This is a genomic window from Halolamina litorea, from assembly GCF_026616205.1.
In the GTDB taxonomy this organism is placed as follows: Archaea; Halobacteriota; Halobacteria; order Halobacteriales; family Haloferacaceae; genus Halolamina; species Halolamina litorea.
The window spans coordinates 1,994,220-2,048,363 of record NZ_JANHGR010000001.1; the positions used below are offsets into that span (position 1 = coordinate 1,994,220).

Annotated in this window: 58 protein-coding genes and 2 tRNA genes (1 of these 60 cut by a window edge); 25 read left to right on the forward strand and 35 right to left on the reverse strand. The window is 68.6% G+C overall.

Annotated features, from left to right (window positions below; translation table 11 throughout):
* The first annotated feature begins 166 nt into the window (after window positions 1-166).
* From NO998_RS10320 to NO998_RS10335, 4 genes are all read left to right on the forward strand, one after another.
* On the forward strand, window positions 167-1,513 hold the full coding sequence (locus NO998_RS10320; RefSeq protein ID WP_267647046.1) for a ribonuclease J: 1,347 nt from the start codon (window positions 167-169) through the stop codon (window positions 1,511-1,513).
* Window positions 1,514-1,515: 2 nt separating this feature from the next.
* A complete protein-coding gene (gene idsA3, locus NO998_RS10325) occupies window positions 1,516-2,562 on the forward strand; it encodes a geranylfarnesyl diphosphate synthase (protein WP_267647047.1) in 1,047 nt (348 codons plus the stop codon).
* A 100-nt stretch (window positions 2,563-2,662) separates the two neighbouring features.
* Window positions 2,663-2,887, forward strand: coding sequence for a hypothetical protein (locus NO998_RS10330; RefSeq protein ID WP_267647048.1), 225 nt, complete (start codon window positions 2,663-2,665; stop codon window positions 2,885-2,887).
* Window positions 2,888-2,936: 49 nt separating this feature from the next.
* Complete coding sequence (locus NO998_RS10335) at window positions 2,937-3,893, forward strand: DMT family transporter (protein WP_267647049.1); 957 nt, start codon at window positions 2,937-2,939, stop codon at window positions 3,891-3,893.
* On the opposite strand, the gene bcp is transcribed toward NO998_RS10335, so the two are convergent.
* Genes bcp through priS form a run of 3 tightly spaced genes read right to left on the reverse strand, consistent with a single transcriptional unit; the run spans window position 3,894 to window position 6,559 of the window.
* Window positions 3,894-4,355 (reverse strand): thioredoxin-dependent thiol peroxidase, encoded by a 462-nt coding sequence (gene bcp, locus NO998_RS10340; RefSeq protein ID WP_267647051.1) that lies wholly within the window; start codon window positions 4,353-4,355, stop codon window positions 3,894-3,896.
* A 56-nt stretch (window positions 4,356-4,411) separates the two neighbouring features.
* Entirely contained in the window at window positions 4,412-5,329 is a 918-nt protein-coding gene (locus NO998_RS10345; RefSeq protein ID WP_267647052.1) for a DNA replication complex subunit Gins51, read from the reverse strand.
* Between the two features lie 54 nt (window positions 5,330-5,383).
* Window positions 5,384-6,559: a DNA primase catalytic subunit PriS gene (gene priS, locus NO998_RS10350; RefSeq protein WP_267647053.1), complete on the reverse strand. Its 1,176-nt coding sequence runs from the start codon at window positions 6,557-6,559 to the stop codon at window positions 5,384-5,386.
* A 237-nt stretch (window positions 6,560-6,796) separates the two neighbouring features.
* On the opposite strand from priS, the gene NO998_RS10355 reads away from it, so the two are divergent.
* Genes NO998_RS10355 through rpl12p form a run of 3 tightly spaced genes read left to right on the forward strand, consistent with a single transcriptional unit; the run spans window position 6,797 to window position 8,816 of the window.
* Window positions 6,797-7,435, forward strand: a complete 639-nt coding sequence (locus NO998_RS10355) for a 50S ribosomal protein L1 (protein ID WP_267647054.1) — start codon at window positions 6,797-6,799, stop codon at window positions 7,433-7,435.
* The gene (locus tag NO998_RS10360; protein WP_267647055.1) at window positions 7,432-8,478 is read left to right on the forward strand and encodes a 50S ribosomal protein L10; all 1,047 of its coding nucleotides are present in this window, start codon (window positions 7,432-7,434) and stop codon (window positions 8,476-8,478) included. Before NO998_RS10355 ends, NO998_RS10360 begins: the two co-directional genes overlap by 4 nt.
* 5 nt (window positions 8,479-8,483) lie before the next feature.
* A complete protein-coding gene (rpl12p, locus tag NO998_RS10365) occupies window positions 8,484-8,816 on the forward strand; it encodes a 50S ribosomal protein P1 (protein ID WP_267647056.1) in 333 nt (110 codons plus the stop codon).
* Window positions 8,817-8,895: 79 nt separating this feature from the next.
* On the opposite strand, the gene NO998_RS10370 is transcribed toward rpl12p, so the two are convergent.
* Window positions 8,896-9,072: a multidrug transporter gene (locus tag NO998_RS10370; protein ID WP_267647057.1), complete on the reverse strand. Its 177-nt coding sequence runs from the start codon at window positions 9,070-9,072 to the stop codon at window positions 8,896-8,898.
* A 140-nt stretch (window positions 9,073-9,212) separates the two neighbouring features.
* A tRNA-Leu gene (locus NO998_RS10375) sits at window positions 9,213-9,297 on the reverse strand.
* Between the two features lie 127 nt (window positions 9,298-9,424).
* Here NO998_RS10375 and NO998_RS10380 point away from each other — a divergent pair.
* The gene (locus NO998_RS10380; RefSeq protein ID WP_267647058.1) at window positions 9,425-9,988 is read left to right on the forward strand and encodes a DUF420 domain-containing protein; all 564 of its coding nucleotides are present in this window, start codon (window positions 9,425-9,427) and stop codon (window positions 9,986-9,988) included.
* Between the two features lie 15 nt (window positions 9,989-10,003).
* Here the strand turns inward: NO998_RS10380 and purF are convergent, their stop codons facing one another.
* From purF to NO998_RS10415, 7 genes are all read right to left on the reverse strand, one after another.
* Window positions 10,004-11,449 carry an amidophosphoribosyltransferase gene (gene purF / locus NO998_RS10385; protein WP_345781132.1) on the reverse strand — a complete coding sequence of 482 codons (1,446 nt, stop codon included), beginning with the start codon at window positions 11,447-11,449 and terminating at the stop codon, window positions 10,004-10,006.
* Window positions 11,450-11,711: 262 nt separating this feature from the next.
* On the reverse strand, window positions 11,712-11,888 hold the full coding sequence (locus NO998_RS10390) for a 50S ribosomal protein L37e (protein WP_267647060.1): 177 nt from the start codon (window positions 11,886-11,888) through the stop codon (window positions 11,712-11,714).
* Window positions 11,885-12,115 carry an LSM domain-containing protein gene (locus tag NO998_RS10395; protein ID WP_267647061.1) on the reverse strand — a complete coding sequence of 77 codons (231 nt, stop codon included), beginning with the start codon at window positions 12,113-12,115 and terminating at the stop codon, window positions 11,885-11,887. Before NO998_RS10395 ends, NO998_RS10390 begins: the two co-directional genes overlap by 4 nt.
* A gap of 76 nt (window positions 12,116-12,191) precedes the next feature.
* Window positions 12,192-12,995 (reverse strand): M14 family metallopeptidase, encoded by an 804-nt coding sequence (locus NO998_RS10400; protein WP_267647062.1) that lies wholly within the window; start codon window positions 12,993-12,995, stop codon window positions 12,192-12,194.
* Window positions 12,996-13,051: 56 nt separating this feature from the next.
* Window positions 13,052-14,080, reverse strand: a complete 1,029-nt coding sequence (locus tag NO998_RS10405; RefSeq protein ID WP_267647064.1) for a M42 family metallopeptidase — start codon at window positions 14,078-14,080, stop codon at window positions 13,052-13,054.
* 57 nt (window positions 14,081-14,137) lie between these two features.
* Window positions 14,138-14,926 carry a GNAT family N-acetyltransferase gene (locus NO998_RS10410; RefSeq protein ID WP_267647065.1) on the reverse strand — a complete coding sequence of 263 codons (789 nt, stop codon included), beginning with the start codon at window positions 14,924-14,926 and terminating at the stop codon, window positions 14,138-14,140.
* Window positions 14,927-14,969: 43 nt separating this feature from the next.
* Window positions 14,970-15,467 carry a DUF309 domain-containing protein gene (locus tag NO998_RS10415; protein WP_267647066.1) on the reverse strand — a complete coding sequence of 166 codons (498 nt, stop codon included), beginning with the start codon at window positions 15,465-15,467 and terminating at the stop codon, window positions 14,970-14,972.
* A 131-nt stretch (window positions 15,468-15,598) separates the two neighbouring features.
* Here NO998_RS10415 and NO998_RS10420 point away from each other — a divergent pair.
* A tRNA-Leu gene (locus NO998_RS10420) sits at window positions 15,599-15,682 on the forward strand.
* A 370-nt stretch (window positions 15,683-16,052) separates the two neighbouring features.
* Here the strand turns inward: NO998_RS10420 and NO998_RS10425 are convergent.
* The 6 genes from NO998_RS10425 to NO998_RS10450 all read right to left on the reverse strand — a co-directional run bounded on the left by NO998_RS10425 (window position 16,053) and on the right by NO998_RS10450 (window position 20,329).
* Entirely contained in the window at window positions 16,053-16,691 is a 639-nt protein-coding gene (locus NO998_RS10425) for a HemK2/MTQ2 family protein methyltransferase (RefSeq protein WP_267647067.1), read from the reverse strand.
* Window positions 16,688-18,016, reverse strand: coding sequence for a mechanosensitive ion channel family protein (locus NO998_RS10430; protein WP_267647069.1), 1,329 nt, complete (start codon window positions 18,014-18,016; stop codon window positions 16,688-16,690). The genes NO998_RS10425 and NO998_RS10430 overlap by 4 nt, the downstream gene beginning before the upstream one ends.
* The gene (locus tag NO998_RS10435) at window positions 18,016-18,882 is read right to left on the reverse strand and encodes a 16S ribosomal RNA methyltransferase A (RefSeq protein WP_267647070.1); all 867 of its coding nucleotides are present in this window, start codon (window positions 18,880-18,882) and stop codon (window positions 18,016-18,018) included. Before NO998_RS10435 ends, NO998_RS10430 begins: the two co-directional genes overlap by 1 nt.
* An 87-nt stretch (window positions 18,883-18,969) precedes the next feature.
* The gene (locus NO998_RS10440) at window positions 18,970-19,617 is read right to left on the reverse strand and encodes a DUF655 domain-containing protein (protein ID WP_267647071.1); all 648 of its coding nucleotides are present in this window, start codon (window positions 19,615-19,617) and stop codon (window positions 18,970-18,972) included.
* A 62-nt stretch (window positions 19,618-19,679) separates the two neighbouring features.
* On the reverse strand, window positions 19,680-20,036 hold the full coding sequence (locus tag NO998_RS10445; RefSeq protein ID WP_267647072.1) for an RNA polymerase Rpb4 family protein: 357 nt from the start codon (window positions 20,034-20,036) through the stop codon (window positions 19,680-19,682).
* Complete coding sequence (locus tag NO998_RS10450) at window positions 20,036-20,329, reverse strand: 50S ribosomal protein L21e (protein ID WP_267647073.1); 294 nt, start codon at window positions 20,327-20,329, stop codon at window positions 20,036-20,038. Before NO998_RS10450 ends, NO998_RS10445 begins: the two co-directional genes overlap by 1 nt.
* 150 nt (window positions 20,330-20,479) lie before the next feature.
* Here NO998_RS10450 and NO998_RS10455 point away from each other — a divergent pair, with 150 nt between their 5' ends.
* Window positions 20,480-21,661, forward strand: coding sequence for a cystathionine gamma-synthase (locus NO998_RS10455; RefSeq protein WP_267647074.1), 1,182 nt, complete (start codon window positions 20,480-20,482; stop codon window positions 21,659-21,661).
* 12 nt (window positions 21,662-21,673) lie between these two features.
* On the opposite strand, the gene NO998_RS10460 is transcribed toward NO998_RS10455, so the two are convergent.
* From NO998_RS10460 to NO998_RS10470, 3 genes are all read right to left on the reverse strand, one after another.
* On the reverse strand, window positions 21,674-22,150 hold the full coding sequence (locus NO998_RS10460) for a GNAT family N-acetyltransferase (protein ID WP_267647075.1): 477 nt from the start codon (window positions 22,148-22,150) through the stop codon (window positions 21,674-21,676).
* A gap of 152 nt (window positions 22,151-22,302) precedes the next feature.
* Window positions 22,303-22,737, reverse strand: coding sequence for a DUF2391 family protein (locus NO998_RS10465; protein WP_267647076.1), 435 nt, complete (start codon window positions 22,735-22,737; stop codon window positions 22,303-22,305).
* 61 nt (window positions 22,738-22,798) lie between these two features.
* The gene (locus tag NO998_RS10470) at window positions 22,799-24,004 is read right to left on the reverse strand and encodes a KaiC domain-containing protein (RefSeq protein WP_267647212.1); all 1,206 of its coding nucleotides are present in this window, start codon (window positions 24,002-24,004) and stop codon (window positions 22,799-22,801) included.
* A gap of 157 nt (window positions 24,005-24,161) precedes the next feature.
* Here NO998_RS10470 and NO998_RS10475 point away from each other — a divergent pair, with 157 nt between their 5' ends.
* Both NO998_RS10475 and NO998_RS10480 read left to right on the forward strand, forming a co-directional pair.
* Entirely contained in the window at window positions 24,162-24,983 is an 822-nt protein-coding gene (locus NO998_RS10475) for an NAD(+)/NADH kinase (protein ID WP_267647077.1), read from the forward strand.
* Window positions 24,984-25,079: 96 nt separating this feature from the next.
* Window positions 25,080-25,982: a beta propeller repeat protein gene (locus NO998_RS10480; RefSeq protein ID WP_267647078.1), complete on the forward strand. Its 903-nt coding sequence runs from the start codon at window positions 25,080-25,082 to the stop codon at window positions 25,980-25,982.
* Between the two features lie 24 nt (window positions 25,983-26,006).
* Here NO998_RS10480 and carB read toward each other — a convergent pair whose 3' ends face one another.
* Complete coding sequence (gene carB / locus NO998_RS10485; RefSeq protein ID WP_267647079.1) at window positions 26,007-29,360, reverse strand: carbamoyl-phosphate synthase large subunit; 3,354 nt, start codon at window positions 29,358-29,360, stop codon at window positions 26,007-26,009.
* 175 nt (window positions 29,361-29,535) lie between these two features.
* On the opposite strand from carB, the gene NO998_RS10490 reads away from it, so the two are divergent.
* Window positions 29,536-29,868, forward strand: coding sequence for a nucleoside triphosphate pyrophosphohydrolase (locus NO998_RS10490; protein WP_267647213.1), 333 nt, complete (start codon window positions 29,536-29,538; stop codon window positions 29,866-29,868).
* Here the strand turns inward: NO998_RS10490 and NO998_RS10495 are convergent.
* Together NO998_RS10495 and NO998_RS10500 are read right to left on the reverse strand one after the other, a co-directional pair.
* Window positions 29,865-30,380, reverse strand: a complete 516-nt coding sequence (locus tag NO998_RS10495; RefSeq protein ID WP_267647080.1) for a DUF5815 family protein — start codon at window positions 30,378-30,380, stop codon at window positions 29,865-29,867. The two genes, NO998_RS10490 and NO998_RS10495, sit on opposite strands and share 4 nt — an antisense overlap.
* Window positions 30,381-30,425: 45 nt before the next feature.
* Window positions 30,426-30,824, reverse strand: a complete 399-nt coding sequence (locus NO998_RS10500; protein WP_267647081.1) for a hypothetical protein — start codon at window positions 30,822-30,824, stop codon at window positions 30,426-30,428.
* Window positions 30,825-30,983: 159 nt separating this feature from the next.
* Between NO998_RS10500 and NO998_RS10505 the strand changes: the two genes are divergently transcribed.
* The gene (locus tag NO998_RS10505) at window positions 30,984-32,615 is read left to right on the forward strand and encodes a DUF255 domain-containing protein (RefSeq protein ID WP_267647082.1); all 1,632 of its coding nucleotides are present in this window, start codon (window positions 30,984-30,986) and stop codon (window positions 32,613-32,615) included.
* A 78-nt stretch (window positions 32,616-32,693) separates the two neighbouring features.
* Window positions 32,694-33,503 carry a TrmB family transcriptional regulator gene (locus NO998_RS10510; protein WP_267647083.1) on the forward strand — a complete coding sequence of 270 codons (810 nt, stop codon included), beginning with the start codon at window positions 32,694-32,696 and terminating at the stop codon, window positions 33,501-33,503.
* Here the strand turns inward: NO998_RS10510 and mptA are convergent, their stop codons facing one another.
* The 3 genes from mptA to NO998_RS10525 all read right to left on the reverse strand — a co-directional run bounded on the left by mptA (window position 33,504) and on the right by NO998_RS10525 (window position 36,359).
* On the reverse strand, window positions 33,504-34,427 hold the full coding sequence (gene mptA / locus NO998_RS10515; RefSeq protein ID WP_267647085.1) for a GTP cyclohydrolase MptA: 924 nt from the start codon (window positions 34,425-34,427) through the stop codon (window positions 33,504-33,506).
* A 170-nt stretch (window positions 34,428-34,597) separates the two neighbouring features.
* Entirely contained in the window at window positions 34,598-35,017 is a 420-nt protein-coding gene (locus NO998_RS10520) for a DUF7124 domain-containing protein (RefSeq protein ID WP_267647086.1), read from the reverse strand.
* 97 nt (window positions 35,018-35,114) lie between these two features.
* Window positions 35,115-36,359, reverse strand: coding sequence for an NAD(P)/FAD-dependent oxidoreductase (locus NO998_RS10525; protein WP_267647087.1), 1,245 nt, complete (start codon window positions 36,357-36,359; stop codon window positions 35,115-35,117).
* A 120-nt stretch (window positions 36,360-36,479) separates the two neighbouring features.
* Here NO998_RS10525 and NO998_RS10530 point away from each other — a divergent pair, with 120 nt between their 5' ends.
* Window positions 36,480-37,031, forward strand: coding sequence for a DUF6149 family protein (locus NO998_RS10530; RefSeq protein WP_267647088.1), 552 nt, complete (start codon window positions 36,480-36,482; stop codon window positions 37,029-37,031).
* A 194-nt stretch (window positions 37,032-37,225) separates the two neighbouring features.
* On the opposite strand, the gene NO998_RS10535 is transcribed toward NO998_RS10530, so the two are convergent.
* The gene (locus tag NO998_RS10535) at window positions 37,226-38,542 is read right to left on the reverse strand and encodes an NAD(P)/FAD-dependent oxidoreductase (RefSeq protein WP_267647089.1); all 1,317 of its coding nucleotides are present in this window, start codon (window positions 38,540-38,542) and stop codon (window positions 37,226-37,228) included.
* 148 nt (window positions 38,543-38,690) lie between these two features.
* Here NO998_RS10535 and NO998_RS10540 point away from each other — a divergent pair, with 148 nt between their 5' ends.
* Window positions 38,691-40,031, forward strand: coding sequence for a hemolysin family protein (locus NO998_RS10540; protein WP_267647090.1), 1,341 nt, complete (start codon window positions 38,691-38,693; stop codon window positions 40,029-40,031).
* Window positions 40,032-40,084: 53 nt separating this feature from the next.
* Here NO998_RS10540 and NO998_RS10545 read toward each other — a convergent pair whose 3' ends face one another.
* Complete coding sequence (locus tag NO998_RS10545) at window positions 40,085-40,846, reverse strand: class I SAM-dependent methyltransferase (protein ID WP_267647091.1); 762 nt, start codon at window positions 40,844-40,846, stop codon at window positions 40,085-40,087.
* Window positions 40,847-41,049: 203 nt separating this feature from the next.
* Complete coding sequence (locus NO998_RS10550; protein WP_267647092.1) at window positions 41,050-41,781, reverse strand: bacteriorhodopsin; 732 nt, start codon at window positions 41,779-41,781, stop codon at window positions 41,050-41,052.
* A gap of 236 nt (window positions 41,782-42,017) precedes the next feature.
* Between NO998_RS10550 and NO998_RS10555 the strand changes: the two genes are divergently transcribed.
* Window positions 42,018-42,632, forward strand: a complete 615-nt coding sequence (locus NO998_RS10555; protein ID WP_267647093.1) for a hypothetical protein — start codon at window positions 42,018-42,020, stop codon at window positions 42,630-42,632.
* A 25-nt stretch (window positions 42,633-42,657) separates the two neighbouring features.
* On the opposite strand, the gene hisD is transcribed toward NO998_RS10555, so the two are convergent.
* Both hisD and NO998_RS10565 read right to left on the reverse strand, forming a co-directional pair.
* Complete coding sequence (gene hisD, locus NO998_RS10560) at window positions 42,658-43,956, reverse strand: histidinol dehydrogenase (RefSeq protein ID WP_267647094.1); 1,299 nt, start codon at window positions 43,954-43,956, stop codon at window positions 42,658-42,660.
* A gap of 180 nt (window positions 43,957-44,136) precedes the next feature.
* Entirely contained in the window at window positions 44,137-44,331 is a 195-nt protein-coding gene (locus NO998_RS10565; protein WP_049980416.1) for a cold-shock protein, read from the reverse strand.
* A 147-nt stretch (window positions 44,332-44,478) separates the two neighbouring features.
* On the opposite strand from NO998_RS10565, the gene NO998_RS10570 reads away from it, so the two are divergent.
* A complete protein-coding gene (locus NO998_RS10570; protein ID WP_267647095.1) occupies window positions 44,479-45,102 on the forward strand; it encodes a class I SAM-dependent methyltransferase in 624 nt (207 codons plus the stop codon).
* Between the two features lie 347 nt (window positions 45,103-45,449).
* On the opposite strand, the gene NO998_RS10575 is transcribed toward NO998_RS10570, so the two are convergent.
* Both NO998_RS10575 and NO998_RS10580 read right to left on the reverse strand, forming a co-directional pair.
* A complete protein-coding gene (locus tag NO998_RS10575) occupies window positions 45,450-46,196 on the reverse strand; it encodes a TrmB family transcriptional regulator (RefSeq protein WP_267647096.1) in 747 nt (248 codons plus the stop codon).
* On the reverse strand, window positions 46,196-49,768 hold the full coding sequence (locus NO998_RS10580; RefSeq protein ID WP_267647097.1) for an MMPL family transporter: 3,573 nt from the start codon (window positions 49,766-49,768) through the stop codon (window positions 46,196-46,198). The genes NO998_RS10575 and NO998_RS10580 overlap by 1 nt, the downstream gene beginning before the upstream one ends.
* 345 nt (window positions 49,769-50,113) lie before the next feature.
* Here NO998_RS10580 and NO998_RS10585 point away from each other — a divergent pair, with 345 nt between their 5' ends.
* The 6 genes from NO998_RS10585 to NO998_RS10610 all read left to right on the forward strand — a co-directional run bounded on the left by NO998_RS10585 (window position 50,114) and on the right by NO998_RS10610 (window position 53,973).
* Entirely contained in the window at window positions 50,114-50,563 is a 450-nt protein-coding gene (locus NO998_RS10585) for a zinc ribbon domain-containing protein (protein WP_267647098.1), read from the forward strand.
* A gap of 68 nt (window positions 50,564-50,631) precedes the next feature.
* Window positions 50,632-51,255 carry a TetR/AcrR family transcriptional regulator gene (locus NO998_RS10590; protein ID WP_267647099.1) on the forward strand — a complete coding sequence of 208 codons (624 nt, stop codon included), beginning with the start codon at window positions 50,632-50,634 and terminating at the stop codon, window positions 51,253-51,255.
* The gene (locus NO998_RS10595) at window positions 51,252-51,971 is read left to right on the forward strand and encodes an ABC transporter ATP-binding protein (protein ID WP_267647100.1); all 720 of its coding nucleotides are present in this window, start codon (window positions 51,252-51,254) and stop codon (window positions 51,969-51,971) included. The genes NO998_RS10590 and NO998_RS10595 overlap by 4 nt, the downstream gene beginning before the upstream one ends.
* On the forward strand, window positions 51,968-53,209 hold the full coding sequence (locus NO998_RS10600; RefSeq protein ID WP_267647101.1) for an ABC transporter permease: 1,242 nt from the start codon (window positions 51,968-51,970) through the stop codon (window positions 53,207-53,209). Before NO998_RS10595 ends, NO998_RS10600 begins: the two co-directional genes overlap by 4 nt.
* A gap of 163 nt (window positions 53,210-53,372) precedes the next feature.
* On the forward strand, window positions 53,373-53,741 hold the full coding sequence (locus NO998_RS10605; RefSeq protein WP_267647102.1) for a tautomerase: 369 nt from the start codon (window positions 53,373-53,375) through the stop codon (window positions 53,739-53,741).
* A gap of 85 nt (window positions 53,742-53,826) precedes the next feature.
* Window positions 53,827-53,973 (forward strand): hypothetical protein, encoded by a 147-nt coding sequence (locus NO998_RS10610; protein WP_267647103.1) that lies wholly within the window; start codon window positions 53,827-53,829, stop codon window positions 53,971-53,973.
* Here NO998_RS10610 and NO998_RS10615 read toward each other — a convergent pair.
* Window positions 53,963-54,144, reverse strand: partial view of a ferritin-like domain-containing protein gene (locus tag NO998_RS10615; protein WP_267647104.1) — the 3' end only. The gene runs 370 nt beyond the window's last position; the window shows 182 of its 552 coding nt (coding positions 371-552); its start codon lies off the right edge, out of view — the gene reads right to left on this strand; the stop codon is at window positions 53,963-53,965. The genes NO998_RS10610 and NO998_RS10615 overlap by 11 nt on opposite strands.

Here is a 54,144-nt window from a genome sequence, read left to right on the forward strand (position 1 = left end):
CTCGGACACGAAAGGTGGCGTAAGAACACCCGCGGGTAAGCGCCGACGTGGCGTTGCGGGGATCGGTGGCCGACGCGCTGTAAGACGCCGGGGTCGACGGCCCCCAGAACTCGCGGCTGTTTCCGTACGCACACCGCCACGAACGTGGCTTTGAGTGCACACAACCATGGAAGTCGAAATCGCAACAATCGGCGGCTACGAAGAAGTCGGTAGACAGTGTACAGCGGTCCGCGCGGGCCAGGACGTGGTCATCTTCGACATGGGCCTGAACCTGAGTAAGGTCCTCATCCACGACAACGTCGAGACCGAGCAGATGCACAGCCTCGACCTCATCGACATGGGCGCGATCCCGGACGACCGCGTCATGTCCGAAATCGAGGGCGACGTGCAGGCCATCGTCCCGACCCACGGCCACCTCGACCACATCGGCGCCATCTCGAAGCTGGCACACCGCTACGACGCCCCGATCGTCTCCGCCCCCTTCACGATCGAACTGGTCAAACAGCAGATCCAGGGCGAGTCGAAGTTCCAGGTCGACAACGACCTGATCAAGATGGAAGCGGGCGAGACGATGCAGATCGGCGACGAGACCGAACTCGAGTTCGTCAACATCACCCACTCCATCATCGACGCCGTCAACCCCGTCCTCCACACGCCGGAGGGCGCGGTCGTCTACGGCCTCGACAAGCGGATGGACCACACGCCCGTCGTCGGCGACCCGATCGACATGGATCGGTTCCGCGAGATCGGTCGCGAGGGCGAGGGCGTGCTGGCCTACATCGAGGACTGCACCAACGCCGGCCGGAAGGGCCGGACCCCCTCCGAGCGCGTCGCCCGGGAGCACCTGCGTGACGTGATGATGAGCGTGAAGGACTACGACGGCGGCATCGTCGCCACGACCTTCTCGAGCCACATCGCGCGTGTGAAGAGCCTCGTCGAGTTCGCCGAGGAGATCGGCCGCGAGCCGGTACTGCTGGGCCGCTCGATGGAGAAGTACTCCGGCACCGCCGAGCGTCTCGGCTTCGTCGACTTCCCGGACGACCTCGGGATGTACGGCCACCGGAAGTCCGTCGACCGCACGTTCAAACGGATCATGAAGGAGGGCAAGGAGAACTACCTCCCCATCGTCACCGGCCACCAGGGCGAGCCCCGAGCGATGCTCACCCGGATGGGTCGCGGCGAGACCCCCTACGACCTGGAGGAGGGCGACAAGGTCATCTTCAGCGCCCGGGTCATCCCGGAGCCGACCAACGAGGGCCAGCGCTACCAGTCCGAGCAGCTGCTCCGGATGCAGGGCGCCCACATCTACGACGACATCCACGTCTCGGGTCACCTCCGCTCGGAGGGCCACTACCAGATGCTCGAAGCGCTCCAGCCGGAGAACGTCATCCCCGCCCACCAGAGCCTGAAGCACCTCGCGGACTACGTCGAACTCTGTGAGTCCGAGGGGTACAACCTCGGCGAGGACGTGCACCTCTCGCGAAACGGCACCGTCCACACGCTCACGGAGTAACGATGAGCGAGGAAGCGACGGTCGAACGGCTGCTCGCCGCGGTCGAACAGCGCCGCGAGCGGGTCAACGACGCCATCGCTGAGGACCTCCCGATAGAGGAGCCGAAACGACTCTACGAGGCCTCGCGCTACCTGCTCGACGCCGGCGGCAAGCGGCTGCGGCCGACAGTCTGTCTGCTCGTCGGCGAGGCGCTGGCGGACGTGGAGCCGGGTACCGCCGACTACCGTGCGTTCCCGGCGCTGTTCGACGACGAGATCGACCTCCTGCGCGCGGCAGTCAGCATCGAGGTCATCCAGTCGTTCACGCTGATACACGACGACATCATGGACGACGACGACCTGCGCCGGGGCGTGCCCGCGGTCCACCGCGAGTACGACGAGGCGACGGCCATCCTCGCCGGCGACACGCTCTACGCCAAGGCGTTCGAGTTCATGACCGACACCGGGAGTCGAGCGGACCTCAGCGTCGCCGCCACCAACCGGCTGGCCCGTACCTGCACGCAGATCTGTGAGGGGCAGGCCCTCGACGTGGAGTTCGAGAACCGCCACGGCGTGCTCCCCGACGAGTACTTGGAGATGGTCGAACTCAAGACGGCGGTGCTCTACGGCGCCTCAGCGGCCATCCCGGCGATCCTGCTCGGCGCCGACGACGACACGGTCGAGGCGCTGCGCCAGTACGGGATCGACTCCGGGCGCGCGTTCCAGATCCAGGACGACGTGCTCGACCTCACCGTCCCCAGCGAGGAGCTGGGCAAACAGCGCGGCTCGGACCTCGTCGGCGAGAAGGAGACCCTGATCACGCTCCACGCGCGCCAGCAGGGCGTCGACGTGGACAACCTCGTCGACGCCGAGACGGCCGACGAACTCACCGAGGAGGCCGTCGCCGAGGCGGTGGCGACCCTGGAGGAGGCGGGCAGCATCGAGTACGCCCGCTCGAAGGCCCAAGAGCTGACCGACCGCTCGAAGGACCACCTCGAGGCGCTGCCGGACAACGACGCCCGCGGCCTCCTGGCTGACCTGGCCGATTACCTGATCAATCGGGGCTACTGAGGCCCCGGCCGCCGTTCTCGACGACCGCGTGGCGAGCGGGCCTCGGCCGCCGCACACGATCGGCCAGTCGATATATCCGTCACCGTTCGCAGTCGTTCGTATGGAGTCGACGCCCAGCGACCGCCGCCGCCGCTCGGTCCGCCAACTGTTGTTCGTGATCGCCGGTGCCCACACGGGGGCGTTCGCCGGGTCGGTGATGCCGACGTTCGGCCTGCCCGGGGACGTGGCGAGCGGCCTGACCGTACTGTTGCTGTTCGCGCTACCGTTCGTCGTCGACGCCAAGTGGGACCACGTCGACCCGCTGTTCGAGAAGCTGATGCGGTAGCCGCGCCCGGATGGACACGCTCAAGCCGCCCGGTCTATCAGTCATCGACGTGTCTCGCTATCAGGACGCCGGGCTGTTCGCGCTGCTCGCCGTCGCGTGGGGCGCTGGCTTCTCCGCGATCGAGGTCGGCCTCCGCTCGATCGAGCCGATCCTGTTCGCCGGCTACCGCTTCGACATCGGCGCCGTCGTCACCCTCGGGGCGCTGGCGGCGATCGGCCGGCTGGACCGGCCCACCGAACGTGCCGACTGGCAGGCCATCGTCGTCGCCGCCGCGCTGCTGGTGTTCGGCAACGTCTTCTTCCTCTTCGTCGGACAGCTCTACACCTCCGGCTCGGTCGCATCCGTCGTCTACAGTCTCACCCCCGTACTCACGGTCGGGTTCGCCGCCCTCCTCCTCTCCGGCGGGGGACTCGACGCTCGCGACACCGTCGGTATCGGGTTGGGCCTGATCGGCGTCATCCTCATCGCCGGTCCCGACCCCTCCGTGACGGCCGCGGCACCCACTGGTGCGCCGGAGTTCCTCTCACCGGCCTTCGCCGTGCTCGGCCCCGACGGCGTGGGCGCGTCGCTGGTGTTCTGTGCCGTCATCTCCGTCGCCGCGGGCAGCGTCCTCCTGCGCCGGATCGACGCCCCGATGGCCAGCCTGCCCACGACGGGGTGGGCGATGGCGCTCGGTGCGGTGATGCTCCACGCCGCCAGCCTCGCACTCGGGGAGACGCCGACGCTCCCCTCGGGGACGTGGACGTGGGTCTCGGTGGCCTACGTCGGCGTCGTGGCGAGTTCGGTCGGCTACGGGGCCTACTTCACGCTGATGCGACGCCGGGGACCGTTCACCTCGAACCTCGTGAGCTACGCCGTGCCGCCGGTCGCGTCGATTACGGGCTGGGCGCTGCTCGACGAGGCGCTGCCGCCGGTCGCGGTGGTCGGGTTCGGGCTCATCCTCGTCGGCTTCCTCGTGCTCAACCGCGAGGTCGTGGCCGAAGAACTGCGTCGGGTCGCGGCGTAACTACGCCAGATCGAGGTCCGCGAGTATCTCCTCTGCGTGCTCCTCGGGATCGACGCCCTCGTAGACGGCGACGATTTCGCCCGCGTCGTCGACGACGAACGTGTTGCGGAACACCCCCATTACCTGGTTGCCGAAGACGTTCTTCTCGCCGTAGGAAGCGTAGGCCGCCGAAACCTCGCCGTCCTCGTCGGAGAGCAGGTCGAACGGGAGGTCGTACTTCTCGCGGAAGTCGGCGAGGTCCTCGACGGGGTCGTCGCTGATGCCGACGACGGCGACGCCGGCGTCCTCGTAGGCGTCCCAGTCGTCGCGGAACGAGCAGGCCTCGGTGGTGCAGCCGGGAGTGTCCGCCCGGGGGTAGAAGTAGACCACCGCGTACTCGCCGGGGAGGGAGTCGAGCGAGACCTCCTCGCCGTCCTGGTTCGGGAGCGAGAACTGTGGCGCGTCGTCGCCGGGTTCGAGCATACGCCGCCATGCGGCCGGCGGGGACTAACGCCTTCCGCTCCCGGCGGCTGTACCGCCTACCAGAGTTCCTCGGCGGCCTCGCGCTGGAGCAGCGCGTCGGCGTTGTCCGCGGGCAGCGAGACCACGTCGTCGCTCTTGAGTTCGTACTCGCGGTCGTCGACGCCGAGCATCCGGCCCACGTCGGCGGTGATCCGGACGGTGGTTCGGTCCTCCCCGTCCTCGTCCGCGTCGGCGGACGCGTCGGACGGCACGCCAGCCCCCATCGGGGGTTCGGCGGCCACGCCACCGTCGGATCGCGGGTCGATATCGGTCTCGGGCGGGGCGGTCCGTTCCGCGGTCCCCGAGGGTTCGTCTGGTGGCACGTCCGGGGGTGCATCCGGTGGTGCCTCGGGCGTGTCCGAGTCGGCGTCAGTATCCGGGGACGGGCCGGTTCCGACCGCCGGTTCGGCGCGGGAGGGGGACGAATCGGTCCCGCTGTCGGCCGTCGACGGCTCCGGGGACGACTGCGAGGACGGCTCCGACGCTGGCTCGGTCGGTTCCGGCTGTGTGGCGGGTGCCCCGGCGGCCGACGACGGCACGCGGTCACCCTCGCCGGCGACGATGTCGAGCACCCGCGAGCGGTTCTCGCCGATACGGCCGACCATGTCCTCGAAGAGGTCCCGTTCCTGCGTGGTCAGGCCCTCCTCCTCGACGGGCATGTCCGCGGCGGCGAAGGAGGCCATCTTGACGACTTTGCCGACCCGGCGTTCGTACACCGCCTCGACGACGTCCTCCGCGCGTTCGATGTCGTCGGTGAGCCGCGAGACCTCCGGGTCGGAGAAGGGGCTGTCGGCGGCCTCGGCGACCCGGTCCCGTTCGGACTTGAGCTCCTGAATGTAGGCGGCTACGTCCTCGTAGAAGGAGTCCCGCAGGTGCTGGAGGCTGTCCTTCTGGCGCTCCTTGCTTTGGACGGTTTGGAGTTCGTCGATGTCCATGCTGTTGTCTGGGGTCGCGCGGGTGACGCCACGGCGGCATCCGGGGGTGTGGGGTTACTCTGGTGCCTTCTCGGCGCGTCCCCGAGCCATGAGGAACACGCCGACGTACTCTTCCACCGATTGCGGACCTGCCGATATAGTCGTTTCGGCGCCCACGTCGAGCGGCCCGGGCTCAGTGACGTTCACCATGATCCGCTGGTCGCGGAAGCGGTCGGCGACGGCGTCGGTCAACGGGTCGAAGTCGGCCAGTTCGTCGGCGGCGATCGGTTTCACGACGAACCCGGTGCCGCCGTGGAGCGTGCCCGGGATCCGGATCAGCCGGCGAACGTCGGTGGTGACCGGCTCGTCGATTGGCGCCGTCTCGGTGCTGATCACTTGCGCGGTCAGCGCCTCGACGAGTTTTCGGAGGCCGGGGCCGCCGGCCTCGACGTTGCCCTCCCGGATCGCGCCGGGGTTGCGCTCGGCAGCGTCGAGGATCGTCCCCGCGCGGCCGTCGCCGATGCCGTCGAACGCGGTGAGTTCCTCCAACGCCTCTTCGCGGTCCATCTCCCGGAGGTCGGCGAGGAACTCCACGAGTCGTCGGTGGACGCGCCGGCCCCAGCCGCCGCGGGTCTTGAGTTCGCGGCGGGTCGTACCGCCGTAGGAGACCGTCCGGATCAAGCCGTCGCGGTCGAGGTCCACGGCGCGGACGTAGTCGACGATTTCGCGGCGGGCCTCGCTGTCGAGGCCGAGCAGCGCGTCGTTTCGGACGTGCACGTGGTAGCCCCGGCCGCCCGAGAAGACGATCAACAGTTCCTCTTCGGCGAAGCCGAAGTCCTCCCGGAGCAGGTCGAGCAGCCGTTTCAGCGCGTCCTTACAGGCTTCGAGCATCTCGGCGTAGCTTGCTGCCTCCTCGTCGACGCCGGGGAGGTGGTCGGCGTCGAGGTCGAACACGAGGTCAGCGCCGAGCCACCCCTTCTCGGCCATCGTCGACTCGCCCGGGTCGTCGTAGCGCGCCGCCGAGAAGTAGGCGTGGCGGGGCGCTTCCCGGCCGAGGAACTCCCGGATCGACTGGGCGTCGCCACCCATGTCGAGCAGCGAGCGGTGCCGGACCATCGTCGTCCCGGCGCTCTCGGTGTAGGGGATGTGCCCCCACTCGCGGGCGTCGGGTTCGGGCGGCACCGCGAGGTCGGCGTCGGCGTAGTAGTCGCCGAAGCGACCCTTGAGGTAGTTGCGCGTGCGGTCCTCCATCTGTAGGGGAGTGGAGGCCGTTCGGCGTAAAGTGGTTCGCTTTCGGACCGAGCGCCGGGTACGGATCGACGGTCCACGGGACGCCTTCACAGGCCCCAAGGCGGCTCCCTCGTCCGGTTTTCGGCGCTATCCAGTTCGACGGCTTTAAGTCTCACATCCCCGTCTTCTCCGACGAGACAGGCGTGGCCTGTTTCACTCACCCGTAGGAGCCGCCTACGCGTACTACGGAGGTGAAAGATGGCAGATTCAATAGAGGACGCAGTATCCCGCGCACTCGAGGACGCCCCGGCTCGGAACTTCACCGAGACGGTCGACCTCGCGATCAATCTGCGCGACATCGACCTGAACGACCCGTCGAACCGGGTCGACGAGAGCGTGGTGCTCCCGTCAGGTACAGGACAGGAGACACGTATCGTCGTCTTCGCGACCGGCGAGACCGCAGTCCGTGCGGAAGAGGTCGCAGACGCCGTGCTGAGTCCCGACGAGCTCGAAGAGCTCGGGGACGACGACGACGAGGCCAAAGACCTCGCCGACGATACGGACTTCTTCATCGCGGAAGCCGCGATGATGCAAGACATCGGCCGCTACCTCGGGACCGTTCTCGGTCCGCGAGGGAAGATGCCGACCCCCCTTCAGCCCGACGACGACGTGGTTGAAACGATCGAACGGATGAAGAACACCGTTCAGATCCGGTCCGGCGACCGCCGGACGTTCCACACGCGCGTCGGCGCTCAGGACATGACTCCCGACGAGGTGTCGGACAACATCGACGTCATCATCCGACGGCTCGAAGCCGACCTCGAAAAGGGTCCCCTCAACATCGACTCCATCTTCGTGAAGACGACGATGGGGCCGGCCGTGGAGGTGCCCGCATGAGCCAAGCCGAGGACGTCCGGAAGACCGAGACGGTCCCGGAGTGGAAGCAGGCGGAGGTCGACGATCTCGTCGACTTCCTCGAGCGCTACGACGCGGTCGGGATCGTCGGTGTCACCGGCATCCCGTCGCGCCAGCTCCAGAGCATGCGTCGCGGCCTCCACGGCACCGCCGAGGTGCGCATGAGCCGCAACACGCTGATGGCTCGCGCCGTCGAGCAGGTCGACGAGGGCATCGAACAGCTCGCCGACGAGATCGCCGGCGAGGTCGCCTTCGTCGGGACGAACGACAACCCGTTCGGCCTGTACAAGGAACTGGAAGCCTCGAAGACCCCGGCGCCCATCGGCGCCGGCGAGGTCGCCCCCAACGACATCGTCATCCCCGAGGGTGACACCGGGATCGACCCCGGTCCGTTCGTGGGCGAACTCCAGACGGTCGGTGCCTCCGCACGCATCATGGAGGGGTCGATCAAGGTCACCGAGGACTCGAAGGTGCTCGAAGCCGGCGAGACCGTCGACCAGGACCTGGCCGACGTGCTCTCCGAGATGGGTATCGAGCCCAAGGAGGTCGGTCTCGACCTGCGTGCCGTCTTCGCCGACGGCGTGCTGTTCGAGCCCGACGAGCTCGCCATCGACGTCGACGAGTACCGCGCCGACGTGCAGGCTGCCGCTTCGGCTGCCCGCAATCTGTCGGTCAACGCCGCCTACCCGACTGCCCAGACCGTGGGCACCATGCTCGGGAAGGCCGCCGGCGAGGCCAAGTCCGTCGGCCTCGAAGCGGCGATCGTCAACGAGGAGCTCGCACCCGACCTGATCGGCAAGGCCGACGCACAGATGCGTGCGCTTGCCGCCCAGATCGACGACGAGGAGGCGCTCCCGGAGGAGCTGCAGGGCGTCGAAGCCCCAGCCCCCGCCGAGACCGCCGACGAGGACGAACAGGACGACGAAACAACTGATGCCGAGGACGCAGACGAGTCCGAGCCGGAGGACGACTCCGACGACGACGAGGACGCGGGCGGTGAAGGTCTCGGCGCGATGTTCGGGTAACTACAATGGAATACGTCTACGCTGCACTCACGCTGAACGAATCGGGCGAGGAGATCAACGAGGAGAACATCACGGCCGTGCTCGAAGCCGCGGGCGTCGATGTCGAGGAGTCGCGCGTCAAGGCCCTCGTGGCTGCCCTCGAGGACGTCGACATCGAGGACGCCATCGAGACGGCCGCTGCCGCACCCGCCGCACCTGCAGCCGGCGGTGCCGCCGGTGGCGCCGACGAGAGCGAGGAAGCGGACGAGGCCGAAGAGGAAGAGGCCGAGGCCGAGGAAGAGGAAGAAGACGAGGACGAAGGCGACGGCGGCGAGGGTCTCGGCGAGCTGTTCGGTTAAACGGCCGACCCACCGTCCGACCGCTTCCACGCAGTGCCGATTTCTTTCGAACCCAGTTCGACAGTGGCGACGCTCGCGGTTATCGACGCCAGAGAACGACTGCGGCGACCGCACAGGCGACGCCGATCACGACGGGAACCGGCCCGTTGGGCACGCCGAACTCCCAACCGAACAGCGTCGTCCCGACGAGCGCGATGGCGGCGACGGCCAGGCCTACTGCGAACGAAACCGGAGAGTCGCTGGATCGTCCGGGCATAGCCGCCGCTACGGACTGTTGACGGATAGTTCCACAGGACGAGGCTGTCGCTCTCAGTGTAGCGTTCGGAAGGATATGCGTGGGTGCTGTCCGGAGGACGAGCACCTGCATCGTGTGGCGGGTGGTTGCCCGCCGTGCGATGCGTGGGACCGGATTTGAACCGGCGGACCTCTACAGGACAGCGCCCTCAACGCTGCGCCGTTGGCCTAGCTTGGCTACCCACGCTCGCGTACGTTCTTCGCATCCAATCGTTGGCCGCGGGTTAGTAAAAGGGCTTCCCTTTGGCGTCGCCGTCGGGCGACGAGCGCCCCGGTCGCCACACGTTTATTCGCCGCCGGGTCCTGCCCTCGGTATGAACGTTCGCGCCACCGTCCGCGACCACACGCTCGGGGTCGCGGCGGCGCTCTCTACGGTCTCGCTCGCGCTGGTGTTCGCCGCCGCGCTCCGGGTCGTCCCCGCCGAGGCGATCCCGCGCGCGCCGACGGCCGTCGTCGACGCCATCCCGCACGTGAACGCGCTCGTCAGTGCCGTCGCGCTCGTCTGCGTGATCCTCGGCGTCCGCGAGATCCGTTCGGGCAACGTCCAACGGCACCGGAAACTGATGGGGACGGCCTTCGGCCTGTTCACCGTCTTCCTCGTGGGCTACCTCTACCGCGTCGCGCTCGTCGGGCCGACGGCGTTCTCCGCCTCGCCGGCAGTCGAGACGGCTTACACGGCGATCCTCGGGGTCCACATCACGCTCGCGGTGGTCTGTGTGCCGCTGCTGTTCTACACGCTGTTGCTCGCGTGGAGCCACCCGGTGAGCGAGATCCCGCGGACGAACCACCGGCGCGTCGGCCGCGTGGCGGCGCCGCTCTGGGCGATCTCGTTCGCACTCGGCGTCGTGGTCTACCTGATGGTGTACGTCGTCGGCTGAGGCGGGACTGCGGGCTCAGTCGTCGGCGACCGCGGGGTCCCCGATCTCCGGTCGGGTCACGTCCCGGTCGGTCGTCTCACCGTCGATGTCGTAGGGGTACTCCCCGGTCACACAGCCCAGACAGAGGTCAGCCCGCGATTCCCCGAGCACGTCGGCGACGCCGTCGACGCTCAGGTACGACAGGGAGTCGGCGCCGACGGCCTCGCGGATCTCCTCGGTCTCCTGCCCGGCAGCGATGAGTTCGTCTCTGGAGGCCATGTCGATCCCCATGTAGCAGGGCGCGAGGATCTGTGGCGCGCCGATACGGAGGTGGACTTCGTCCGCACCGGCCTCGTAGAGCAGGTCGACCAACTGCGTCGAGGTGGTGCCCCGGACGATGCTGTCGTCGATCAGCGTCACCGACTTCCCCTCGACCGTCGAGCGGATGGGGTTCAGCTTCAGGCGGACCGCCTGCTCACGCTGGTCCTGCGTGGGCATGATGAACGTCCGGCCGACGTAGCGGTTCTTCATTAGCCCCTCCGCGAACTCCGGCGCCGAGTCGCCGAGTTCGTCCGCGGCGGCCTCGGCGTAGCCCGTGGCGAACGCCCGACCCGAGTCGGGCACGGGCATCACCACGTCGCTCTCGACGCCCGATTCCGCCCAGAGGCGCGCGCCGAGGTCCCGGCGAGTGTCGTAGACGAGTGCCTCGTCGATGACCGAGTCCGGCCGCGCGAAGTAGATGTGCTCGAAGAAGCAGTGGGCGGTGTTGTCCGCCTCGACCAGTTGGTAGCTGTCGTAGCCCGAGCCGTCCGGTTCGAGCAGGACCAGTTCACCCGGCTTCACGTCCCGGATCAGCTCCCCCCCGAGGGTGTCGATGGCCGCCGACTCGGAGGCGAGCACGTAGCCGTCGTCGAGCTTTCCGAGACAGAGCGGCCGGTTGCCCTGGGGGTCCCGGATCCCGAGGACGGTCTCGTCGTGCATCACCGTCAGCGCGTAGGAGCCGTGGATGCGGTCCATCGTGCGCTTGACCGCGCGGACCAGGTCGGCGTCGAGGAGGTTCCGGGCGAGGTCGTGGGCGATCACTTCGGTATCGCCGTCGGAGGTGAACGCGTGGCCCTCGCCGGCCAGTTCTTCGCGGATCTCGTCGGCGTTGACGAGGTTCCCGTTGTGACTCAGCGCGAGCGACCCCGAGCGGAACGAGACCGTGAACGGTTGGGCACAGGCCTTGTCGACGCTACCCGCGGTGGGGTAGCGGACGTGCCCGACGCCGTTCTCGCCCTGCAGTCCGTCGAGGTCGTCCTCGGTGAACGCCTCGCCGACCAGCCCCATCTCGACGTGGTCGTGCTGCTGGAACCCGTCGTGGGTGACGATGCCCGCCGACTCCTGACCGCGATGCTGGAGCGCATAGAGGCCGTAGTAACAGGGGCGAGCGGCCCCGCGGTCCTCGAGCGAGATGCCGACGACCCCACACTTATCGCGCATCTCGTCGTCGCCGGCCGGCGTCGCAGCCGAACCCTCGTGCATACGCGTGGCTCGGACACGCGGGACCAAAAACCCTCGCCATCGTGCCGTATCGATCGCGAGAACTGCCACGATAATGCACGTATGTGGGTATACGTTGGACGGGGCGCCCGTCGGGACGGCAGCGACGCTATCGGGGCGGTGGTGAGTGCGTGAAAACGGCTACAGTCCAGCGACGGGCGCAGTCGCTACGAGGCGGAGAGAACGGCCGCAGAGAGAAACGTCAGTTGTCGCCGTTCTTCGACTGCCACTCGTAGTCCCGTCGCTTCGCGGATTTCCCGAAGCCACACGACGAGCACTGCTTCTTCTTCGTGTGGTAGGATTTCTCACCGCAGCGGCGGCACTTCGTGTGGGTCGTGTTGTTCTTCTTCCCCTGCGTCGGAGTTCCTGCGCCGGTCATAGAGTTACCGAAACGACGTTGTCGCCACGGATAATCGTTGTGTTGTCTACTTCCTCGACGTCGAGTTCGCCCAGCACAGCGTCGCTGGCGTCGGCGCCGTCGAGCACGACGTTCATGTGCTGATCGTACCCCGAGAGTGTCCCGTAGAAGGCGGCACCGTCCTTCAGGTGGACCGTTACCGGCTCCGAGAGCGACTCTTCGAGTACGTCGAGCGGGCGTCCACTCATGCTCCGATAAACCCCGGTCGAACGAATAAACGTACCGAACCGCCGCCGGCACCGTGGTTCGGTCCCACGGTGGTCGCTACTCCAGGGTACCGACGGCCTCGGCGGCGTAACCGAAGATATCGTCGTACCCCTCCGCCGAGAGCAGAACCGGGTAGAACGGCTCGTCGGCGGTCAGCGCCTCGCCGTCGGCGACGGCGAACCGCTCGCCGGCTTCGACGCGTTCGAAGTTCGGCACGACCACGTCGTACTCCTTGCCCGGGGGTTTGGATATCGGCCCGTCGAGCCGGAACACCCGCACCTCGTCGCGTTCGGGGCGCCCGAGCCGGCCGTCCGAGAGCGGCGCCGAGAGGGCGTTCACGGCGACGAGGAACGCCCGGGTCAGCCAGTAGGCGTTGTCGGCGGCCTCCTCGCTGCCCTGTAAGCCACACTCCATCTCGATGGTGTGGGCGTGCTCGATCAGTCGACCGTCGGTGTGCTCGTCGGTCTCGATCAGCACGTCGACGGGCAGCAGCGGCGCGATCGAGCGCGCGATCTCGTCGACGGTGTCGATCACGCCGATCGGTTCAGCGTAGGACTGCGTCGAGTGCAGCGCGAGCACCGTACAGCCCTGCACCTCGCGGGCGAGTTCGGACGCCAGCCGCGACTCGTGGGTATCGCCGTCGGGGTCGCCCGGGAACGCGCGGTTCAGGTCCTCCTCAAGGAACCGCTCGCCCTGCTCCAAGGCCTCCTCGTTGGCGACGATCAGTTTGACCGGCCGGTCGACCTCGGGGTCCTCGGCGACGAGGCGTTCAACGGCCTCGACACCGCAGGGTTCGTCCCCGTGGATGCCGGCGACGACGGCCAGTTCGGGCTGTCCCTCGCCCAACTGGTGGATTTGCATACGCTGGGAAATGCGACCGATAGCCAAGAAGGGATCGGCTCGGCACTCGATCAGTGTCAGTCGAGCAGTTCGTCGGTCCGGGAGAGCGCCGCCGCGAGCAGGTCCACCGTCGCCCTCAGGTCCCCGCGGTGGGCCGTCTCGACCGGCGAGTGGTGGTAGCGCACGGGCACCGAGAGCGCGCCGGAGAGCACCGCGCCGCCGGCGTTCTGGAGCGCGCCGGTGTCGGTGCCGATGTTCCACGCGACCTCGCGCTGGTGGTCGATCCCCTCGGCCTCGGCGGTCGCGGTCAGCCAGTCGACGACCGCGGGGCTGGGGATCACCGAAGCGTCCTTGCGCTTGATTCCGACACCGTCGCCGAGCGTGGTGATGCGGTCCTCCGGGGCGACCCCGGGGACACTACGTTCGAGAGTACCGTCGAGCGCGATGACGAGATCCGGATCGAACGCGTCGTCGGTCGCGATCGCGCGGGCCCCCCGCAGGCCGACCTCCTCCTGCACCGTGGCACAGAAGTGGACCGTCGCGTCGGGGTCGACGACGCGGGCCGCGGCGAGCATCGCGTAGACGCCCGCACGATCGTCGAGTGCCTTCCCGGTCACACAGTCACCCAGTTCGCGGGGCTCGGTGTCGAGCGTGACCACGTCGCCGACGGCGACCGCCTCGGCAGCGTCGTCGCCGTCGAGGCCCACGTCGACAGCGAGGTCGTCGATGTCCTCCAGGTCGTCCTCGCCGCGGGTGTGGGCCGGTTCGGCACCGATGAGCCCCTCGACCTCGCCGTCGTCGGTGTGGATGGTCACGGGCTGGGCGCGGAGTATCTGGGCGTTCCAACCGCCCAGCGAGTCGAGTTCGAGGAACCCCTCGTCGGTGACTCGGGAGACCATGAAGCCGATCTCGTCCATGTGGGCGGCGACGACGACCTCGCGGTCGCTCTCGCCCTCGATCGTCCCCACCACGTTCCCCATCGACTCGGTCTCGATGCGGTCGACTTCGGGTGCGAGCGCCTCGCGGACGACTTCCCGGACGCCGTCCTCGTAGCCGACCGGGCCGGTAGCCGCCGAGAGATCGAACAGCAGATCGCGATCGTGCATACCCGAGCCAGTTCCGGGCCGGGCAAAGGCGCTCCGGTCGGGGCGACCGTCGCCGGCTCAGGGGAGGCTGGCGAACCGCCAGAGGGCGGCGTTCCGGACGAACCCCAGCGACTCGTAGAAGCCGACGTGATCGGCGGTCGCACAGACAACGATCCGCTCGGACGGGAGCGGGCAGCGGTCGACGACCACTCGGATCAGTTCGGCACCGACGCCACGCCCCTGCGATTCGGGTCGGATGCCGACGTGGGTGAGGCGGGCGACCGGCCCCGCCTCCCCTGACCCACTCCTGTGGACGTACCAGCCAGCGGCGCCGACCGGGGCCCCCTCCAAAGTGGCGACGACCTCGCGGCCGTCGAGTACACCGGCGACATCGGCGGCGTAGTCGACGCCCTCGGGGTCCCGGCCGACCGACTCGTGGACGGCGCGGGCGTCGTCGCTCCCGTGGCTTCGGGTCGAGAAGTCGAGGTCCGTGGTTGGGTCCGGGGAGTCGATCAAGTGGGGGACCAGCGCCCAGTAGTCCTCGCGCTCGTAGCCACGCCGCCGGAGGACCGGCGCGAGTCTGGCGGCCGTCTCGGTATCGACGCCGGCGACGACGCGGTGTGAGCGGCCCGCTCGCTCGTACAGCGCGTCGACGCGAGCGAGCAGGTCGTTGGCCGCGTCGTCGTCTGCCGGGGTTGTTGGCGGCTCGCTGGCGGAAGGGAGTCGAGCGTCGAGGAACTGCGTCGCGGCGGCACGGTCGGCGTGCTCGGGGTCCTGGACGAACGTTCCGAACCGTGTCTCGGTGGTGTCGGCGAGTACGCGGCGCTTGGCGTACTCCGCGGCTGCGACGCGGCTGGGAGGCAACATTCAGGCCAGCCTCGCAGCGGCGATCCGATCGGTGGGCACCACGTCAGCCCAACCCCGCGGCATACTCGTAGTCGGCGGGGTAGGCGTCGGGTGTGTGATCGTCGATGGAGATGCGCCAACAGTCGATCACGCGCGGTTCGAACATCGCGACGAGGAGCCGTCGACGGACCGCAGCCACGTCGATCCCGTAGAAGTCAGCCGGGACCCCGCGGAGGTAATCGAGCGCCGTCGAGAACAGCGAGCGCATGCCGGCGTCGCCGGCCTCGGCGCCCCGGCCCGACTCGGCGGCGTGCTTGTGGGTACCCGCCGCGAGCTGTTGCATGCCGTGGCAGAACGCCGACTCCGTCGTGCCGCGGCCGTAGTTGTACCACTCGAACTTGAAACAGTCGTAGCTCTCGGTGTAGGCGCCCGCGTTGTAGAGCCGGACGCCGTGTTCGGCCGCCCGGCGGAGCGTCGCGTGCTCCCAGCGGCGGTCCTCGCGCCACCCGGTGGGGTTCCCGAGCGGCGGTGCAACCCCGGGATCACGGGTGTGCTCGTCCATCGTCGGAGCGATGGGGCGGCGGGAGCCTCAAACTATCGACGACCGGCGACGGCGACGCCGGCCCCGACTGAGAAGGCTTTAAGGACGTTAGGGGGCAAGCAACGCCACCGGGCACGACGCCCGATCAGCGTGCGAGGGTAGCCAAGCTCGGAAACGGCGGCGGACTCAAGATCCGCTCCTGTAGAGGTCCAAGGGTTCAAATCCCTTCCCTCGCATCGCCGGGGCAACCACCCCGAGATGCGGGAAGACGCTCTCGGAGCGCTCTTCCCTCGCAACAACTTCGAACATCAGTCAGCGACGGCTATCGTCACGGACGGTGGCGGGCTCAAGATCCGCTCCTGTAGAGGCCATGCGAGCGAAGCGAGCGTGGGCACGGGAGGCGGCCGCGACGTGAACAGCGTGAACGAGCGGACCGCCTCCCGGTGGTCCAAGGGTTCAAATCGGTTCCCCGTCGCCGGGGCAACCACCCCGAGATGCGGGAAGACGCTCTCGGAGCGCTCTTCTCTCGCAAAAACGTCGACACCACACTCGACAGCGGTGGGTCTCACGACCGGCGGCGACGCCGAGTGGCGCCGATGGCCGTGTTCAGTCGATCTTCCCCTTCGACGGCTTCCCGCACATCGCAAAGCGCGTGAGCCGCAGGATCGACAGCGTCTCGAAGGGGTAGGACTCCTGTCGGACCTCCTCGGGGACGAAGCCGGCGCTGCGGGCCAGTTCCTCGACTTCCTCGTAGCCCGCGAGCGAGGAGACCAAAAGCAACGCCTGCCCGCCGGGGGTGAGTACGCGCGACAGGTCCTCGAGGAACGGCTCGATCAGTTCCCGACCGCTCTCGCCGCCCGAAAGCGCCTGCTCCATCCAGTCGTCCCACTCGTTTTCGGGGTCAGTCGGGAGGTACGGCGGGTTGAACAGCACCGTCTCGAAGCTCCCGTCGGCGAACGCGTCCATGAGGTTCGTCCGAACGGCCTCGACGCCGCGCTCCCGCGCCGACTCGCAGGCGTGAGGGTTGATGTCCGCCGCGACCATCCGCGGGACTTCCGGTGCAGTCTGTTCGGCGACCCAGCCCGATCCGGTGCCGACCTCCAGGGTCCGCCCGCGGGCGAACTCCGTGGCGGCGTCGGCGAGCAGGCCGGAGTCCTCCGCCGGCTGGTACACCTTCGTCTCCTCGCCGCGTCGCTCGGCGAGGCTCGCGGCCGTCGATCCATCGTCGGTATCGTTATCGCTCATGAGTCGTTCTCCGTGTCCTCGGTGTCGTCCGCGTCGTCCTCGGCATCCTCGGTGTCGTCTGTCGTGCCGGCGTCGTCGTCCTCGGCACCGTTCCCACTGCTCGATCCATCGACCGCGTCGGCGTCAGCCGCGTCCGTGCGGACGACGCGGCCGTCGTCGAGGCCCTCGCCGTTCGCCGCCTCGTCGCCGGCCCCGGAACCGGTCTCGCCGTCGTCGTCGGTCACGTCACCCGCGCGGACGCCCGAAACCGCGAGGCCGCCGGCCTCCGGTCGCCCGGAGAGTTCGCGCTGCGGGAACGGGATCTTGATCCCTTCCTCGGCGAACGCGCCCTTGACCGCGCTGATGACCTCCGTCCGGGCCTTCCACATCTTCCGGGCGCTGGGGTTGTCGATGTAGTAGCGTAGCTTCAACACCACGCTCGACCCGCCGAACTCCGAGAGTACGACGTTCGGGTCCGGGCGCTCCATCGGCGTGTCGGTGTCGGCCATCGCCGACGCGGCGACCTCCATCGCGTGCTGTACGTCCGTCTCGTAGTCGACGCCCACGTCGGTCTCGACGCGCAGTCGACCCTTCCGGGAGCGGTTCCGGATCTCGGTGTCCGTGACGATGTCGTTGGGGATCATCACGTACTCGTCGTCGAACGTTCGAAGCTGGGTGTTGAAGACACTGATGTCGGTGACGATACCCTCCTCGTCGCCGATCTGGACCCAGTCGCCCAGGTCGAACGGGCGGGAGAACAGGACGACGAACCCTGCGAGCACCGCGCCGAGAGTCTGGCGGGCCGCGAGGCCCAGGACCACACCCGCGGCCCCTGCCCCGAGCAGCAGGTCGCCGGGGTCGACGTTCCAGATACCGAGGACGACCAGCACCGCCATCGCGAAGACACAGAGCTGGACGACGTGGTGGGCGACCTCCTGTTGGTGGTCGGTGATGGCGCCCCGCTCCTTCGAGAGTCGCCGGATGCTGTTTTTCGTGACGCGGGTGAGCGTGTACGACCCGAAGAGGACCGCGATACTGAGAACGACCGCGACGACCTGCCGGCTGCTGGGGTCGATCTGCTCAAAGCCCCGCTCGATCAGGCCGCTGGCCCGCCAGACCGTGATGAGGAACAGCGAGACGAGCGTCGTCAACAGCACCATCACCGCCGCTTGCAGCGACTCCGCCAGCGCGTCGTCGGCGTGCCGTTTCAGCCGCGGCCCGACCGACCGCACGGCGAACCCGGCGACGACGAGGAGTGCCACGGCGAGCCCCGTCACGAACAGCTGTGCGCCCAAGGTGGCGAACGTCGCGCGGATCAGGTCGGCGAGGGCGTGGTGGCCGGCCATCAGTCGGCTCCGTCGAGTTCGGGGTCGACCCGCGCGGCCAGCCGCGCCAGTTCGGCGAACTCGGCGGGCGAGACGGTCCCCGCGCGCTTGCTCATCAGCGACTCGTCGGCCGCGTCGACGACGGCGTCGGGGTCCTCCAGCCCGGAGATATGGCCGGTGTTCCGGACCGCGTTCCGCATCGTCTTGCGACGCTGGGTGAACAGCGCCTTCACGAACCGCAGGAAGAACGCCACGTCGTCGACCTCGTACTCCGGCTCACGGGGGGTACAGCGGACCACGGCGCTCTCGACGCGGGGCTGGGGGTCGAACGCCTCGGCGGGCACGTGCTCGACCAACTCCACCTCGGCGTAGTGCTGGGCCGAGACCGAGAGGCGGCCGTAGTCGTCCTCACCGGGCGCGGCGACCATCCGCTCGGCGAACTCCTTCTGGAACATCAGGACGAGCGGGCGCTCCCGGGGGAGCAGGTCGAAGGCGATCTCCGAGGAGGCGCCGTAGGGGAGGTTCGACACCGACGCGGTGAACTCGGGGAGGTCGACCGCCAGCGCGTCGCCGGCGATCACGGTCAGCTCGCCGGCCTCGATCTCGTCGGCGAACTCCCGGCGCAGGAAGGTGACGAGGTCGGGGTCCCGCTCGACGACGGTCACTTCGCCGTCCGCGGGGACCGCGTCGAGCAGTCGGTCGGTCAGCGCACCGGTCCCGCCGCCGATCTCCAGCAGGTGTGAGCGGTCGGTCCCCTCGGGGAGGTAGTCGGGTATCCGGTCGAGCACCCGGTCGTCGACGAGGAAGTGTTGGTCGAACTCCGGGTTGCCCCGCTTGGCCCGACGGATGAGGGCGTCGGGGTCCCGTGAGTCCTCTGACCCAGTCATTACCGGGCGTAACGGGTCGGCGGCGTTAAAAGCCCCGTTCCGGCCTGCTTGGCCGTCAACTCCCTTCGACGTTCGTTCCGGCGGCCGTCAGTTCTCGCCGACGAAGGCGCGGTACTTCACGTCCTCCGTGAGTTCCTCCATGATCCGGTCGACTACGGTCCCCTCGGCGTCGTGGAGGCCGCCGATGCGCTCCTCCAGGTCCTCGAAGCTCTCGAAAGGACCCTCGCGCTTGCGGCTCTCGAGGATATCGTCCCGGAGCTTGTCGCCGATCCCCGGCAGAACGTTGAGTTGGTGGAGCCGCAGCGTCAGCGGTTGGGCCTCGTTGAAGTACTCGAGGAAGCGGTCGGGGTGGCGTTCGACGATCTCCTCGATCACGTACTCCAACTCCTGTTCGGCGCCGCGTGAGAGGTCCTCGTACTCGATCTCGCGGTAGCGCTGGACCACCTCGCGGTCGGCGTCGGGGGCGACGACGATCCGGTCGCCGATGCTCACGTCGGCGCCGTCGGCCAGCGTGAGTTCGAACAGGTCGAAAGCGGCCTCGCCGACGGCGTAGGCGACCTCCGGTTTCTGGTGTTGGGGCCGGTCGTCGTCGGGGCGCCCGTAGGGGAGGTGGTCCAACACGACCGCGCGTTCGACCGACTCGGCGTCGTCGGACTCGCTCCGACTGCTAGCGGAGCGTGACTCCTCGCCGTCGGCGCCGCTTCCGGCGGTCTCGGACTCGTGGGCGTCGCTCATACCGCTGATAAGTCACGCCGACGGATAAACTGTCGGCCGGCGTGAGAGGGGGTCGCGTCGTCTCAGGCGTACTCGGCGACGATGTCGAGGATCTCGTCGAGTTCCTCGCCCGAGAGCGAGTAGCGCTCCTGGGCGTACACCGTGCGGAGTTCGTCGCGGTCGCGGGGCAGCAGGTCCGTGATCTTGTGGGCCGTCGCCTCGTCGACCTTGTCGAGTTCCTGCAGGCGCTCGACCAGTTCGCGGGACTCCTCGGCGTCGAGCAGCGCGAACCGGTTGACGTGCTCGATGGCGCGAGCGAGCTCGTAGCGGAGCTCGCGGTCCTCGTCTTCGGCGCGCTCCTCCTCGACGTCCTGGAGTTCCTCCTTGACCTCCGAGATCGTGAGGTACTCCTCGTCGAGCTTCTCTTTGAAGATCGTCATTACTCCTCCTGTGCGCGAAGGTGGGCGGCGGCGGCGATCAGGACCTTCTCCTTGCCGCCGTCGTTGATCTTCACCTTGAACGCGCTACCCTGTCGGCCGACGACCTCGCCGGTGTGGCCGCTGAAGCGCGCGTGGAAGCGACCCTTCTCGACGGACGGGTCGAGGACGAGGTGGACCTTCTGGCCCTCGTCGAAGTCGGCGATGGCGCGCTGGGGCGGCGACGTACCGCGCTCTCGGGGGTGGTTCGACATCTTGTTCCGGGTTCCGGTGTTGGGCCCGTTGGAGCTAGGCATGGTCTTGTCGTCGCGTACTGGCGGTCGGCGTATAAACGATGCGTTCTCGGGTCGTCGTGCGCGGGCGCCACACGGACGCGCCGACCGAGACACCCCACCGTCCACGCCGGAAGCGGAACAATCAGGCCCCCACCACCCCCACTCGGGGCCATGAGCGACGACCACGACGACGACGCCACCGAGGAACGCATCGAGACGCGCGCCATCCACGCCGGGCAGGCGCCCGACGAGGAGACCGGCGCGCTGATGACGCCCATCTACGCCAACTCCACCTACAAACAGGACGCCCCGGGCGACCACCGCGGCTACGAGTACTCCCGGACGGGCAACCCCACCCGGACCGACCTCGAAGCGAACCTCGCCTCGCTGGAGGGCGGAGAGTTCGGCCGCGCGTTCTCCTCGGGGATGGGCTCGATCAACACCGTCCTCAATCTGCTCGAATCGGGCGACCACGTCGTCGCCGGCGACGATGTCTACGGCGGCACCCACCGCATCTTCACGCAGGTGTACGAGGACTACGACCTCTCCTTCAACTTCGTGGACACCACCGACCACGACGCCGTGCGCGAGGCGATGACCGAGGACACCGAACTGCTCTGGGTCGAGTCGCCGACGAACCCCCTGCTCAACGTCAACGACATCGACGCGCTGACCGACATCGCCGACGAGTACGGCGCGCTCTCGGCCGTCGACAACACCTTCGCCACGCCGATGCTCCAGCGCCCGCTGGAACACGGCGCCGACATCGTCTCTCACTCGCTGACGAAGTACCTCGGCGGCCACTCCGACGTGGTCGGCGGCGCGCTGATCACCGACGACCACGAACTCGACGAGCGCATCGGCTTCTACCAGAACTCCGTCGGCGCCACCCCGTCGCCGTTCGACTGCTTCCTCGTCCTCCGCGGGACCAAGACCCTGCCCGTCCGGATGGACCGCCACTGCGAGAACGCCGACGAACTGGCCCACTGGCTTGAGGACCACGACGCGGTGGACCGCGTCTACTACCCCGGGCTGGCGAGCCACCCGGACCACGACCTCGCCGTCGAGCAGATGGACGACTTCGGCGGGATGCTCAGCTTCGAACTCGACGGCACGCTGGACGAGGCCCGCACCGTCGTCGCCGAGACCGAGGTCTTCACGCTCGCCGAATCGCTGGGCGGCGTCGAGAGCCTGATCGAGCAGCCGGCGACGATGACCCACGCCGCGATCCCGAAGGAAGAGCGCGTCGCCGCGGGGCTGACCGACGGCCTGATCCGCGTCAGCGTCGGCGTCGAGCACATCGACGACATGAAGGCGGACCTGCAGCGGGCGTTCGACGCCGCGCTGGAGTAGAAACGGCGCCCCTTACCGACGGACGAACTCCGAGAGCTTCTCCGAGATCGTCCGGTCGCGGCCGAGTTTGAGGTAGTAGGCGTCGCCGCCGTCCTCGTAGTAGGCGTCGATGCGCCGGATCGTCTCGAAGCCGATGTGGCGGTAGAACGCCAGCGCGTCCTCGTTGGTCGCCCGGGCGTGACAGCTCACCGAGTCGTGGTCCCGGGCGACCTCGGCGACGAGCTGTTCGCCGAACCCCTCGCCGCGGAAGTCCGGCGAGACGGCCAGAAAGAGGATGTAGCCGTCCCGGCGCGTGGAGACGAACCCCGCGAGGTCGTCGTCGACGAACAGCAGCCTGCAGTCCGCGCGCCTGTAGGCGTCCCTGAAGAAGCTCCGGCGCTGCTTCAACACGCCCTCCTCCCGGCGGATCCGCTCTTTCAACTCCCACGCACGGGCCTCGTAGGTGGCGTCACCCCGCGGATCCCGTCGTGTCTCGACCGTCGCGCTCACTGTTGGGCGGTGGTAGTCGTGACGGGGATTTAACTCCGTCGTCGGTGGTGGACAACGGCGCTCACGACGCCCCGGTATCGACGGCCTGCATCGTCGGCGGCGTCCGGTTCCGCAGTCGCCGGAGGAGTCCGCGACTCGCTCGGCGTGGGGGGTCAGAACACGCTGTCGGCGGTCGCCGCCCCCACCACCGCGAAGACGGCGCCGATGCTCACCGCCTTGACGGTCTGGAACGCGTCGGCGTCGAAGGTCTCCGGCGCGGCGAAACTGTACGCGAGCACGAGGACCGAGCCGAAGGAGACGATCATCAGCGTCAGGAACCGGTAGGGGACCCCGGCGACTTCGGTCTCGTCGTCGGCGTCCCGGTCGCTGTCGGCGCGGTAGAGCGCCCCCCAGCCGATGGCGAACACCATCGTGACCACGACGACCCACTGGAGGGTGTTCATGTGCCCGGCGAGCACCCACACCTCCTCGGTAACGACGAACGGCCCGGCGAGCAGGAACCCCCCGACGACCTGCTGGGCCACGTCGGCTGGCCGGAACTGGCGGTTGAACAACCGCCGGAGCAGCCGCCGCGCGAAACTGGTCATACTGCGGCGTCGCCGGCCGCGGCCTTTACTCCGACGACTGGCACGGGCCGGTCGAAACGGGCTAGAAGATGTTCGCCTGCCGGTAGACCGAGATCCCCTCGTTGGTGATCTCGTAGGGTTTGGTCTCGCGAGAGTGGTTCGCGTCCCGGATCTTCTGGATCTCCACGGCCAGCCGGGTCTCCCGGAAATCCGAGGGGCGGACGTACTGGAGGATGAACACCGCGTCCACGAGGTACTCGATGATGCCGTACCGAGAGGTGTAGGCGTCCTCGCTGCTGGCCTCCGAGGTGAGCATCGTCGTCACGCCGGCCCGCTTGAGCGAGCGAGCGAAGTCGAACACCTCCGAGCGTCGCTCGGCGGGGTGGTCGTACATCATCTCCAGCAGCGACACCGAGTCGAGCACCAGTCGGTCGGCGTTGAACTCCTCGACGAGCCGCGAGATGTCGTTCCGGATCGACGACAGCGAGTTCGCCATCTCGATCGGGTCCATCGCGACGATCGCGAGCCGCCCCTCGTTGCGCCACTCACGGAACGACCACCCTTTCTCCTCGGCCGTCGAGAGGATCGCCTCCCGGGACTCCTCCAGCGTGATGTAGATGCCCCGCCCGCCGTTCTCCAGGGCCTCCGTCAGGAACTGGAGCCCGAACGTGGTCTTCCCGGTCCCGGCCGAGCCGATGGAGACCATCAGCGACCGCTCGGGAACCCCGCCGAGGATCATCTCGTCGAGCCCTTCGATCCCCACGTCGATGCGGTCGATGTCGGAGTCGAGTTCGGCCTCGTCGAACGATTCGGGCTCGCTGCCGAAGCCGTCGTCGCCGCCGAACCCGCCCTCGCCGCCGAACCCGCCGCCACCCCGACCGCTCCCGCGGTCGGCGAAGTCACCGCCGAACCCCTCCCCGCCGCCGAACGGGTCCCCGCCGCCGGCGTTGCCGCCGAAGGGATCGCCACCCTCCGTCGAGCCTTGGTTCCCGCCGAACGGATCACTCGCCCCGGCGTCGGGGGCATCGGTGGTGTCAGCGGTGTCGTCTCCGTTGACGCCGCCGAACGGGTCGTCTCCCCCCGCCGAGCGTTGGCTCCCGCCGAACGGGTCGTCGCTCCCACCGGGTTCGTCGGCGGGCGGCGTCTCTGCCGTGGAGTCAGCGTCCGTGGCGTCGTCGGTCCCGGCGTCGGTGTCGGACTCCCCGTCGTCCCCGGTCTCGCTTTCGGAGTCCGCGTCGGCCGTCGCCCGCGGCGAGTCGTCCTCCTCGGCTTCCTCGGCCTCGCGCATCGCTCGTTCGAACCAGTCTTCCTCCTCGTCGCTCACGCCGGGCTCACCTCCGCGAGGCACACGCTCATTACCGAAACGTTGGAGCGCCCGCAAATGAAGGTTGTCCGTCCGACGGCGTATCCGGGTGCTTTTGACGGCGGCGGTGGAACCGCGGGCTATGTTGGTCGGCATCGTCGCAAAGCGGGGCAACAAGCGCGCGTCGTTTCTCGCGGCGGACATCCGGGACCGCCTCCGCGCGGCCGACGTGGACGTGTGGCTGGACGAGGCCACCGCGGGCGAACACGACGACGCCGGCCACCCGGTCGCCGAAATGGACGCGTGTGACCTCGTGGTCGCCATCGGCGGCGACGGGACGTTCCTGTTCGCGGCACGCGGTGTCGGCGACACGCCCATCCTGGGGGTGAACCTCGGGGAGGTCGGGTTCCTCAACGCCATCGGCCCGGAAGAAGCCGTCCACGAGGTGTTGAACGAGGTGGACGCGCTCAGGGAGGGAGAACTGTCGGTCCGGGAGGCCCCGCGCCTCGTCGCCGCCGGCGACGGCTGGGAGAGCCCCGCGGCCGTCAACGAAATCGTTCTGCAGGGTGCCCAGCGCGGCCGTGCCGGCGGGATCGACTTGGAGGTCAGGGTCGACGGCTCGCTGTTCTCCTCCGGCCGCGCCGACGGCGCGCTCGTGGCGACGCCGACGGGGTCGACGGCGTACAACCTCTCGGAGGCCGGGCCGCTGGTCCACCCCGACGTGAACGCGATGGTGGTCAACGAGATGTGTGCCGACGCCGGAATGCCCCCGCTCGCTGTCGGCCCCGACAGCGAGATCTCGGTCCGGCTTTCGGGCGCCGAGACCGCCCACGTCGTCGTCGACGGCCGGGTGGTGCGGAGTCCCGAACCGCCGACGACGGTGACGGTTCGGACCGCCGAGACGCCGATTCGGATCGCCGGCCCGGACGCGGAGTTCTTCGAGGCGCTCAACAAACTGGAGTAGTCGCCCCGTGTGGCTCCGGCCCCGTCGGGAGGAGAGAGACAGAGTACTGACAAATATGTCAGTCTTATGCGTATCGGCTCCGTGGTGGCTGTAACGATGGCCGGAACTCGCGAGTGGTCCGTCACGAAGTCCCCGAAGGTCGCACAGCTGACCGGTGTCGAGTCGTCCGGCGACGCCGCGTACGCAACCGGGCGACGGGGGGTGTTACTCGAACGCGCCGGGCCGAGCCAGTGGACCGCGGTGTTCACCACGGGTCCGGTCGGCGAGGGGCGATCGGTCCTTGACGCGTCGACGACCGATGACGGCGAGCGTGTCTGGTTCTGCGGCGAGAACGGCACGCTCGGCTACTACGAACCGGCGACCGACAGCGTCGAGACCCACTTCTCGCCGTACGACCTCGACACCACGTTCCGTAGTGTCTCGGCGAAGGGCGCCGCGGGCGAGGAGACCGTCCACGTCGCCGACGACAACGGGGAGATCGTCCGCGGCGAGATGGACGGCCCCGAACTCACCGTCCGGAGCGTCGCCATTCCGGGCGACGGCACCGCGCTCACCGAGGTCGTCGACAACGACCGGGAAGTGTTCGCCTGCGACGCCGCGGGGACGTTCTACCACACCACGGTGGACCAACAGGCCTGGAAGCGCCGGACGCTCTCGGATACCCCGGTTCGGGCGGTCTCGTTCAACGACGCCAACGTCTACGAAATCGCCGAGGACGGCACCGTCTTCGAGGAGGTGTCGCTGTTCGGGGAGGGGAGCCGCAACCCCCGCTCGATCGACTCCGGCGTCGAGTCCCCCACCGAGATCGACACGGACGACCGCCGAACGATCGCCGTCGTCGGCGACGGCGGTCAACTCCGTGTCTCGGAGAACGGCGGGAACTTTCGGCACGCGGATATCGAGGCAGAAGCGACCCTCTACGGCGCAGAAGTGATGGACGACGGGACGATCATCGCGGTCGGCGACGACGGGACCATCGTCGAAGGCTGCCCGAACTGACGGGGCCGCGGGCCACTCGGGGCTTCAGCCCCAGTTCTCTTCTCTCGTGGGGCGATCTGACAGCGCGGCCACGTCCACGCCCGCCAGCGAGCCCTCGACGCCCTCGCTCGTGTGAAGCGCCTCCAGGGTCGCACGGCCCGAGGCGACCGTCGAGAGGTACGGGACCTCTTCGTCGACGGCCGTCCGGAGGCTGTCACGCTCCGTCGAGAGCAGGAAGTCGATCGTGCCCTCCTTCAGCGCGGCCTCGAGGTCGTCGGGTGCGACCGCGTCGAGGTAGTCGGTGAAGCCGTCGATCACGTCGGCCGGCCAGTCGCCGTCGACCGCGAGCGTGCCCGAGGTCGGGATGTCGTTGCCGGCGGCGATCTGTGCCTTGCCGTAGGCGGCACCGAACGTTCGGGCGGTACCCATAACCTCGCCGGTGGACTTCATCTCCGGGCCGAGGCGCGGGTCCGAGTTCGGCAGGCGATCGAACGGCAACACGACCTCCTTGACGCTCGGCTGTTCGGGGATCTGCTCGGCGGCGCCGATCTCGTCGAGGGACTCGCCGGCCATCACGCGCGCCGCGAGCTTTGCGATCGGGACGCCCGTGGCCTTCGAGACGAACGGGACGGTACGCGAGGAGCGCGGGTTCGCTTCGAGAACGTACACCTCACCGTCCTTCACGGCGAGTTGGACGTTCAGCAGGCCGACCGTGGAGAGGGCCTCCGCGATCTCTTCGACGACCTCGCGGACGCGGGCCATCGTCGCGTCCTCGAGCGAGCGCGGCGGGATCACGCAGGCGGAGTCGCCCGAGTGGACACCCGCGCTCTCGACGTGTTCCATCACGCCGCCGATGAGCACGTCGTCGCCGTCGGCGACGGCGTCCACGTCGAGTTCGACCGCGTCCTCGAGGAACGAATCGATCAGGATCGGCTTCTCGGGGGAGACGCGGACCGCCTCCTCGACGTACTCGCGGAGTTCCTCGTCGTCGTGGACGACCTCCATCGCGCGGCCGCCGAGCACGTAGGAGGGACGCACGAGGACGGGGTAGCCGATCTCGTGGGCCAGCGCCTCGGCCTCGACCTCGCTGGTCGCCGACCCGCCGGCGGGCTGTTCGATGCCGCGCTCGTCGAGCAGGCGGTTGAAGCGGTCGCGGTCCTCCGCGAGGTCCATCGCGTCGACGCTCGTCCCGAGGATCTCACACTCGACGCCGCGGCGGTCGAGTTCGTCCTTCAGGGGTTCGCCCACGTCGACGGAGGTCTGCCCGCCGAACTGGACCATCACGCCGTCGGCGTCAGTGGCCTCGATGGCGTCGGCGACCTCCTCGGCGGTGATCGGTTCGAAGAACAGCCCGTCGGAGGTGTCGTAGTCCGTCGACACCGTCTCGGGGTTGTTGTTGAGCACGTGGGCGTCGATGCCCAGTTCCGAGAGCGCGCGGACCGCGTGGACCGCACAGTAGTCGAACTCCACGCCCTGCCCGATACGGATGGGACCGCCGCCGACGACGACGACGCTCTCGGCGTCGCGGTCGACCTGCAGTTCCCCCGCCGCGGCGTCACCCTCGAAGGGTCCGGTGAACGACTCGGGCTTCCGCGAGGAGTAGTAGTACGGCGTCGACGCCGCGAACTCGCCGGCACAGGTGTCGACCTGTTTGTACGTGCGGCCGGGGACGCTGGCTTCGACCTCGCCGACGCCCGCGCGTTCCGCGGAGACGGGCAGGCCCTCGCTCTCGGCGCCGGCAACGGGTTCGGCGGCCTCGCGCCACGCGCCGCGGGTCTCGGGCAGCCACGTCAGGCTGCTGTCCTCGAAGACGTTGCCCGCAAGCGCGGAGATCTCGGCGTTGGTGAACCCCGCGACCGCGGCGGGCGTGAACTCGCCCTCGACGACCTCCTTGCTCGCCTCGACGATACGGGAGAAGCGCTCGACGTACCACTCGTAGATGCCCGTGGCCTCGACGACCTCCTCGACGGGGAAGCCGCGCTCGAACGCCTCGAACATCGCGTAGGGGCGGTCGGGGCTCGGGCGCACGAGGTACTCCTCGCGGAGTTCCTCGTCCTCCAGCGCGTCGAACTCGACGGCTGGGTCGTACTCGGAGCTACGGAGCGCCTTCAGTAGGCTCTCCTCGAAGGTGCGGCCGATCGACATCGCCTCGCCCGTGGACTTCATCGCCGTCGAGAGCGTGAAGTCGGTCTCGGTGAACTTGTCGGCGGGCCAGCGGGGCACCTTCGTCACCACGTAGTCGATGGCCGGTTCGAAGGCGGCGGTCGTCTCGCCGGTGATCTCGTTGTCGATCTCGTGGAGGCGCTTGCCGAGTGCGACCTTCGCGGTCACGCGGGCGATGGGGTAGCCGGTCGCCTTCGACGCCAGCGCGGAGGAACGGGAGACGCGGGGGTTCACCTCGACGACGCGGTACTCGCCGCCGGGGGTGCCGTCGTCGCGCCACGCGAACTGGATGTTGCAGCCGCCCTGAATACCGAGGTCGCGGATCACTTCGAGCGCCGCGTCGCGCATCTCCTGGTGGCCGTCGTCGGGGATCACCTGCGAGGGGGTGACGACCGTCGACTCGCCCGTGTGGATACCCATCGGGTCGAGGTTCTCCATGTTGCAGATGATGATACAGGAGTCGCCCGCGTCACGCATCACCTCGTACTCCAGTTCGACCCAGCCCGAGATGGACTCGGTCAGCAGCACCTCGTCGTTGCGCGAGAGCCTGAGCCCCTTGCGGGTCCGTTCGAGCAGTTCGTCCATCTCGCCGACGACGCCCGAGCCCGAGCCGCCCAGCGTGTAGGTGGTGCGGGCGATGACCGGCAGGCCGCCGACGGCCTCGACGCCGGCCTCGACGCGCTCGCGGAGTGCGGCCTCGCTCATCTCGGTCGCGGACTCGTCGTCGTCGAGGCTGATCGTCGTCGACGCCGGCACGGGCTGGCCGAGCCCCTCCATGCGCTGGCGGAACAGGTCGCGGTCCTCCGTCGCGTAGATCGTGTCCAGCGGCGTGCCCATGATCTCCACGTCGTACTCCTCGAGCACGCCCTGTTCGGCGAGTTCGGCGGTGACGTTCAGGCCGGTCTGGCCGCCGAGGCCGGCGATGACGCCGTCGGGGTTCTCCTTCCGGATGACCTCCGCGATGGCGTCGGGGGTGATGGGTTCGACGTACACCCGGTCGGCCGTCTCGGGGTCGGTCATGATCGTCGCCGGGTTGGAGTTGACGAGCACGACCTCCGCGCCCTCCTCCTGTAGCGCCCGGCAGGCCTGTGCGCCGGAGTAGTCGAACTCCGCGGCCTGCCCGATCTGGATGGGGCCGCTGCCGATCAGCAGGATGGTCCGGCCCTCGCCGGCGCCCGTGTCGGTGACACTCTCGGACCCGGTCGCCGTGCCGTCGTCACTGCCGGTCTCCGTCATTACTGAAGCGGAATACGTGAATCGTAATAAGCTCGGCGAATAGCTACGAGGTCCGAAGAGCTATTACGAATTTCGTAACACCGCCCCGGACGGTGGGCGCCCCCGCGTGGGAACCGCGACGGGCCGCGAACTGGCCGCCGAAACGGGCTTCCCGCGGCGCGCCGACGCCACGGGCGTGTCCCGCGAGTACGACAAACTGGTGCGCGACGAGATCCCGGCGATCATCGCGGCCGACGGCGAGACACCGATCACCCACGCCGTCGAGGGCGAGACCTACGAGGCGCGCCTGTTCGAGAAGTTGGCGGAGGAGACGGCGGAGCTACGGGGGTCCCCGGGTGTCGAGGAGTTCGCGGACGTGCTGGAGGTCCTGGACGCGCTGCGGCAACGGCTCGGCGTCGAGGAGGCCGAACTGGAACGGGTCCGTGCGGAGAAGGCGGTGGAGCGCGGGCGGTTCGACGACGGCGTCGTGCTGGAGCGCGTCGAGGGCGGGACCGACGGGCGGGCTTAGACGTACGGCTCGGGGTCGAGGTCCCGCTCGTCGCGGTACTGCTCGACGAACTCGCTCACGTCGAACTCGAGCATCTGCTCTTCGAACTCGGTCATCGCGCGGTCGCTCTCGGCGTGGGAGACGGCGTGCTCCATCAGTTCGATCACGAGTTCGACGATGACCTCGTGGAGCCGCCGGGCGTCGAAGTCGGTGATCCACACCATCGCGAAGCCCACGTCGCCCTCCTCGCTGGCGTCGGCGACGGCGACCTGCTCGGGGAACTCCTCCATCACCATCCCCATCAGGTGGGGCGTGCCGAAGTCCGGCATCTCCTCGCTGGTCGTCTCGACGGCGCCTTCGAGCGTGTCGACGAGGAACTCCGGGAAGAAGCGCGTCGGCGGGTGCATGTCCATCACGACCGCGTGGGCGTCGCCGCAGTCACAGTCGAGTTCGCGCATCCCGAGGTCGAGCGACGTGAGGGAAATCGTCTCACCACACGGGAGTTCCAGTCGCTCGCCGCCTGCTGTAGCCATGCTCGTTGGAGGGGGCTGCCGGGCAAAAAGGCCGCCGCTCCCGGGCTACTCCTCCTCGTCGGGGGAGCCGACCTCGAACGTCTCGTTCTCGTCGTCGACGCGCTCCTCGTCGTCGTCGGCGATCGAGACGTGGTCGCTCTCGTCGTCCTCGTCCTCAGCTTCCGCATCTTCCGCCTCCGCTTCTTCCTCCTCAGCTTCCGCATCTGCCTCCTCCGCTTCTTCCTCCTCCGCCTCCTCGTCCTCCGCTTCTTCCTCCGCCTCCTCGTCCTCGTCCTCGTCCTCGTCCTCCAGCCCCTCGATCTCGACTTCGACCTCGATCTCGAGGCCGTCGGTCTCCAACTCGGCCTCCATCTCCCGCTCGTCGCCGGCTTCGATTTCCAGTTCCTCGCTGTCCACCTCGACCTCGACCTCCACGTCGACGGATACGTTGGTGTCCTCGGACATCACACCCACGTACGAACAGAACGGGCATAGTTCGGTCGGCCGATTCAGGTAGCCGCGACGGTTCCCGGGGGCGCGTTCCGAGGCTGTTTCCCCCTCGCTCCGTTCGGACACGGCCTCGCGTTCGACACGCTTTACCCCGAAACAGCCCCACCAGAAGCCATGCAAGAGGAGACCCGCGTCGAGTGGCGCCAGTGGGGTCAGGACGCCTTCGACGAGGCCCGCGAGCGGTCCGTTCCCGTACTGCTCTCCCTGTCGACGACGTGGTGTGTCGACTGCCACGAGATGGACGCGACCACCTACGCCGACCCGAACATCGCGGCCAACCTCAACGACCGCTACGTCCCAGTCCGCGTCGACGCCGACCGCGAACCGCGCATCCGCGAGCGCTACGCCGCCGGCGGCTTCCCGTCGACCGTCTTCCTCACACCCGACGGGGAGGTCATCTCCACCGCAACCGCGCTCGCACCCGACGGGATGCGGCAGGTGCTGAACCGCGTCGCGGAGACCTACGCCGAGAAGGGCGACGACGCCGGCCGGGTCCCACGAGCGCTCGCCGGCGACCTCCCGCCCGCCGGGGCCGTCGACGCGACCATCGAGGAACAGCTGGCCGGCCAACTCGGCGAGAAGTTCGACGAGCGCTTCGCCGGCTGGGGCGAGAGCGCGAAGTTCCCGCTCGCCCGCACCGCGGAGTTCGCGCTCAAACGGGAGCGCCAGCAGGCCCTACGGACCCTCGACGCCGTCCGTGACCACCTCCACGACGAGGTGGCCGGCGGCTTCTTCCGCTACGCCGGCCGCCGGGACTGGGGCGACGTGCACCACGCGAAGCTGCTCGACACCAACGCCACCCTCCTGCGGGCGTTCGCCCACGCCTACGTCTACACCGGCGAGGACGCCTACCGCGAACCCGCCGAATCGACGATCGACTTCCTCACCGACGACCTCTGGAGCGGCGTCGCCGTCGGCGGCAGCATGGGGCCGGGCGAGGGCGTCGAGTACTGGGGGAAGGACGCCGCCGGACGCGCTGACGCCCGCCAGCCCCGGACCGACCTCACGGCCTACGCCGGGGGCAACGCGCTGGCCGCCGACGCGCTCCTCGCGTACTACGGCTACACGGACGACGAGCGCGCCCGGGAGTACGCCGACCGGATCCTCGACTACCTCGAACGCGACCTGATCGAACACGGCTCGGTCGTTCACTTCCGCGAGCGCGGACAGGCCGGCCCGCGGGACACGCTCTCGGACCTCGCGGCCGTCGTGGGCGCCTTCACCCGGGCCGAGCAGACCATCGGCTACGGCGCCGGCGTCGCCGCGACCGTCGCCGACCACGCCATCGAAGCGCTCCACGACGACGGCTCGTTCCGCGATGGCCCCGCCGAGGGGCCGGGGCTGCTCGACCGCCCGCTGCGCCCCCTCGACGGCAACGCCGCGATGGCGAACGCGCTCGTCGATCTGGCGACACTGACCGGCGACGACGAGTACCGGGAGGTCGCCCGCGAGACCGTCGGCGCCTTCGCCGGCGCCTCCCACCGGATCGGCGTGCAGGTCGCCGAGTACGGCACCGCTGCGAGCCGGCTCGTCCACGATCCCCTCACGATCGCGGTCGCCGACGACCCCGGGAGCGACCTCCACCGCGCCGCGCTCCGGGTCGCCGACCACGAGAAGGTGGTCGTCCCGAACGCTGGCGACTCGATCGCACCGGAACTCGACCGCGGCACCGCCCGCGTCGTCGGCGTCGACGAGCCCGCCAGTGATCCCGAGGCGCTCATGGGCCGCGTCGCCGACCGGCAGTAAGCTCGGCCACGGTCGGCAACGGCCTGCACGAGTAAACGTCCGGAGAGTTTTTGCCCCCGCGGGGTGTCACGGTTGTTCATGGCAAGCTTACGCGATCTGGGGCTCTCGGAGTACGAGGCGCGGGCCTACCGAGCGCTGCTCGATGACTCCCCCAGCACCGCAAAGGAGCTCTCGCGCTCCAGCGACGTGCCGATGGGGCGGGTGTACGACGTGCTGAAGGACCTGGAACGGCGGGGGTTGGCCCGCAGTCAGGCCGCGAGTCGACCGAAGAAGTACGTGGCCGTCGAACCGGAGGCGGCACTCGACCGCCTGCTCGACGCCAAACGCGAGGAACTGGAGGAACAGGAGTCCCAGTACGAATCGACGGTCGAGCAGTTGGAGGAGGACTTGGACGCCGGCGTCCCCGCCGAGGAGGGGTTCTGGACGGCGGTGCTCGGCCCCGAGGAGTCAGCGGACCTCCTACTCGAACGGCTCGACACCGCGAGCGAACGGGTCATCGCCGTCGCCGGCGGCCCGACGCCGCAGTTCGACGTGGGGGAGTACGGCGACGAGGTGGCCGCGGCGTTCGGGCGCGCACTCGAACGGGGCGCGACGGTGTCGGTCCTGCTCGGTCCGGACCTGATCCGGACGCTCCCCGGGGCGGTGTTGCGGCGCTACGAGAGCGAGCTGGCCGACCACCCGAACTTCGAGGTCCGGACGACCGACCGTGTCAGCGGCTCGTTCCACCTCATCGACGGCAAGGAGGCGTGTATCGAGGTTCCAAACCCCCTGACGCCGCGGGAGCCGTTCGCGATGCTGGACCTGAAAGACCGGGAGTTCACCGGCGACGTACGCGAGACGTTCGACCCGCGCTGGGCCGAGGCCGAACCGCTCACGACCGAGGAGTAGCTACCCGGAGAGTTCGTCCCGGAGGGTGGCCATCGAGACTTCACGCTCGGCGACGGCGTCGTGCTGGTGGATCGACTCGTCGTTCTCCTGTTTCATGTGGACCACCGCGTCCTCCTCGAGGTCGGGGTAGGACTCGACGACGCCGCGGGCCAGCGACCGCACGCAGTCCTCGACGAACTTCGCGTTGGCGTGGGCGGCGTAGGTCATGTGGTCCTCGTCGGGGCGTTTGGCCATGTTGTAGATCCGCGCGCTCATCGAGTCCCGTGCGATGTCGATCAGTTCCATCAGGTCCACGTCGGGCTTGGTGTCCTGCGTGACCGTCAGCGTCGCGTGACCGCGCTGGGAGTGGCCCGGCTGGGGGACCTGATCGAGGAACGCCTCGGCAGTCTCGTCGTCGACGCCGAGGTCGGTGAGGGTCTCACGCGCTCGGGACTCGGACATCCCCTGCGAGCAGGGACAGACCGTCATCCCGGTGACCCGGCAGCCGATCTCCTCCTCGGTCCCCTCCTCGGTCGCCGTTGCCGACGCGATGATGTCGACGGTCCCCTGCGTGGGTCGGCCACTGGCGGGCGTCTCCTCGCGGAGCACCCACTCGGCCTCCATGTTGACCTCCGCCGTGGTGGTGTACTCGTGTTTGGCGAGCAGGCGCTCGGCGGCCTCGCCACACAGGTCCTCGACGCGGTCGGTCTCGCCGGCGACGGCGTCCTCGAGGACCTCGTCGATCACCTCCATGTTCCGGCTCATGTCGATCCCCTTCCGCCCGCTGGGGAGGTCGACGAACACCGAGAACTCGGCGGTCAGCACGTAGGGTCGCTCCTCGCCTTCGAGTTCGACGAGTTTCTCGACGCCGGTGACGCCGACCTGACTCAATCCGACCGTCACGTCGGGCTCTCCGGCCTGCACGTCCGGAAGCTGGTGACTCATTGTCAGAGAGTGAGTCCCGCGGGGGGATTACTGTGTTGGAACCGGAACGCGCGCGCTGGCGCACGCGCAAGCGAGCGATCAGGCCGTGACTTGTCGCCCGGCGGGAGTCGGCGGGAAAAGTCACCGTGACGGCGGCACCGAGGCCGCCGACGGTCACGTGCCGTGAGCGATCAGGGCCAGTCGTCGCGCTGATCGCCCTCGGCGAAGTGGTCGGCTTCCTCGTCCTCACCGCCGAGTTCCCAGCCCGCGGCCTCGGCGGCGTTCTCGAGGGGGAGGTACTCCCAGCCGACGGCGTCGGCCTGTTCGCGGTGCTCCTCCGAGATGCCGATGAAGACGTGGCGCTCGGTGTCGAACTGCTTTTTGACGTTCTCGAGGCTCTCCTCGACGCCGCGCGGGCCCGAGAAGAAGTCCTGTCGGATGCGCTCTTTCCGCGTGAAGTTAGTGACGACGTAGGTCGGTTCGTCGCTCACCACGCCGACGTAGCTCGTCCACCCACGGGCGTCGTTGAACACCGCGTTGGGGTCGGCGAGCGACTTCAGCGCGTCCAGTTCGAACGCGAGCGTCATGTCCGAGGAGCCGCCGGAGTCCATACGCTCTCTGGGGGCGGTCCCGGCCAAAACGACTTCGGTGTCGGCGGGAGATATAGGTCGCCGCTCGCGGGGAAAAGTTCGACCCTCGCCGGACTGCTCAGTCGTCCGCGGGCGGCGCTTCGAGGTCGTCGACGCTGAAGGACTTCTGCATCAGCGTCTCCTTCTCGTCGCCGACGCGGACGCCCTCACGCATCAGCTGCTTGTACGCCGACTGCGGGGCGAGGTCGCCGATCAGGACGCCGCCGACGATCTTGCCGTCCTTCAGGGCGAGGCGGCGCCACTCGGTGTCGGAGTACTTCTCCTCGACGCTGTCGTCGCCCAGCGTCGGGTGGCCAAAGGAGAGGAACGGGAAGTCGAAGTGCGTGATCGAGTACGAGGAGACCCAGCGGAACTCGTCGGTACCGTACTCGATCATATTGTTGGCCGCACACTCGCCCTGGGCCTTCGCCGAGCCCCACGCGCCGTTCTGGGCCTGCTCGCCGAGGATCAGGTCGTTGAACTTCGTACAGTCGCCGGCGGCGTAGACGTCCTCGAGGTTCGTCTGCATGTACTCGTCGACGATGATCCCGTCGGCGTCGTAGTCGAGACCGGTCCCACGGAGGATCTCGGTGTTGATGCTCAGCCCGATGGCGACGCCCGCGAAGTCGGCCTCGTACTCGTTGCCGTCGGGGTCGACCGCGCTCTCGACCCGACCGTCGTCGTCGACCTCGAAGTGGTCGACGCCGGAGTCGAACACCGGCGTGACGCCGCGCTCGCGCAGCGCGTCGTGGATGATCTCGGCACCCTCCTCGCTGAGCGCGTAGCGCCACCACGCGTTCCCGCGCATCAGGTACTTCGCCTCCACGTCCTGTGCGCCACAGATGGCCGCGAAGTCGATGCCGAGCAGGCCGGCGCCGACGATGACGCCGTTGTCGGCCGCCTCCACGTCGGCCTTGATCTTGCGGGCGTCCTCGAACGTCCAGAAGTGGTGGACGCCCTCGGCGTCGGAGTTCTCGACGGGAAGCTGTGCGGGCGTGCCGCCGGTGGCGAGCAGCAGCTTGTCGTAGCCGTAGGTGTCGCCCTCGTGGGTCGTGACCTCGTGACCATCGGTGTCGATGTCGACGACGAGGGTGTTGAGCTGGAGGTCGATCTCCCGCTCGTCGTACCACGACTCGTCGTGAATCGAGATGGGTGCCTCGGGAAGCTTCCCTTTCGCGAACTCCTTGATCAGGATGCGGTTATAGAGAGCCTCCCCCTCGTCGGTGATGACGGTGATGTCGGCGTCGGGTGCCTCCTCGCGGAGCGTCTCCGCGGCAGAGCTCCCTGCAACCCCGTCACCGATGATCACGAACGACTGACTCATGGCTTAGCGTTTGGCTGCGGGGGTTAATGTGGGTTACCATACGGTTTTCGATAGGGGAAACCGACGCGTGGGCGCCGCTCTCGCTGGGTTCAAGACGCTCGCGTTCCAACCCGATAGCGAATGAAGCTCCGCCAGAACGTGCGCCACTTCGCGGCGAAGCAGGCGCTCACGATGCCGGTCGTGGGGGAGAAGATGAACGACAAGCTGGTCGACCTCCACACCAGCGAGTTCGGGGACCGGGCCGAGGAGGGCCGCCGCGAGGAACGCGAACCCCACCTCGAGGCCTTCTTCGACTGCACGATGGACACCTATCTCGCGGCCCTCGACGCCGGCTTCCCGGAGGCGGAGGCCCGGGAGATCACGCACCTGCAGGCGAACTTCGAGTTCTACAACCACGGCTGGACGGAGATGATGGAGTTCCCCGCCGACGAGGTCGAGGCCCACTACGACCGCTACGCGGACTTCTTCGCGGCCCACGACATCACCATCGACGACCCCCTCGGGGAGTTCCGCGACCGGGAGATCCCCGACGCCCCCGCCACCCTCGAAAAACTGGACGATCCGGAACACCCACACGCCGCCGAGGGGTTCGAGGACGACGTGTACATCGAGACCGAGGACGGCGTCGTCGCCGGCGACCGGACCGACGAGATACAGGGTTCCGCCGACTGAACGGGCCTCGACGGGGCTGGTCCTTTCTCCCAGCGCCGGCGCTAGCGAGCAGGTGGCCTCACCGTCGACGGCGAGCATCGACGGTACACGACGGACCGGGCCACACGACTGCGGAGTCCGCCGTGGCAGTCGGTTAGCGCATACCGGGCGTTGCCTCGCTCTCGTACTTCAAGAAGGGCCTGCGGCTCCGATCGTCAGTCCGCCTTTCTGTCGATCAGTTTCGCGGCCTCGAAGCCGGCGACGATACCGCCGTCGAGGCTCCGCTCCGGGTACTGTGCCTCGCTGGCCATCCCGGCGTAGTAGAGTCCGTCGGCGACGTCCTCCTGTAGGTCGTAGGGGACCACCATGTCGAGGTAGCCCCGCTCGTAGATCGGCGCCGCACGCGGAGCCTTCGCCAGCCGGAACTGCTCGACGTTCTCGCGGCCGAACTCGGGGTACATCCCCTCGATGGCGTCGAGCCACTCGTCCTCGATCTCGTCGTCGTCGGCCGTCGCCAGCCACTCCTCGTCGCTCTGGACGTAGGAGGCGACGTAGAGCAGGTGGTCGCCGCCGTAGCGCTCCGGCGGGACGAAGTTCGTGTGCTCGATCAGCGCGCCGAAGGGTACGTCGTCGGCGACGTTGAGCCAGTAGGTATCGGTCAGAGGCTCGTTCATCGTCACGACCGCACAGACCGCGCCCTGGAAGTCGATCTCGCAGGCGTAGCCCGTCAGCTCCTCGAGCACGTTGGGCATCGTCGCCACGACGACGCCGTCGGTCTCCTCCGTGGTCGTCTCGCCGTCGCTCCCGGCCGTGATCGTCGTCACTTCGCCGTCCTCGATTCCGAGGTCGGTGACGCGCGTGTTCGTCCGCACGGTGTCGCGGCCGACCGCGTCGACCAGCGGGGAGAGCAACGCGTCGAAGCCGCCCTCGGGGTAGCCGAGCATCTCGCCGCGCAGCAGGTCGCGCTCGCCGCGGAACTTGATCCGGCCGAGCAGCCACGCCGCGCTCACGTCCTCCTTCCGATCGCCGAACTTCGCGTCGAGCAACGGCTCGAAGAAGTTGTCGTACACCCCGCGGGAGGTGTGTTCGAGGAGGAACTGCTTGATCGGCACGTCCTCGAAGTCGGTCATGTCCTCGTAGGTGTCGAACTTCGGGATCCCGCCGCGAACGTCGACCTCCATCGTGAGCATCCCCAGCCGGAAGATGTCGTAGAGACTCATGTGGGGGTACGCGAGGATCTCCCACGGCGTGTCCATCGGGTAGGCCGTCCCGTCGACGAAGTAGGCGTTCTTGCCGAGGCGCCACTCGATCCGGTTGCCGGCCCCGAGTTCGTCGGCGAGGCCGACGATGGTCTGTTCGGACTTCGAGAGGTGGTGGTAGAACTTCTCGATGGGGTCGCCGGCGGTCTCGTAGCTGGCCGCCAGCCCGCCGAGGTCTCCGCTCCCTTCGAGGATCTCGACCTCGTGGCCGCGCTGCTGGAGGCTGTAGGCGGCCGCGAGTCCGGCGATCCCGCCGCCGACGACGTGATACATACGGGAAAGACGGGAGGGGTAGAGGAAAAACTGTCCCGATATCGCCGGCAGTCGCCGACACCGACCACACACGACCCTTTTTTTATCGACGCGCGGGAGTGGCCCGTATGGATACTTCCCACACGAACACCGCCGGCCCGGGTGCACGATGGTAGACATCGCGCTGTCGCTGGGTCGGCTCTTTATCGCCGTGGTACTGGTGGGGCTGAACGGCTTCTTCGTCGCCGCGGAGTTCGCCTTCGTGAGGGTCCGTGCCACGTCGGTCGAACAGCTGGCCGACGAGGGGCGCGCCGGTGCAGGGGCACTGCAGGACGTGATGGCCGATCTCGACAACTACCTCGCGGTCACGCAGTTGGGCATCACCCTCGCCTCGCTGGGGCTGGGGTGGGCTGGCGAGCCCGCCATCGCGTCGCTGCTGGAGCCCGTTCTCGGCTCGCTGCTCCCGTCGGGGGTCGTCCACCTCGTCGCGATCGCGATCGGCTTCTCGATCATCACGTTCCTCCACGTCGTGTTCGGCGAACTCGCACCCAAGACGTTCGCCATCGCCCAGACCGAGCGCCTCTCGCTGCTGCTCGCGCCGCCGATGAAGCTGTTCTACCTGCTGTTCTACCCCGGCATCGTCGTGTTCAACGGCGCAGCCAACGCGTTCACGAGCATGCTCGGCGTCCCGCCGGCCTCGGAGTCCGACGAGACCCTCGGGGAGCGGGAGATCCGACGCGTGTTGGCCCGCTCCGGCGAGGAAGGCGACGTCGACGTGGCCGAGGTTGCAATGATCGAGCGCGTGTTCGAACTCGACGACACGACCGTCCGGGAAGTGATGGTGCCGCTGCCGGACGTGATCAGCGTCCCCGCCGACGCCACACTGCCCGAACTGCGCGAGACCGTCTTCGAGTGGGAGCACACCCGCTACCCAGTCGTCGCAGCGGACGACGGGACGCAGGTCGCCGGGTTCGTCGACGTGAAAGACGTGCTGCGCGCGAGCGAAGCAGACGCCGACGGGGAGACGACTGCGGGCGACCTCGCCCGGGAGGTGCTCGTCGTACCCGAGACGACGACGATCAACGACCTCCTGTTGCAGTTCCAGTCCGACGACCAACAGATAGCCGCCGTCATCGACGAGTGGGGTGCCTTCGAGGGGATGGCCACCGTCGAGGACGTCGTCGAGGCCCTCGTCGGCGACCTCCGCGACGAGTTCGACGCCGTCGACCGGGAACACTCGATCCGCCAAGGCGACGCGGGCGAGTTCGACGTCGACGGCGGTGTCACCATCTCGGCGGTCAACGACGCACTCGGGACCGATCTGGATCACGATGCCGTCGAAACGATCGCCGGACTGATCCTCAGCCACCTCGATCGGGCACCGCAACGCGGCGACAGCGTCGAGATCGACGGCTACGTCGCCGAAGTGACCGGCGTCGACGGCGCCCGCATCGAGACCGTCCGGATCACCGAGCGCGACGACGACGGCAACGCCGAGAACGTCGCCTGAACGGCCCCGCAAGCAGCGTCTCTACGGGCGGGCCGTCAGCGAGCCCACCGAACTCAGTTCCGCGCGACGAGCAGCGTCGTCCCGCCGGCGTCGAGCAGGCGGACGTTCTCGAGTCCGGCGTTTTCGGCCGCATCACGCAGCGACTCCCGGTCGTGAACCGGCACGTGGATCGTCTCGCTCGTCGTCGCCGACTCGCTCTCGCCCACGTCGGTGGCGCGGTAGCCCATCCGGAGGTCGATGCCGTCCTCGGCCGGGAAGTCCGTCACCGAGCGTTCGAGTCGGTAGCCGCTGCCGGTGAGCACCCCCACCGACTCGACGGCGTCCCGAACCGCGCCACCGTCGGTGACCGCCCGGAACAGCAGCGTCCCGCCGTCGGCGAGCCGGTCGGCGCCGGTCTCGATCAGCGCCGTGGGGTCCTCGACGACCGGCGGCGACGCGGGGCCGGCCATCGCCACCACGGCGTCGAACGACGCGGCCGTCGGCGGGTCGAGCGGGTCGCCGACCGCTACCTCGGCGGCGGGCGCCCGGTGGGCCGTAAACCGGAGCAGTTCGTGGTGGGAGTCGATCCCGAGCGTCCGGTCGTAGCGGTCAGTGAGGTGGGCAAGCAGCGCGCCGACGCCGCAGCCGAGTTCGAGGGCGTCGCCCGACTCGGGGGCGAACGCCTGGACGGCCTCGAAGTCGCCGGCGACGCGCTCCTCGTCGGTCAGCCGGTCGAACACCGGCGCGAGCGTGGTGTACAGCGAGTGCTCGCCATCGGGGTCCCGGAGCACGCGCTCGCAGGCGTCCGCGAACGTCGGCGCGGCGGGAACGGGCATCAGCGGCGGGTCCTCGGGCGGCGGGCTCGGTGGCACGGCTCGATGGGGTGCATACGTCGTTCTCGAGGGTGGTGGGCCAAAAAGCGGTTTCCATCGGCCCCGATCCGATGGTGGATCGAGTGACACGGGGCCCACCAGCGAGGCACGGCCCTCCCCGTGTGCGTACGGGAAACGTCGCGACGGGTCGGCCGGAGGCGCGTGTCTCAGGCCGCGGCCGCCGTGGTCTCGGGTTCCGGTTCTGCCTGAGTCGCCTGTTCCAGCACGCTGCGCGAGCGCAGCAGCAGGAAGCCGAAGCCGACCTTCGCCGAGAGGTCGAGCACCATGAACGCGGCCGTCTCCCAGTACAGCGGGATGACGCCGATGGTGCCCTCGGTGCCGAGGACCCACACCACGGGGTAGAGGAGCCACAGCACGATAGTCAAGTTTCGGAGCGTGCCGAACAGTCGCGCCACCTCACCGGACTTCTGGCGGGCCTGATCCGAGAGCGTGCCGACGAGGATGTACAGCAGCGCCAGCAGGGCACCGGTGCTGATGCCCCACCAGAGGATTCGGTACGCCGGGGTCGGCTCGAGCGCCGCGACGACGCCCGTCGCGATCATGAACACGTCGAGGCCGACCAGCGTGGCCAGCGTGTTCCGGTTCGCGCCGGCGAGCAGCGCCAAGTCGAACAGCAACAGCGGCGTCGTGAACACCCAGTCGGCGTAGCGGGCCCAGTAGATGTCCAGCGTCTGCTCGCCGACCACCACCTCCGTGAGGCCAAAGCCCGTGGCCATGAGCAGGTACATCGACGCCGCGATGGTGGTGATGAAGATCGTCGCGATGTAGAACTGCTGCATCTCCGGGTCCCGGACCCCACGGCCGCGGGCCACGAAGTACAGCGTCCCGATGGTCATCCCGGCGGTACCGGTCCACAGCCATATCGATTCTGCAGCCATAGCCGAGTAGTAGAGTCGCCAGTATCATAGACTCTCTTACACTTTACCGACGGGATGGCGGTCCAGATACAGATATGAGATTGCTCACAGATCTGCATCGGCGCTCGACCCGTCGACCGACGCTCGCGTCCTCTCGGCCACACGGGAAATCACCGCTGTATGACTCTCTCGGCGTCCGAAACGAGCCTGATCGACGGACATATCTACGGCCGTCGTGCAAGCCGCTACCATACACGATGAGCGCCAAGGAAGGGGGCGTCGACGACCCCATCGCGTCGGCACTGGTCGGGGGGACGGTCTACGAACGGCTCCGGGTCGAGCGCTACCAGCTGTTCCGCCAGTCGATCCCGGTCAAGCTCGCCGCGCAGGGCGCGATCCTCGCCGGCCTCGCGCTGGTGATCCCGTTGGCGATGACGCTCCCGTCGTCGACGCGGGCGCTCTTTCCGGGTGGCGACCCGCTGACGGCGTCGCCGAAGATCCTCCTGTTGGGTGCCTACGCCGGGGCGATCGAACTGGTGGCCGCCGCGGCGCTCTGCTACGTGGGGTATCGACGCCTCCGGGGCGGCGAGATCGGTGAGGCCGAGGCTCGCCACCTGCTGAACGTGGAGGACGTGGCATCGATGGTGAGCCTCGTCACCGGCGGTGCGGCGGTTCTCGCCGTAGACGCCTTCTTCCTGCTGGGCCACGGCGGCGCTGACGCGGTCGCCGAACTGCTGGCCGCCGGCGGGAGCAACCCCTTCGCCGGAACGCCCGTCCCGGTGACGGTCGTCGGCGTCGGGCTGGCGGCGGCGTCGCTGGCGGTTGCGCTGTTCGTCGGGAGCTACTACTTCTCCCGCCAGTTGTCGGCCTGAAACGCCACTGCGGGGGTCGGGACGATTACCCTTCGGTGTCCGTCGCGTCGTCGTCGCCCCGCAGCCGCACACGGACGCTCTCGGCGTGGGCCTCCAGCCCCTCCGCCTCGGCGAGGGTCGTGACCGTCGAGGAAAGCGAGTCGAGCGAGTCGCGGTCGAGTCGCTGCACCGTCGAGGAGCGCAGGAACTGATCGACCGAGAGGCCGCCGTGGACCTTCGCGCCGCCGCCGGTCGGGAGCACGTGGTTCGTCCCGGTGCCGTAGTCGCCCGCCGCGACGGGGGCGTAGGGGCCGAGGAACACGCTGCCGGCGTTGGTGATCCGGTCGAGCAGTTCCTCGTCGTCCTCGGCCTGTATCGAGAGGTGTTCGGCGGCGTACTCCTCGGCGAACAGCACCGCCTCGGGCATCGAGCGGGCGACGAGCACGCCCGAGGCGTCGTTGTCGAGCGCCTCGCGGATCAGTTCCTCACGCTCGCGTTCGCCGGCCTGTCGATCGACCTCCTCGGCGATGGCGTCGGCCAGTTCCTCGTCGGCGGTGGCGGCGACGACGCTCGCCTCGGGGTCGTGTTCGGCCTGTGCGATCAGGTCGGCGGCGACGAACTCTGGGTCGGCGGTCCCGTCGGCGAGGACGAGCACCTCGCTCGGGCCGGCGAGGAAGTCGATCTCGACCTCACCGCGGACCTCCGCCTTGGCGGCGGTGACCCAGGGGTTCCCCGGACCGACGATTTTCTGGACCGCCCGGACGGTTTCGGTACCGTAGGCCAGCGCGCCGATCGCTTGTGCGCCGCCGACGGAGTAGACGGCGTCGGCGCCGGCTTCGTGGATCGCTGCCAGCGTGACGGGGTTGATCTCCTCGGCGGGCGGGGTGGCGACGGCGACGTGTTCGACGCCGGCGACCTTCGCGGGGACGACGCCCATGATCGCGCTGGAGGGGTAGGCGGCGGTGCCGCCCGGGACGTAGACGCCGGCGCGCTCGATGGGCCGGAAGCGGCGGCCGAGTTCCCGGTCCTCGAACGTCTCGCGCCAGTCCTCTGGGCGCTGGCGCTCGTGGAACGCCCGGACGTTCTCGATGGCGTCGCGGATCGCCGCCAACGTTCCCTCGTCGACCTCGTCGACGGCACGCTCGGCCTCGGCGGTCACGTCGACGTTGGCGACCTCCACGTCGTCGAACTTCCGGGAGAACTCCCGGAGGGCGGCGTCGCCCTCCTCCCTGACTTTGGGGAGGATCTCGCGTACGTCCTCGCGGGCGCTCTCGACGCCCGAGTCCCGGTCGAAGAAGGCCCGGCGCTCGGCCGTCGAGAGGTCCGCGATCGCTCGTGGTTGCATGGCTCGGCGTTGACCGGCGCGGCCTAAGGCCGTTGCGGATAGCCGTCGCTTCGGAGCCGTGAGTTCCCGGCGGCGGGGCGTCGACCGACGACGCTGCCGCTCGGAGAAGTGAAAGTCAGGGGCCCGCTTCCACGGACGCCCGAGTAGTTTGGAGTAGTGCGTCGAAGAACGGCAGCCGACTTACAGTCGGGTCAGGTTCGTCGCGCGGGGGCCCTTGTCGGCCTGCTCGATGTCGAACTCGACCTCCTGCCCTTCCTCCAGGTCGGGACCGCCGACGTCTTCCATGTGGAAGAACACGTCGTCGTCCGCGTCCTCAGTCTCGATAAATCCGTAGCCGCCCGTGTCGTTGAAGAAGTCAACCGTACCAGTCGCCATTACGTTTCTACAAAACCGTCTCCGCATGTTAACCCCTTCGGTCCGTGGATCACTCCGATCACGGCATCGCCGGCCCATTCCGGCACGTCTCCACGGCTGGAACGCCGGCCGACGGCCCTTTACTCGGTGGCCTCGCAGTGACGGGTAGTGAACCCAGAGGACGTCCGCGAGGACTGGGCCGAGAGGACCGGGGAGTTCTCGCCGGAGTACTACGCCCACAAGGGCCCGAACGAGGCCAGCGAGTCGATCCGAGAGCTCGTCGAGCACTACAGCGACCGCTCGGCGCGGATACTGGAGGTCGGCTGTAGCTCCGGGCGCCACCTCGCACACCTCCACGACGGGGGGTTCCGGAACCTCCACGGGATCGAGATCAACGAGGACGCCATCGACGTGCTCCGCGAGGAGTACCCGGGGCTCGCGGCCGACGCGACGTTCCACGTCGGCGACGCGGGGGACATCCTCACCGAGTTCGCGGACGATGCCTTCGACGTCGTCTACACCGTCGAGACGCTCCAGCACATCCACCCCGCCGACGCCGATGACGTGTTCGACGAGGTCGCTCGCGTGACCGGCGACCTGCTCATCACCGTCGAAAACGAGTCCGCCCGCGGCGCGGGCGCCCGTGAGGACGCCGACGTCTCCTACGTCAACGACGAGTTCCCGCTCTACCACCGCGACTGGAAGGCGGTCTTCGGCGACCGCGGCTTCGCCCAACTGCTCTCGGAGTCGAGCAAGCGTCGGGACCGACTGCGGCTGTTCCGGCAGCCGTAACGAAACGCCCAACGAGGTGCGACGGGTCTGCGTAGACGATTTCCACGAGGATCCCCTCGCGATCCACTTCCGGGCACTCGGGTGAGGGTCGCAGTTCGCCCGTCAGGTCACTCGCAGTAGTAGCGAGCGCGAAGGCGTCGGGGAGACCGTCGTTTGAACACTGCGGGCTGTCCCAGTCAGAGATTGTTTCTCCGGCGTCTTTCAGAGAGTCGGCAACACGGCAGTCGGCGGTTTCGAGTGCATCGACACGTTCCCGGAACGCTGCCGCGGGCTGTTAGGTCTTCGAGAACTGCTCGGGACCGTAGATAGCCCCTTACTGGATCTGTAAAAGCGTCAGCTACCCAATCCTACACGAACGCTTGTCGGATCAGCGCCGCGAGCACCCGGGCGAACCCCGTCCCGTCGCTCCAGAACGCCGCCTCCTCGCCGACGGTCGGCATCTCCGAGGCGGGCTGGACGCTCAACAGCACCGTATCACGGTCGACCAGCAGCAGGCGTCCGACGCTGAGTTCGGGCGTCTGGTCCTCGACGGCGACGACGGAGAGGCCGGCCGCCTCGGCGGCCGCCCGCACGTCGGGCTCCGCGCTGGCGACGGTCACCGCGACGCCATCCTCGGCGACGGCCGTCAGCGCCTCGGCCACGTCCTCGGTCAGCAGCGCCGTCTCGCCGGTGGCGAACAGCACCTCGTCGTCGGCGTCGCCGATCAGGGAGGTGATCCGGGCGGTGACGTTCTCCCGCCCCTCGGTGGTCCAGATCGACTCCCGGTCGTCGGTGGGCGCGTGCTGTTCGCGGACCTCGACGAGGTACTCGAAGGCGCCGTCGCCGGCCGACTGGAGCCGGTCGTAGAGGAGTTCGCGGGCCTCCTCGATCTCGACCGGGCGGTAGCGCGTGGGCGACCCCTCCTGGACGTCGATGAGTCCCAGCGACTCCAGTTCGTCCGCCGCGCCGTACACCTGCGATCGGGGCACGTCGGTGACGCCCGCGACCTCGCTCGCGCTCGCGACGCCGAGTTTCTGCAGGCCGACGAACGTCCGGGCCGCGTAGGTCGACAGCCCGAGTTCGGTCAGCGCCTCGACGGCCTCGGCGTCCTGCATCACTCCTCGTCTCGACTCCACGCTTGGTTGATCCGGCCGAGTTGGGTTTCGCTGATCTCACCCCGCTCGAAGCCGCCGTAGGCGTCGTCGAGGTCGGCCGCGGAGACGGCGCCGGAGGCGGTGACGCGCTCGAAGACGTCGGTCACTACTTCCACCGTCGTCTCACCACTCGTCTCGTACTGCCTCCCGTCGACAGTCACGATACCCTTGAAGTCGAACTGGTCGCCGTCTTCGGCCGTCTCGGGTACCGTCGCGGTGTACCGCAGCGTCGGGTTCTCGCCCTCGAACGCGACCGAGAGCAGGCCGTCGCCCTCGACGGTCCGAACGGGCACGGGCGTCGCCGACTCGACGCTCGCCGTTCCGTCGACGCGCTCTGAGAGGACCGCGCGGCCGTCGACCCCCTCCGTTTCGACCGTCACCGAGACCGTCCCGCCGGGGGCGACGACGCCGCGGTCGAACCGGCGCCGGGCACGCGGCTCCGACGCGGTGGCGTCGGTCGCCTCGGCACCGTTACCGGCCACGGGTGCCGCGGCCGTCGTCCCGTCGGCCGTACCGCTCGTCGTGGGCTCCTGATCGTCCGAATCGTCGTCCGGCGCCGGGAACACGTCGGCGGGGCCGACGTACTTCGTCCACACCGCGAGCATCGAGGGGAGCACCAACACGCTCGCGAGGAACGCGTAGATGATCGTCAGCCCCGTGATGATCCCGAACTGCTGGAGCGGCGGCAGGATGGCGAACACCAGCACGCCGAAGCCGCCGACGGTGGTCGCCGCCGAACCGAGCAGCGCGCCGCCGGTGCCGGTGACCGCACGCTCCATCGCCGTCCAGATATCGCCCGTACGGTCGAGTTCCTGGTTGTACCGCTCGGAGAGGTGGATGCTGTAGGCCACCCCGAGCCCGACAGTCAGGCTCGTGATCATCCCCGTGATGACGTTGAAGGAGATGTCCAACAGGAACATCGTCCCGAGGATCCACGTCACCGAGAACGCCACGGGGAGCAGCGTCACCGCCCCCAGCGTCGCGCTGCCCTCGGTGATCCGGTAGGCGATCATCAGGAACGCGAACGTCGCCACGAGCGTGATGATCAGGCTCTCGACGACCGTTTGCAACAGCTGGTCCTGTACGATCTTGTTCAGCACCGCGCTGCCGGTCGCCGTGGCCTCCAGTCCGTCGCCCTGCAGTTCGTCGGCGACCGACCGCATCGACTCGGTCACCGCGTCGCCGCTCGCACCGCCCTGCACGGAGACGATCATCCGCATCGCGACGTACTCGCCGTCCTCGCGGTGGATGACGCCCGCCGCGCGGTCCGGAGCGGCCTCGTAGAGGTCGTCGTACAGCGCCGCGAGGTTCTGGTCGGGTACGCCGTCGCCGTTGCGGTCGGCGGCGGCGAAGCTCTCGTTGAACGACTCGTTCTCGGCGGCGACGCTCTTCATCACCGTCAGCGGGCTCTGAATCCGCGCCTCGCCGTTCGAGAGCGTCTGGGTCACGTCCTCCTTGTCCGCCGCGGAGCGCTCGGCCGCGTCGATGCGCTCTAAGGTGTCGGCCTGCGTGATCCCGCCGCCGCCGTCGTTGCGTATCAGGATCTGGGCCTGGGAGTCCTGCCGGACGAAGTTGTCGTTGACGTACTCGAGGTTCGCCTTCGCGGTGTACTCCCCGGGCGCGAAGGGCTCGGGCAGGTCCTTCATCCAGTCGGCCGGGTCCTCGGCGATGAAGTCGGTCTGCTCGAAGGAGGTGTCGACCTTCGTCGCGCCGTACCCCCCGCCGGCGCTGACTACCAGCGCCAGCACGATGACGAGGTACGGGCTCTTCTTCGCCGCCGTCGAGCCCAGCGAGAGCACCGTCGAGAACGCGCCGCCGCCGGTCCCGAACGCGCGCTTGCGCCGGTCGAAGCCGCGGGCCTCGAAGGCCTCGTCGATCTCGACTTTCACCGCGGGCATCAGCAGGCCGAAGATCAGCAGCGCCGCGGTTATCCCCGCGGAGCTGACGACCCCGAAGTCACGGATCGGCGGCACCGGGCTGGTGAGGTTCGAGAGGAACCCGATCACCGTCGTCGCCGTCACGTAGAGCAGGGCGATCCCGACGCCGACCAGCGCGGTCCGCATCGAGCCCCGCGGGCCGGCGGTCTCGTCCTGCGTGCGCTCCTCGCGGTGGCGCATGAAGATGTGGATCGCGTAGTCGATGCTCAGCCCGATCAACAGCACCGGGACGGCGATGAAGATCTGGTTGAAGTCGATCCCCGTCCAGCCCATGATGCCGAACGTCCACGCGAGCACGGCGCCGATGCCGAGCAGTCCGAGCACGATGTCGAGCGGGTCGCGGTAGGCGACCACCAGCGCGATCAGCACGAACGCGATCGCGAGCGGGCCGACGATCACCAGACTGTCGCTCATCGAGTTGGTGATCTCCTCGGAGATGATCCCCGCCCCGAAGACGAGGTACTCCCCGCCGTCGCCGCTGTCACCGAGGTCCTGCATCGCCAACTGGGCGTCGACGACGTCGTCGCCGGCGGTCCCCTGTGCGGCCGACCCCGAGCCCTCCATCGTGACGATGATCATCGTCGCGTCGGCCTCGGTCGATCCGGGTTCGTAGTCGGTGGGCATCAGGCCGAAGGCGCCGATGCTGTCGCCGCTCCCGCCGCCCCCGGCGTTACCGCCCGCGTTCTCGCCGAGCACCAGCAGGACCGCGTCGTCCAACTCCGAGTCGTTGAGCGAGGTCAACTGCTCGCGCTGCTCGGCGAGCGTCGCGTTCCTGGCGTTCCGGTACTCCTCGCGCTCGGTGTCGAGTTCGTCCGCGAGCTCCTGCAGGCGGTCGGCGTCGGCCTGAAGCTGGTCGGCGCGCTCCTGCAGTGCGGTGTACTCATCTTCGAGGACGCCGCGCGTCCCCAGCCGGTAGGCCTGCCGTGCCTCCTCCTCGGAGGTCGCGTTGCGAAGCTGCTGGGCCGCGGTTCTGAACGTCGCCGCGTCCTCGTCGCCGAGTTCGACCGAGGTGTTCGCGCGCACGTCCTCGAACTCCGCGTCGATGCTCGCGTCGCGGTCGTTTCGCAGCGTCGTCAGGGCGGCGTTGAGCTGTTCGCCCGTCGCCGCGAGCGTCTCGTTTCGCTGCTCGATGGCGGCCTGTTCCTCGCTGAGGCTCTCGTTGAGCGCTTGGAGTTCGGCCGCGGTTCGCTGGACGTCACGGCCCTCGTCGGCGGAGAGGGAGGCGATGGCGATGGCGTTCGCGATGCTCGCGCTCGGGGGGTCGCCCGCGAGCGTGCCGTTGATCGTTTCGTCGTCCCGGAGCGACCGTTGGTAGTCGATGATCCCGACCAACGACTCCTGATCCAACACGTTCCCGTCCGGTTGGCGGACGATGACCTGTGCGGTCGTCGTGTCGTCGTCGTCGGTGGTGAAGTTCTCGTTCGCGTAGTCGAGGGCGTCTCCCTCGGCGGAGTCGGTCTGGAACTGATCGAGCGACGAACTCTGCTCGACCATCGTGGCGCCGCTGCCGACCGCCACGGTGAGCACCAGCATCACCGCGATGACCGCACGGCTGTGGTCCATCACGCCGTCGACGACTGCGTCGACTCCCCTCATCCGCTCGGTTCCCTCCGTATCGACCGTTTGCCGTCGGTACCCATCTGTATGTACTCTCGTACTAACAGGGTGTGCATAACGTTTCCGACTTCCTGACCGTACGTTCAACCACGGCGCGTCGGGGGGTGGTCGTGGGGTCTCCGGTACACCCGCTATCGGCGTTCCCGGCGTCGTCGCAGCGCTCCGGACCGGAGCGACTCCCGGTGTGCTGCTGGCCGAACCCCTGACCCAGTTCCTCCTCAGCGGCCTGACGCGCCGGGTTTCGAGCGTTTCCATCCCGAGCCACCCGAGCGGCCGGATCCGTGCAGACGGAACGCTTTTCCTGACCGGACGTTCAGTATCGGTATGTCGCTTATCCCGGAGCGCCTCCGGCCGTATCTGGCCGGGCTGTTGGGGACGCTCGCCACCGGGTTCGGCCACCTCTACCTGCGGCGCTGGCTGCGCGGGTTCGGTTGGATCGCGCTGGCGTTCGGCGTCACGGCCGCGTTCGTTCCCGACTCCGCGCTCCAGAGTATGGCCGCAGGCGAGGCCGTCTCGACGCAGTCGGCGCTCTACCCGACGATGGCCGTCCAACTCGCCGGCGCGTTCGACGCGTTCCTGCTGGCCTACCGGAACCGGACCGACGACGCCACCGGCGCTGAGGGACCCGTCGTCGCCGACGCCACGGCCGACGCCGAGGGTTCCACGCCGGGTACCGTCGCCTGCCCCAACTGTGGGAAGGAAGTGGACGCCGACCTCGGCTTCTGTCACTGGTGTACGACTGAGTTCGTGACCCCCGACCCCGACTCGAACTGACCCCGATCCGGGCGTCCGGGAGGGCTGCGACCGATACGCCTATCCCGGTTACTGAACATTCAATCAACATGGGGGAGACACCACCGTTCCTCGCGGACCCCGAGAGCACACGGGAGTCCATCATGCGCGCGACGTACCTCGCGCTCTGTGAGCACGGGTACGCTGGCCTGACGATCCAACGGATCGGCGAGTCTTTCGAGAAGAGCAAGTCGCTGTTGTACCACCACTACGACGACAAGGACGAGCTGCTGCTCGCGTTCCTGCAGTTCATGCTCGAACAGCACGAGGCGTCGGTTCCCAAGGGTGCCGAGGAGGGCGCCGCCGAACGGCTCGACACCGTCCTCGACGCGATGTTGCCGCCGTCGCTGTCCGACGAGCACGAGGGGTTCACGGCCGCGATGGTCGAACTCCGGGCGCAGGCCGCCAACGACGAGCGCTACCGCGAACAGTTCGCCGAACACGACCGGGCGTTCCACGAACAGCTCGTCGCCGTGGTCGAGGACGGCATCGAGGACGGCACGTTCGCCGACGTCGATCCGGAATCGGTCGCGCAGTTCCTCAGTAGCGTCATCAACGGCGCGATGACCCGCCGGGTTAGCGGCGGCGACGACGACGCCGTGACCGCCACTCGAACCGAGGTCGACGCGTATCTCGACCGCGTGGTTCGGGCCGGCGACGGGGGCGCGGCATGACCGACGCCGCCGTCGACCTCCGCGACGTTCGCAAGACCTACCGGATGGGTGACCAGACAGTCCACGCCCTCGACGGCGTCTCCCTGACCATCGAGCGGGGCTCCTACACCGCGGTGATGGGGCCGAGTGGCTCAGGGAAGTCCACGCTCATGAACGTCGTCGGCTGTCTCGACACGCCCACCGAGGGCGTCGTCGAGGTGGACGGCGTCGACGTGACGACGCTTTCCGACGCCGAACGCACCGCCCTCCGGGGTGACGAGATCGGGTTCGTCTTCCAGACGTTCAACCTCATGCCCCAGCAGACCGCCCGCGAGAACGTCGAACTGCCGATGACGTTCCAAGGCGTCGGGCGCAAGGAACGCCGTGAACGCGCCGCGGAGTTGCTGGATCGGGTGGGGTTGGGTGACCGACTCGACCACAAACCCAACGAACTCTCCGGCGGCCAGCGCCAGCGGGTCGCCATCGCCCGCGCGCTCGCGAACGACCCCGCGATAATCCTCGCCGACGAGCCGACCGGGAACCTCGACAGCGAGACCGAGGCGGAGATCCTCGAACTGTTCGAGGAGCTAAACGCCGCCGGCAACACGCTGCTGGTGGTGACCCACGAGCGGGTGGTCGCCGAACACGCCGAACGGATCGTCCACCTGTTCGACGGCGGACTCGAGCGGATCGAGGAGATCGACCAGCGCCGCGTCGCCGGGGAGGCTGGGCGATGAAACTCGGCGAGAGCGTCCGGATGAGTTGGCGCGCGATCACGGGCCACAAGCTCCGGTCGGTGCTGACGGTGCTGGGCGTCGTGATCGGCGTCGGCTCGGTGATCACGTTCGTCACGCTCGGCGCGAGCCTGCAGGCCGCCATCGTCGGCGACGTGGCGACCTCCAGCCCCGACATCGCCGTCTCGGTCGGCCCCGAGAGCGGACAGGGCGGCCCGCCGAGCGGCGACGCCGTCCCGGTGTTCACCGAACACGACATCGAGCAGCTACAGGGTATCGAGAACGTCGAGGCCGTGGTGCCGACCGGACAGGTCGGGATCGCAGGGCTACAGTACCGCGACGACCGGATCAGGTGGCCGTCGATGACCGCGACCACCGCCGCCTCCTTCGAGGGCGACGACTTCGCCTCCGGCGGGGTGTTCACGGCCGGCGAGAACGAGGTCGTCCTCAACCCCGCGGCCGCGACGATGTTCGAGCAGAACGTCTCGGCGGGCGACGAGATCACGGTGGAGTTCTCCGAGAACGACTCGCGAACCCTCACCGTCGCCGGCGTGCTGAACGCCTCGACCGGCTTCGCGGCCGTCGCCGGCGGCGGCGGGACACCCGCGATCTACGTCCCGACGGACCCGTTCTACACGACAACCGCCGAGAGCCCCGCGACCGGCGAGCGCGAGCGGGCGTACCCACAGCTGACGATCCGGGCGGTCAGCTACGAGCAGGTCGACGACGTGGAGCCGCCGGCGCGTGACTACCTCGAAAACGAGTCCGACGCCAGCCAGCTCAAGCCCGAGTCCTACGAGATCACGCTCACGACCAACGACGCGTTGGTCGAGCAGATCCAGAGCATCCTGAGCACGTTCACCAACTTCATCACCGGCGTCGCGGTGATCTCGCTGCTGGTCGGCGCCATCGGCATCGCGAACATGATGCTCGTGAGCGTCACCGAGCGGACCCGCGAGATCGGGATCATGAAGGCCATCGGCGCCACCCGCCGGGACATCGTCCAACTGTTCCTCGTCGAGTCGGTGATCCTCGGCGTGATCGGCTCGGTGATCGGGACGCTCGTCGGCCTCGCCGGCGGCTACGCCGCGGCGACGCTGATCGACCTCCCCATCGCGTTCGCGCCCGAGTGGTTCGCCATCGCGGTCGTCGTCGGGATGGGCGTCGGCGTGCTCGCGGGGATCTACCCCGCGTGGGACGCCGCCCGCACCGACCCCATCGACGCACTCCGCCACGAGTAGCCGGCGTCGGCCCTCCTCCCGCTGCTTCGGCCCTCCTCCCGCTGCTTCGGCCCTCCTCTCGCTGCTTCGGCTCTCCCCCCCGCTGTTTCCTCGTTTCATGGCCCTCTACCCACCGCTTCCCGAGCGCGGGCAGACTCTTCACCCCGGCATCGCAACACCGACCATGCCGCTCCTGACGATCACCGCCAGCGTCGACCCCGGTGACACCCAGTCGTTCCTCGCCGACGTCGCCGACCTGTACGCCGACAGCATGGACAGCGAGATGCGCTTCCTGACCGCGAACTTCCGCCACAGCGACCGCGAGGGCCTCTGGCTGGGCCGGGCCGATCCCGACGAACCGGTCGTCCTGCTCGAAGCCGACATCCGCGAGGGACGCCCGGCCGACCAGCGGCGCTCGTTCGCGCTGGCGTTCATGGAGCACGTCCGGGAGCGATGGGGCGTCCCGGAAGCCAACATGAAGGTCGTATTCACCGAACACGAGGGCGCCCACTTGATGGGCTACGACCGCGTCGGCGGGGACTGGGAGCCGTAGGTCACGGGGACCGAACTGTCCTGATACCGTGACTTGGTTCCGAGACCCGAATCCTTATCTTCTTAGGCCCGCCTAAACCAGAGTGATGCCGACCGAGAAGCGGGTCGACGAGGTCGAAGCGCTCCCCGTGGTCAACGCACACAACCTCTCGGCCGAGCGAACGGTGTTCACCGAAGAAGGGAACGAGAACGGATGGATCTCGACCGATCTGACCGTCTCGGTCAGTCGGTGAGCCCGTCGTCGCCGAGGTAGCGTTCGAGCGTGTGAGCGTCCTGTTCGATGGCGAGTAGTCCCGACGAGAGCGTCTCGACGGTACGTTCGTCGCGGACGGCGCCGGCGGTCTCGATCGCCTCACGGAACGTCACCGCGAGCGTCGCGTAGCCGTCGATGTCGCCCTCCAGCG

Bases quoted from the DNA above. Each gene is read 5' to 3' on its own strand.
- NO998_RS10320 (WP_267647046.1), top strand. From the start codon at position 167: ATGGAAGTCGAAATCGCAACAATCGGCGGCTACGAAGAAGTCGGTAGA.
- idsA3 (WP_267647047.1), top strand. From the start codon at position 1,516: ATGAGCGAGGAAGCGACGGTCGAACGGCTGCTCGCCGCGGTCGAACAG.
- NO998_RS10330 (WP_267647048.1), top strand. From the start codon at position 2,663: ATGGAGTCGACGCCCAGCGACCGCCGCCGCCGCTCGGTCCGCCAACTG.
- bcp (WP_267647051.1), bottom strand. From the start codon at position 4,355: ATGCTCGAACCCGGCGACGACGCGCCACAGTTCTCGCTCCCGAACCAG.
- NO998_RS10345 (WP_267647052.1), bottom strand. From the start codon at position 5,329: ATGGACATCGACGAACTCCAAACCGTCCAAAGCAAGGAGCGCCAGAAG.
- priS (WP_267647053.1), bottom strand. From the start codon at position 6,559: ATGGAGGACCGCACGCGCAACTACCTCAAGGGTCGCTTCGGCGACTAC.
- NO998_RS10355 (WP_267647054.1), top strand. From the start codon at position 6,797: ATGGCAGATTCAATAGAGGACGCAGTATCCCGCGCACTCGAGGACGCC.
- NO998_RS10360 (WP_267647055.1), top strand. From the start codon at position 7,432: ATGAGCCAAGCCGAGGACGTCCGGAAGACCGAGACGGTCCCGGAGTGG.
- rpl12p (WP_267647056.1), top strand. From the start codon at position 8,484: ATGGAATACGTCTACGCTGCACTCACGCTGAACGAATCGGGCGAGGAG.
- NO998_RS10370 (WP_267647057.1), bottom strand. From the start codon at position 9,072: ATGCCCGGACGATCCAGCGACTCTCCGGTTTCGTTCGCAGTAGGCCTG.
- NO998_RS10380 (WP_267647058.1), top strand. From the start codon at position 9,425: ATGAACGTTCGCGCCACCGTCCGCGACCACACGCTCGGGGTCGCGGCG.
- purF (WP_345781132.1), bottom strand. From the start codon at position 11,449: ATGCGCGATAAGTGTGGGGTCGTCGGCATCTCGCTCGAGGACCGCGGG.
- NO998_RS10390 (WP_267647060.1), bottom strand. From the start codon at position 11,888: ATGACCGGCGCAGGAACTCCGACGCAGGGGAAGAAGAACAACACGACC.
- NO998_RS10395 (WP_267647061.1), bottom strand. From the start codon at position 12,115: ATGAGTGGACGCCCGCTCGACGTACTCGAAGAGTCGCTCTCGGAGCCG.
- NO998_RS10400 (WP_267647062.1), bottom strand. From the start codon at position 12,995: ATGCAAATCCACCAGTTGGGCGAGGGACAGCCCGAACTGGCCGTCGTC.
- NO998_RS10405 (WP_267647064.1), bottom strand. From the start codon at position 14,080: ATGCACGATCGCGATCTGCTGTTCGATCTCTCGGCGGCTACCGGCCCG.
- NO998_RS10410 (WP_267647065.1), bottom strand. From the start codon at position 14,926: ATGTTGCCTCCCAGCCGCGTCGCAGCCGCGGAGTACGCCAAGCGCCGC.
- NO998_RS10415 (WP_267647066.1), bottom strand. From the start codon at position 15,467: ATGGACGAGCACACCCGTGATCCCGGGGTTGCACCGCCGCTCGGGAAC.
- NO998_RS10425 (WP_267647067.1), bottom strand. From the start codon at position 16,691: ATGAGCGATAACGATACCGACGATGGATCGACGGCCGCGAGCCTCGCC.
- NO998_RS10430 (WP_267647069.1), bottom strand. From the start codon at position 18,016: ATGGCCGGCCACCACGCCCTCGCCGACCTGATCCGCGCGACGTTCGCC.
- NO998_RS10435 (WP_267647070.1), bottom strand. From the start codon at position 18,882: ATGACTGGGTCAGAGGACTCACGGGACCCCGACGCCCTCATCCGTCGG.
- NO998_RS10440 (WP_267647071.1), bottom strand. From the start codon at position 19,617: ATGAGCGACGCCCACGAGTCCGAGACCGCCGGAAGCGGCGCCGACGGC.
- NO998_RS10445 (WP_267647072.1), bottom strand. From the start codon at position 20,036: ATGACGATCTTCAAAGAGAAGCTCGACGAGGAGTACCTCACGATCTCG.
- NO998_RS10450 (WP_267647073.1), bottom strand. From the start codon at position 20,329: ATGCCTAGCTCCAACGGGCCCAACACCGGAACCCGGAACAAGATGTCG.
- NO998_RS10455 (WP_267647074.1), top strand. From the start codon at position 20,480: ATGAGCGACGACCACGACGACGACGCCACCGAGGAACGCATCGAGACG.
- NO998_RS10465 (WP_267647076.1), bottom strand. From the start codon at position 22,737: ATGACCAGTTTCGCGCGGCGGCTGCTCCGGCGGTTGTTCAACCGCCAG.
- NO998_RS10470 (WP_267647212.1), bottom strand. From the start codon at position 24,004: ATGCGCGAGGCCGAGGAAGCCGAGGAGGACGACTCGCCGCGGGCGACG.
- NO998_RS10475 (WP_267647077.1), top strand. From the start codon at position 24,162: ATGTTGGTCGGCATCGTCGCAAAGCGGGGCAACAAGCGCGCGTCGTTT.
- NO998_RS10480 (WP_267647078.1), top strand. From the start codon at position 25,080: ATGGCCGGAACTCGCGAGTGGTCCGTCACGAAGTCCCCGAAGGTCGCA.
- carB (WP_267647079.1), bottom strand. From the start codon at position 29,360: ATGACGGAGACCGGCAGTGACGACGGCACGGCGACCGGGTCCGAGAGT.
- NO998_RS10495 (WP_267647080.1), bottom strand. From the start codon at position 30,380: ATGGCTACAGCAGGCGGCGAGCGACTGGAACTCCCGTGTGGTGAGACG.
- NO998_RS10500 (WP_267647081.1), bottom strand. From the start codon at position 30,824: ATGTCCGAGGACACCAACGTATCCGTCGACGTGGAGGTCGAGGTCGAG.
- NO998_RS10505 (WP_267647082.1), top strand. From the start codon at position 30,984: ATGCAAGAGGAGACCCGCGTCGAGTGGCGCCAGTGGGGTCAGGACGCC.
- NO998_RS10510 (WP_267647083.1), top strand. From the start codon at position 32,694: ATGGCAAGCTTACGCGATCTGGGGCTCTCGGAGTACGAGGCGCGGGCC.
- mptA (WP_267647085.1), bottom strand. From the start codon at position 34,427: ATGAGTCACCAGCTTCCGGACGTGCAGGCCGGAGAGCCCGACGTGACG.
- NO998_RS10520 (WP_267647086.1), bottom strand. From the start codon at position 35,017: ATGGACTCCGGCGGCTCCTCGGACATGACGCTCGCGTTCGAACTGGAC.
- NO998_RS10525 (WP_267647087.1), bottom strand. From the start codon at position 36,359: ATGAGTCAGTCGTTCGTGATCATCGGTGACGGGGTTGCAGGGAGCTCT.
- NO998_RS10530 (WP_267647088.1), top strand. From the start codon at position 36,480: ATGAAGCTCCGCCAGAACGTGCGCCACTTCGCGGCGAAGCAGGCGCTC.
- NO998_RS10535 (WP_267647089.1), bottom strand. From the start codon at position 38,542: ATGTATCACGTCGTCGGCGGCGGGATCGCCGGACTCGCGGCCGCCTAC.
- NO998_RS10540 (WP_267647090.1), top strand. From the start codon at position 38,691: ATGGTAGACATCGCGCTGTCGCTGGGTCGGCTCTTTATCGCCGTGGTA.
- NO998_RS10545 (WP_267647091.1), bottom strand. From the start codon at position 40,846: ATGCCCGTTCCCGCCGCGCCGACGTTCGCGGACGCCTGCGAGCGCGTG.
- NO998_RS10550 (WP_267647092.1), bottom strand. From the start codon at position 41,781: ATGGCTGCAGAATCGATATGGCTGTGGACCGGTACCGCCGGGATGACC.
- NO998_RS10555 (WP_267647093.1), top strand. From the start codon at position 42,018: ATGAGCGCCAAGGAAGGGGGCGTCGACGACCCCATCGCGTCGGCACTG.
- hisD (WP_267647094.1), bottom strand. From the start codon at position 43,956: ATGCAACCACGAGCGATCGCGGACCTCTCGACGGCCGAGCGCCGGGCC.
- NO998_RS10565 (WP_049980416.1), bottom strand. From the start codon at position 44,331: ATGGCGACTGGTACGGTTGACTTCTTCAACGACACGGGCGGCTACGGA.
- NO998_RS10575 (WP_267647096.1), bottom strand. From the start codon at position 46,196: ATGCAGGACGCCGAGGCCGTCGAGGCGCTGACCGAACTCGGGCTGTCG.
- NO998_RS10580 (WP_267647097.1), bottom strand. From the start codon at position 49,768: ATGAGGGGAGTCGACGCAGTCGTCGACGGCGTGATGGACCACAGCCGT.
- NO998_RS10585 (WP_267647098.1), top strand. From the start codon at position 50,114: ATGTCGCTTATCCCGGAGCGCCTCCGGCCGTATCTGGCCGGGCTGTTG.
- NO998_RS10590 (WP_267647099.1), top strand. From the start codon at position 50,632: ATGGGGGAGACACCACCGTTCCTCGCGGACCCCGAGAGCACACGGGAG.
- NO998_RS10595 (WP_267647100.1), top strand. From the start codon at position 51,252: ATGACCGACGCCGCCGTCGACCTCCGCGACGTTCGCAAGACCTACCGG.
- NO998_RS10600 (WP_267647101.1), top strand. From the start codon at position 51,968: ATGAAACTCGGCGAGAGCGTCCGGATGAGTTGGCGCGCGATCACGGGC.
- NO998_RS10605 (WP_267647102.1), top strand. From the start codon at position 53,373: ATGCCGCTCCTGACGATCACCGCCAGCGTCGACCCCGGTGACACCCAG.
- NO998_RS10610 (WP_267647103.1), top strand. From the start codon at position 53,827: ATGCCGACCGAGAAGCGGGTCGACGAGGTCGAAGCGCTCCCCGTGGTC.